General features: G+C 69.6%; 38 protein-coding genes and 1 pseudogene (1 of these 39 cut by a window edge). 23 read left to right on the top strand and 16 right to left on the bottom strand.

Annotated features, from left to right (window positions below):
• Window positions 1–53, top strand: the 3' portion of a protein-coding gene (locus NQO67_RS29490; RefSeq protein WP_255953345.1) for a DUF1152 domain-containing protein. 1,048 nt of this gene lie to the left of the window's left edge; 53 of the gene's 1,101 nt are visible here — the last part of the coding sequence; its start codon lies beyond the left edge, outside the window; the stop codon is at window positions 51–53.
• Window positions 54–415: 362 nt separating this feature from the next.
• Here the strand turns inward: NQO67_RS29490 and NQO67_RS29495 are convergent, their stop codons facing one another.
• The 5 genes from NQO67_RS29495 to NQO67_RS29515 form a co-directional block, all read right to left on the bottom strand.
• Window positions 416–2,098, bottom strand: coding sequence for an AIPR family protein (locus NQO67_RS29495; protein ID WP_255953346.1), 1,683 nt, complete (start codon window positions 2,096–2,098; stop codon window positions 416–418).
• A 418-nt stretch (window positions 2,099–2,516) separates the two neighbouring features.
• Window positions 2,517–2,645 carry a hypothetical protein gene (locus tag NQO67_RS29500; protein WP_255953347.1) on the bottom strand — a complete coding sequence of 43 codons (129 nt, stop codon included), beginning with the start codon at window positions 2,643–2,645 and terminating at the stop codon, window positions 2,517–2,519.
• A gap of 101 nt (window positions 2,646–2,746) precedes the next feature.
• Window positions 2,747–3,007 carry a hypothetical protein gene (locus NQO67_RS29505; protein ID WP_255953348.1) on the bottom strand — a complete coding sequence of 87 codons (261 nt, stop codon included), beginning with the start codon at window positions 3,005–3,007 and terminating at the stop codon, window positions 2,747–2,749.
• Window positions 3,008–3,490: 483 nt separating this feature from the next.
• Window positions 3,491–3,853, bottom strand: a complete 363-nt coding sequence (locus tag NQO67_RS29510) for a hypothetical protein (protein ID WP_255953349.1) — start codon at window positions 3,851–3,853, stop codon at window positions 3,491–3,493.
• Between the two features lie 101 nt (window positions 3,854–3,954).
• Window positions 3,955–4,530: a hypothetical protein gene (locus NQO67_RS29515; RefSeq protein WP_255953350.1), complete on the bottom strand. Its 576-nt coding sequence runs from the start codon at window positions 4,528–4,530 to the stop codon at window positions 3,955–3,957.
• 438 nt (window positions 4,531–4,968) lie between these two features.
• On the opposite strand from NQO67_RS29515, the gene NQO67_RS29520 reads away from it, so the two are divergent.
• Complete coding sequence (locus NQO67_RS29520) at window positions 4,969–5,433, top strand: GIY-YIG nuclease family protein (protein ID WP_255953351.1); 465 nt, start codon at window positions 4,969–4,971, stop codon at window positions 5,431–5,433.
• A gap of 554 nt (window positions 5,434–5,987) precedes the next feature.
• Here NQO67_RS29520 and NQO67_RS29525 read toward each other — a convergent pair.
• Entirely contained in the window at window positions 5,988–7,166 is a 1,179-nt protein-coding gene (locus NQO67_RS29525) for a Cmx/CmrA family chloramphenicol efflux MFS transporter (protein WP_255953352.1), read from the bottom strand.
• A gap of 861 nt (window positions 7,167–8,027) precedes the next feature.
• On the opposite strand from NQO67_RS29525, the gene NQO67_RS29530 reads away from it, so the two are divergent.
• Entirely contained in the window at window positions 8,028–8,657 is a 630-nt protein-coding gene (locus NQO67_RS29530; protein WP_255953353.1) for a hypothetical protein, read from the top strand.
• A 58-nt stretch (window positions 8,658–8,715) separates the two neighbouring features.
• On the opposite strand, the gene NQO67_RS29535 is transcribed toward NQO67_RS29530, so the two are convergent.
• Window positions 8,716–9,888 carry an MFS transporter gene (locus tag NQO67_RS29535; protein WP_255953355.1) on the bottom strand — a complete coding sequence of 391 codons (1,173 nt, stop codon included), beginning with the start codon at window positions 9,886–9,888 and terminating at the stop codon, window positions 8,716–8,718.
• 383 nt (window positions 9,889–10,271) lie between these two features.
• Between NQO67_RS29535 and NQO67_RS29540 the strand changes: the two genes are divergently transcribed.
• A complete protein-coding gene (locus NQO67_RS29540; RefSeq protein WP_255953356.1) occupies window positions 10,272–10,820 on the top strand; it encodes a CGNR zinc finger domain-containing protein in 549 nt (182 codons plus the stop codon).
• 137 nt (window positions 10,821–10,957) lie between these two features.
• Here NQO67_RS29540 and pdxR read toward each other — a convergent pair whose 3' ends face one another.
• Window positions 10,958–12,658, bottom strand: coding sequence for a MocR-like pyridoxine biosynthesis transcription factor PdxR (gene pdxR, locus NQO67_RS29545; RefSeq protein ID WP_255953357.1), 1,701 nt, complete (start codon window positions 12,656–12,658; stop codon window positions 10,958–10,960).
• 46 nt (window positions 12,659–12,704) lie between these two features.
• Between pdxR and NQO67_RS29550 the strand changes: the two are divergent.
• From NQO67_RS29550 to NQO67_RS29560, 3 genes and pseudogenes are all read left to right on the top strand, one after another.
• Window positions 12,705–13,646: pseudogene (locus NQO67_RS29550) on the top strand (aldo/keto reductase).
• Window positions 13,647–14,434: 788 nt separating this feature from the next.
• On the top strand, window positions 14,435–15,661 hold the full coding sequence (locus NQO67_RS29555) for a response regulator (RefSeq protein ID WP_255953358.1): 1,227 nt from the start codon (window positions 14,435–14,437) through the stop codon (window positions 15,659–15,661).
• Window positions 15,662–15,805: 144 nt separating this feature from the next.
• Window positions 15,806–16,351 carry a cupin domain-containing protein gene (locus NQO67_RS29560; RefSeq protein ID WP_255953359.1) on the top strand — a complete coding sequence of 182 codons (546 nt, stop codon included), beginning with the start codon at window positions 15,806–15,808 and terminating at the stop codon, window positions 16,349–16,351.
• A 71-nt stretch (window positions 16,352–16,422) separates the two neighbouring features.
• Here NQO67_RS29560 and NQO67_RS29565 read toward each other — a convergent pair whose 3' ends face one another.
• The 3 genes from NQO67_RS29565 to NQO67_RS29575 are packed head-to-tail and all read right to left on the bottom strand — an operon-like array spanning window position 16,423 to window position 18,492.
• Complete coding sequence (locus NQO67_RS29565) at window positions 16,423–17,274, bottom strand: class II aldolase/adducin family protein (protein ID WP_255953360.1); 852 nt, start codon at window positions 17,272–17,274, stop codon at window positions 16,423–16,425.
• Between the two features lie 36 nt (window positions 17,275–17,310).
• Entirely contained in the window at window positions 17,311–17,475 is a 165-nt protein-coding gene (locus NQO67_RS29570) for a hypothetical protein (protein WP_255953361.1), read from the bottom strand.
• A 45-nt stretch (window positions 17,476–17,520) separates the two neighbouring features.
• Complete coding sequence (locus NQO67_RS29575; RefSeq protein ID WP_255953362.1) at window positions 17,521–18,492, bottom strand: NAD(P)H-dependent flavin oxidoreductase; 972 nt, start codon at window positions 18,490–18,492, stop codon at window positions 17,521–17,523.
• Window positions 18,493–18,868: 376 nt separating this feature from the next.
• Between NQO67_RS29575 and NQO67_RS29580 the strand changes: the two genes are divergently transcribed.
• The 8 genes from NQO67_RS29580 to NQO67_RS29615 all read left to right on the top strand — a co-directional run bounded on the left by NQO67_RS29580 (window position 18,869) and on the right by NQO67_RS29615 (window position 25,316).
• Complete coding sequence (locus NQO67_RS29580; RefSeq protein WP_255953363.1) at window positions 18,869–19,945, top strand: hypothetical protein; 1,077 nt, start codon at window positions 18,869–18,871, stop codon at window positions 19,943–19,945.
• Window positions 19,942–20,220, top strand: coding sequence for a CopG family transcriptional regulator (locus NQO67_RS29585; RefSeq protein ID WP_255953397.1), 279 nt, complete (start codon window positions 19,942–19,944; stop codon window positions 20,218–20,220). The genes NQO67_RS29580 and NQO67_RS29585 overlap by 4 nt, the downstream gene beginning before the upstream one ends.
• Window positions 20,217–20,648 carry a hypothetical protein gene (locus NQO67_RS29590; protein ID WP_255953364.1) on the top strand — a complete coding sequence of 144 codons (432 nt, stop codon included), beginning with the start codon at window positions 20,217–20,219 and terminating at the stop codon, window positions 20,646–20,648. The genes NQO67_RS29585 and NQO67_RS29590 overlap by 4 nt, the downstream gene beginning before the upstream one ends.
• 143 nt (window positions 20,649–20,791) lie before the next feature.
• Complete coding sequence (locus tag NQO67_RS29595; RefSeq protein ID WP_255953365.1) at window positions 20,792–21,430, top strand: dihydrofolate reductase family protein; 639 nt, start codon at window positions 20,792–20,794, stop codon at window positions 21,428–21,430.
• A gap of 395 nt (window positions 21,431–21,825) precedes the next feature.
• Window positions 21,826–22,578 (top strand): LamB/YcsF family protein, encoded by a 753-nt coding sequence (locus NQO67_RS29600; protein ID WP_255953398.1) that lies wholly within the window; start codon window positions 21,826–21,828, stop codon window positions 22,576–22,578.
• Window positions 22,575–23,282 carry a 5-oxoprolinase subunit PxpB gene (gene pxpB, locus NQO67_RS29605; protein ID WP_255953366.1) on the top strand — a complete coding sequence of 236 codons (708 nt, stop codon included), beginning with the start codon at window positions 22,575–22,577 and terminating at the stop codon, window positions 23,280–23,282. The genes NQO67_RS29600 and pxpB overlap by 4 nt, the downstream gene beginning before the upstream one ends.
• Window positions 23,279–24,289 carry a 5-oxoprolinase subunit C family protein gene (locus tag NQO67_RS29610; RefSeq protein WP_255953367.1) on the top strand — a complete coding sequence of 337 codons (1,011 nt, stop codon included), beginning with the start codon at window positions 23,279–23,281 and terminating at the stop codon, window positions 24,287–24,289. Before pxpB ends, NQO67_RS29610 begins: the two co-directional genes overlap by 4 nt.
• A gap of 7 nt (window positions 24,290–24,296) precedes the next feature.
• On the top strand, window positions 24,297–25,316 hold the full coding sequence (locus tag NQO67_RS29615; protein ID WP_255953368.1) for a ketopantoate reductase family protein: 1,020 nt from the start codon (window positions 24,297–24,299) through the stop codon (window positions 25,314–25,316).
• Between the two features lie 8 nt (window positions 25,317–25,324).
• Here NQO67_RS29615 and NQO67_RS29620 read toward each other — a convergent pair whose 3' ends face one another.
• Window positions 25,325–27,169, bottom strand: a complete 1,845-nt coding sequence (locus tag NQO67_RS29620) for a SpoIIE family protein phosphatase (RefSeq protein ID WP_374119189.1) — start codon at window positions 27,167–27,169, stop codon at window positions 25,325–25,327.
• A 236-nt stretch (window positions 27,170–27,405) separates the two neighbouring features.
• Here NQO67_RS29620 and NQO67_RS29625 point away from each other — a divergent pair, with 236 nt between their 5' ends.
• Complete coding sequence (locus NQO67_RS29625) at window positions 27,406–32,076, top strand: HAMP domain-containing protein (RefSeq protein WP_255953369.1); 4,671 nt, start codon at window positions 27,406–27,408, stop codon at window positions 32,074–32,076.
• On the top strand, window positions 32,073–32,750 hold the full coding sequence (locus NQO67_RS29630; protein ID WP_255953370.1) for a response regulator: 678 nt from the start codon (window positions 32,073–32,075) through the stop codon (window positions 32,748–32,750). Before NQO67_RS29625 ends, NQO67_RS29630 begins: the two co-directional genes overlap by 4 nt.
• Before the next feature lie 36 nt (window positions 32,751–32,786).
• On the opposite strand, the gene NQO67_RS29635 is transcribed toward NQO67_RS29630, so the two are convergent.
• Window positions 32,787–33,509: a polysaccharide lyase family 7 protein gene (locus NQO67_RS29635; protein ID WP_255953400.1), complete on the bottom strand. Its 723-nt coding sequence runs from the start codon at window positions 33,507–33,509 to the stop codon at window positions 32,787–32,789.
• Between the two features lie 284 nt (window positions 33,510–33,793).
• Between NQO67_RS29635 and NQO67_RS29640 the strand changes: the two genes are divergently transcribed.
• From NQO67_RS29640 to NQO67_RS29660, 5 genes are all read left to right on the top strand, one after another.
• On the top strand, window positions 33,794–34,285 hold the full coding sequence (locus NQO67_RS29640; RefSeq protein ID WP_255953371.1) for a DUF5990 family protein: 492 nt from the start codon (window positions 33,794–33,796) through the stop codon (window positions 34,283–34,285).
• A gap of 659 nt (window positions 34,286–34,944) precedes the next feature.
• Entirely contained in the window at window positions 34,945–35,865 is a 921-nt protein-coding gene (locus NQO67_RS29645; RefSeq protein WP_255953372.1) for an NADP-dependent oxidoreductase, read from the top strand.
• Window positions 35,866–36,160: 295 nt separating this feature from the next.
• On the top strand, window positions 36,161–37,102 hold the full coding sequence (locus NQO67_RS29650; protein WP_255953373.1) for a glycoside hydrolase family 16 protein: 942 nt from the start codon (window positions 36,161–36,163) through the stop codon (window positions 37,100–37,102).
• Between the two features lie 232 nt (window positions 37,103–37,334).
• The gene (locus tag NQO67_RS29655) at window positions 37,335–37,592 is read left to right on the top strand and encodes an NfeD C-terminal domain-containing protein (protein WP_255953374.1); all 258 of its coding nucleotides are present in this window, start codon (window positions 37,335–37,337) and stop codon (window positions 37,590–37,592) included.
• 10 nt (window positions 37,593–37,602) lie between these two features.
• On the top strand, window positions 37,603–38,775 hold the full coding sequence (locus NQO67_RS29660) for a flotillin family protein (RefSeq protein WP_255953375.1): 1,173 nt from the start codon (window positions 37,603–37,605) through the stop codon (window positions 38,773–38,775).
• 125 nt (window positions 38,776–38,900) lie between these two features.
• Here the strand turns inward: NQO67_RS29660 and NQO67_RS29665 are convergent, their stop codons facing one another.
• The 3 genes from NQO67_RS29665 to NQO67_RS29680 form a co-directional block, all read right to left on the bottom strand.
• The gene (locus NQO67_RS29665; RefSeq protein WP_255953376.1) at window positions 38,901–39,554 is read right to left on the bottom strand and encodes a COG4315 family predicted lipoprotein; all 654 of its coding nucleotides are present in this window, start codon (window positions 39,552–39,554) and stop codon (window positions 38,901–38,903) included.
• A gap of 497 nt (window positions 39,555–40,051) precedes the next feature.
• Entirely contained in the window at window positions 40,052–40,267 is a 216-nt protein-coding gene (locus tag NQO67_RS29675) for a hypothetical protein (protein ID WP_255953379.1), read from the bottom strand.
• Window positions 40,268–40,445: 178 nt separating this feature from the next.
• Entirely contained in the window at window positions 40,446–42,104 is a 1,659-nt protein-coding gene (locus NQO67_RS29680; protein ID WP_255953380.1) for an MDR family MFS transporter, read from the bottom strand.
• Window positions 42,105–42,248: 144 nt separating this feature from the next.
• Between NQO67_RS29680 and NQO67_RS29685 the strand changes: the two genes are divergently transcribed.
• A complete protein-coding gene (locus NQO67_RS29685; RefSeq protein WP_255953381.1) occupies window positions 42,249–42,845 on the top strand; it encodes a TetR/AcrR family transcriptional regulator in 597 nt (198 codons plus the stop codon).
• The last annotated feature ends 195 nt before the right edge of the window (window positions 42,846–43,040 follow it).

The raw sequence follows: 43,040 nt of genomic DNA on the forward strand, positions 1-43,040 counted from the left end.
GGCGGCCGAAGCAGTACGTGGCGCCGCTATGGCGCATCTCAGCCATCGACTGAGTTACAACCTTCTCTACGACTTCAAGGCGGCTCGCTCCGCTCACCGCGCGCGGCCCGGCCCCCGGCCGGGCCTGCGCTCCTGTCTCCGCCCCGCTCCAGCCCGGCCGGCGTCCGTGCCGCGCTCCACAGCGATCAGTCGCCTGATGTCAGAGAAGGGGTACGTCGTGGCTGGGGCGGTCGGCTCCGCGGCTTTACGGAGCCACTTTGGCGCGAGCCTCGCAGATCATGGCCCCAACGTCGTGCTTTACCGGGCAGGTCAACAGACCGCCCGACGCGCCGCAAGCTTACGGGGCCATGATCACTCGCGCCAAAGCAGCGCCACCCCAAAGCCGCTGCGCCGACCTCGTCATGTCGCTTTAATGCTATTTGAGCAGCTCAGAAAGGTACTGCTCAGTGAAATCCCGTGTACGCCCAAAGTCGCGGTTGATCTCTTGGCCGCCAGCAAGTTTGACTAGGGCGTCGACACAAGTGTGGACGGCTTCGAGATAGCGGTCGTCGTCCCACAAAAAAACATTGAAAGGCTTGCAGTCCTTCTCCGCCTTCTTGCCGACACTTTCCACTTTTTCCGGAGTGCTCGACTTAGAATAAATCGTTCGAACCCCGGCCAGAAGGTGGTATCGGGCCGGCTTTAGCTCTCGCGCAATTGCTCCACTCCTGAAGAAATGGTCAAGCTTGCAGAAAGCGTAGGCGGCGGAATAATAATATGCCTCATTGTGCGCATCGGAGAATACGTCGTTGCCCACACGGTTGCGAAGGTCCCCATAGTAACGGGCGGCCGTGTGTGGAATCCTCAGGTAGAGCGAAGCGAAAGCTTGCATCAGGTTACGGAGGGAGATAACCCGCCATGTACCGCGGACTTGAGGCGAACCCGACCACTGCAGCGAACGCCGCTCATAGTAGATGCGCTTACCGGACTCTGCTTCAAACGAGTTGAAATAGGCTTCGATCCTCTTCTGCAGATCCGAGAGGGCGAAAAGGTTCTCCTTGGTTACCTGACCTTGCTTATTAGTAGCCTTCGTGATGCTCTTAGCCACCTCGTCATCCAAAGTGACGATCAAGCGAAAGGGGACGTACACACCGTCCAGGTTTTCTCGCTCAGAGTGAAGGATGTGACTAGTTTGGCACCCATTCACAACTTGGAAGTCCACAAGGGTCATGCGATTACCCGTGGGCTTCAGGTCGTGCGCAACTACCGTGACCCCATTATTTAGGACGCAGAACCGACTACGGTCACCAGAGGCCAACGTCTGCCTGATATCCGCATTGACGTCGGTCTCGCCTAGAAAGTCGCGAACGTTGTCAAAGAAGAGAGTCTTACGGATCTCCCCTTCGTCATCAGTTACTAGTTTGATGAATTCGCTGCCAGGAAGCACCCCAAGATACGCTTCACGCACCCCTTCTACCTCAGGAAGCGTGGTTCGATTCTCGAACGTAACTGTCACCTCAAGAGCAGAATCAATAGCACGCCAGTTCCTTTGAACCTCGCTTGCCCCCCACACGTGAAAATCGACGCGCGAGAACAAGTTTGACCCAAATAGCCGCTTTCGGGTGTCCTCCATCTTTTTCACGATGGGGCCACGGTTGTTCCACGATCCAAGGGTTACATAGTAGAGGCGACATACAGGGTTCTCGCGAAATCGACTTGATTCCTCAAAGACCCTATGGAGCATCTGCTGCTGATCCTCCAGGTTGGGATGGGGAGGCTCATCTTCCGTAAGCAGAGTAATTGACGCATCCGAGAAGATGCTCAAATCGCCCAAGTCGAAATTCGCCGACGTTTTCACCTGCGTTAGTGTGATCGAGACTTCAATCGTCCCGCCGCCCGAAAGTGCGTCTTCCAGTTCTGTCATTTCGGACACGAGTTCGTTATTAACGGAGAGCGCAAACCCGTCGATTCCGAGCGTGCCATCGTCACCGCAGGAAAAATCTTCGACGCTGAACTGTTGGTCGTGGTGGCGAGAGAGGACGATGAAGTTAACGAAGCGCTCGAAGGCGACATACTCCTTCAGATGCCCAACTCCTGCGTCCTTGGCCCAACTCTCCATCAACCCACGAGTAACCCTGTCCACTGCCCCTCCGCGTCACTCCACTCGGCCCCCGCCGAGTCTGGCGATGAATATCTACCGTACTCAGGTTCCTGCACGTCCGTGTCCGCAAGCGAAGTCTTCGGGCCTGAGGCACCAGTCCGGGGCGGAGATGTGTGCCAGATCCGTGCCAGATCAGGCGGGGCCTCACGGGGAACACCGGGGAATCATGCGGCTGATCGCGAGATACTGAGACCGCTCCGCCGCTGGTCAGCCGAGCAACTGCCGACAGAAGACCAGAGCTTCCCAAGCTGATGTGGCTCGGTGCCGCCCTTGATCAGTGGGCGCTGATCGGCTTGACCCATGGCTGTGGCCCCCAGCGAGTACGACAAGGCAATGCCGATCGTGATAGCCCACTTCGCGAAGATCGAGCGGGCGGTCAGCCGGGCCCGCGCCACACACGGGAGGGCAGCTGTTCGCAACGGTCCATCAGGCCCTCGCCGAAGCACTGCAGGACGAGGGCGCCCATGGCGTCGTGCGCCAGGTCGTCGAGGAGTTGGCGCTCCAAATCTCTGGGACAGTTACCGCGCCACGCATGAGAGGCGTCCCAAACCAAGGCGCAGCCCCTGCCCAAGTTGCTTCGGGACGAGAAGGACGTGGGTTCGCGTATCAGCGTAGAGGCTTCCTGCGCAACTTGGGGAGGGGCTTGGCGGGACCGAACTGCCAGTCGAGAGGGCTGCCAGGATTCTTTTCGATCTTCAGCATGACCGACTGGGAAGCGGAGAACTTGAGGACGAGTCCAGCGCGGAACCTTCCATCTGCTTGCCTGTCCCAGACAAGATTAGTGTTTGTCTTGGCCCACACCGCTGCGTCCACGAACCGTGAGAGCAAGGGCGGTAGCTCGGCGTCCTTCTTCCTGCCCTCGTCCATCAATTCTTCCCCTATGCTCGGCACCTTGGCGATCTCAACGTCCGTACGTCTCTCGGTCCCCAGCTCACGCTTCCTAGTCTCGGCCGCGCTCGCACTCTAGGACACGAAGGACCGGAGCCGCTGACGATTCGGGCAGTTCCGCTCCACCGTGGACTTGTTCACGTTGCCGATGAGTTGGTTGCCCTCCTGGTCAGCGAGCGGGAGCCTGATAGCGAGCCTCGCTGGGCCGTGACGACGAACAGCCTGATCGTGGTGTGTTCGTCGACCCACAGCCCCGCCGTATTCCCCTCGTCCTCGGTATCACACCAGGCCAAGCCTGGTCTCTCGCGGCCTTAGCCGACGTGGTTGACATCCCCGGCTGACATCAACGACGGCATACGTGTGTACCCCGAGACGGCCACTTGTGGTCGTCCCGTCCTGGCTGTGCCACGGGTTTACTGGCCGCTGATCGCACTCCCAAAAGCGGGGTGTCGAGTGCCGTCGTCATTCCTCGCGGTGCTGAGCGAACACCTGCTGCTGCTCGTCCCGCCAACTCCAGTTGGCTGGCCTGGAGAAGGGCAAGCTTCGGGCAAGGCCGGAGAACTGGTCAGATGGCTCCCGGCTGGCCTTATTCACCACGATCGCCGAGAGCATCGGTGCTCGTCCGGCTTCGTTGTGGTGAAGACAGACATCCTTGAGTAGATAAGTCATTACCCCGCGGTGCGGCGGGATGGAGTCGAAGCCCTGTGCCGCCAACTCGGTGCTCAGTTCCCCATACGTGATGGTCTTGCCCTGCCTGGCGCGCTCCTGCAGGATCTCCACGGCCGCTTCGACTGCTGCCGGGTATTCTGGGTCCTGGATCCTCATCGCCGCTCCCCCTTATCGCGTAGACACCGTCCAGCCTGTGCCTCGTACCAGCTGAACACCAGTACGATAATGCTATAGATGGTACAGCGGCGAAAATCCGCTTAGGCATTTCTCCACGCATCGAGGAATCGCTTGCGATCTTCTTCTGTTTCCTGCAGTCGTCGGTTAGCAAGCAGGACATGCCAGGCAGTGGTCTCGGCGTCACGTAGCCACAGCTTTCCGAGGTATCGGCCGCCCGCTGCGAACGTGTTACGCTCCAGCGCTCCGCCGATCACTTCTGCTACTGCATCCCGCTGCTGGCCATCGAGCTCTTCTAGGAAGGCAAGCACGCGACCGGCAATGCCTGCTTCGTTCCCGTTAATCAGGTAGTCGAAGAATGGGCCACCCGCATTGGCCGGATCAATATTCAGCGAGGCGTCACCTCCCGTATTACCCAGAGAATTCCAAAAATCATGCCCTTCTGGAGTTCCTGGCAGAGGGAGCGCGGCAAAAAGATCGACCAGATGACCGTTGGCCGCTTGGTTGTACGAGACGTCGCAGGCTGCCGCAGCGGCGATGTTCGCAACCTGCTCGGTGTTCAGCCCTCCGTCCTCTGGCCAGTCCAATGGAGTGTTGAACCGCTGGGTGACGTGCTGGGTCAGTTCATCATCGTTGTCTAGATGTCGCTGGACGATCACAAGTTCCCCCAGTTCAGCGCCGGACGGTGCACAAGCCAGCTGCTCCGTCTGCCAGTGTGCCCAACTACGCGGCGATTCGCTTGAATTTCTGGAGAACGTCCGGAAACAGCCGGTAGCCTCTTCGGGACGACGAAGTCGTGTCAGAACCGTGGCAGATCTTGCAGGGGAGACGCGGGGAGCGGCGAGACCAAGCCACTGGCTGGTAAGTGTCATGGTCGCTGCGTCACAGATCAGTCAAATCCCCCATGGACAATCCAAGATTCCCAAGCTGACGGCTCATGGGAGCCCAGCCATGTATGCCCGAACCCGCACTGCCCCGATAGCCTGCCGTCGTAATCCTTCGCACTTGGAGGCTTCATGACAGCAGCCGCTCTCGTCAGTCCCGATCGGCTGTGGTCCGCGACAGAGGCCTTGGCACGTCCCAGTCCCGTTCCAGCGGTGGCCGGCGTCTACGGGTGGCACTTCGAGCAGGCACCTCACTCGGACCTGGCTGCCGGGCATCTGCTCTACGTCGGCATAGCTCCGCGCTATATGGCGAACCGGACCAGCACGCAGAACCTGAGGAAGCGTGTGCGGTACCACTACCGGGGCAACGCGGCCGGCTCGACCCTGCGGCTCACGCTCGGCTGCCTGCTCGGGCTCGAACTGCGCCGTGTGGGCAGCGGCAAGCGCATGACCTTCGGCAAAACAGGCGAAGCCGCCCTCAGCCAGTGGATGGCAGAAAACGCACGAGTGTGCTGGATCGAGCATGGCGAGCCCTGGGTCCTGGAGTCAGAGCTCATCTCTCAACTCGATCTGCCGCTGAACCTTGACCAGAACCGCCACAACGCGTTCCACAGCCGCCTCAAGAGCCTGCGGGCCGAAGCTCGCCAGCGGGCCCGAGAGTTGCCCATCAGCGCGTAGGCCGAGGGACCGCCCCACAGGGCGATCGGACTACACGGATGCCGCTCCCCCACCCGGCCCGGCTCGAACGGGCTGGTCCCCTCCACAATGGGCCGGCGCCTGGGGGAAGCAGCCGCCGACCGACGCGGGCCGCGTCAACCATAGGCGCAATGGCAGGTTGTCCGTGAGCGCTGGAGAGCTGCGGTACAGCAGCGAAGTACAGCAACCTCTGCAACCGCAGACAACGGCCAGTGTCCCTCGATGGCCGACTGACCAGCGCGCCGGACCTCAATGACCACTCAGCCGAGAGTTCGGGACGAAGAGGTCGTGGGTTCAAATCCCGCCACCCCGACAGCTGAAGATGTAGGTCAGGTCAGGCCCGGTTTCCAGGGATTGGAAACCGGGCCTGCTGTGTTGACCGGATGTTCTGGGGAGTGGATCATGGAATCCACTCCCCAGACCGCTCCTCAGACCGCTCCTCGCCTCTCGTAGCGGTCGAGGCTTCGTGCCGGGTGTGACGTGGGACTAGCGACGACTTCGGTGTCCCTCGGTGGTCTAGGGGGCGTTCGGATGTGTCACTGGGGCGCCTCGGTGTTCTGGCCGGCGGTGATCACGGTGCGGTGAGGGAACGCGATGAGCAGTGCGGCCGCGACCAGGAGGCCGCTTGCCCACAGGGGTCCGAGGTCGCCGACCGAGGTGTTGAGCGTGGCCGCGGCGACGAGTGGGCCGACGGCGGCGCCGGCGTTGAGTGCGGCGGTCGCGTAGGAGCCGGCCATGGTGGGGGCTGCTGCCGCCTCGTAGAGCACCCGCGTGATGAGCGTGCTGCCCAGAGCGAACGACAGGGCCCCTTGCACGAATACCAGGGCAAGCAGAGCAACCGGCTGGTAGGCCATCACGGCCAGGGCCAGCCAGCCGGTGAGTAGCAGCGGACCGCCGACTGCGAGGACCAGGCCGGGGCGCTGGTCGGACAGCCGGCCGGCGACGGTGACGCCGATCAAGGAACCGGCGCCGAAGAGCACCAGAACCACGGAGATCCACAGTTCGCCCAGCCCGGCGGTGTCGGTTATGACGGGGGCGAGGAAGGTGAAGCTTGCGAAGGTCGCCGCGTTCACCAGTGCTCCGAGCAGCATGGCCAGGAGCAGTCGCGGGGTCCTGAGCTGCGCGAGCTCCGCTCGTAGGCTCGGCGAGTCGCTCTCGTCCGTCTTCGTCCTACCCGCCGGGATTCCGGTGAGGATGCCGATCGCCGCGGGCAGGCAGAGGGTGGCGACTGCCCAGAACGTGGCCCGCCAGCCGAGGAGCGTGCCGAGTACTGCACCCCCGGGGACCCCGACGATCGTGGCCACCGTGGTGCCTGACAGCAGCACGGCCAGCGCCTGTCCCTTCTTGTCGGGCAGGACCAGCGCGACGGCGGTCGTCAGAGCTACGGCGAGGAATCCGGCGTTCGCGAGCGCCGCGACCACCCGCGTCGCGAACAGGATCGGGAAGCTTGAAGTGGCAGCGCCCACGGTGTGCGCTGTCAGGAACACCAGGACGAACCCAAGCAGGCTCGAACGTCCAGGCCGGTTACGGGCGAGTACTGCCATGAGCGGGGCACCGACGATCATGCCGATCGCGAAGGCCGATGTGAGGGTGCCGGTCGTCCCGACGGTGACGTCGAGGTCTGCGGCGATGTCCGGCAAGAGGCCGGCGAGCATGAACTCCGAGGTACCCATGGCGAAGACCGCCATGGCAAGCAGATACAGCGGGAGAGGCATCGAGTGGCTCCGGGGTGAGGAGAAGCACGAGAAGGTCATCTCGTCACCGCGGCCAACCCCTGGGGCACACTCGTCCGACCGCGCCACGCGTCGCGACGGCGGGGCTACGAGCTCAGTGGTTCAGGGGGCTGACGGCGTGACCGAAAGCCCCCGCCCTGTCCGACTCAGGACTCGACATGGCCCGCACGCTACCCGAAATCGTCGCGGAGCTTGTCGGTCCTCGGAACCGAGCCGCTCGCTCGGCGGACGTGTAGCGGTCACTCGGCGGACTTGTCCGGTATCTCAGCGTTGGCCATGAGGATGGGTAGGGGTCACGAACCGCCCCGGCGATGCCAGGTGGGTCGTCTGCGGTCGCGCGCCAGCCCGGCACAGGTCAGAGGCCCTCGCTTGATCGCGAATGGGCCTCTGAGTGTCCCTGAACTTCAATAGATACCTGAGTAGATACCTGAGTAGGCGACTAGCAACGTGACGCGACTACGCCGTTACGCAAAGCGGTGACACAAGCCGTGACACAAGCCGTGACATAAAACAGTCCCCGGAGTCCTCACCGTTGCCGTCTACCTCAGTCGTCGCTGAAGCTACGGTAGCGAGGGGCTTCGGGGGCCTGGCCAGACCCTGCGAGGATCTCTTGCCAATGGACGTCTCCACTGGCGGTGCGATTCTCCGGTTTTCTGGTCTAATGTCCAGTATGCACGCAATATGGCTCATGTCAAGAGGTGCGGGGAGGTGCGGGGAGTCCGTTTGCCATGGAGGGGTTTCCGGACGGCTACGGAGTGTAGCGATGTGCGCAACGGCGCCGTCCTCCGACCCCGGGCATCCGGGCCGCCCGCGCGCCCCTTCACCAACGCCTAGCGCCCTGTCATGAACGCAACGGCTGTCACCATCGCCCTGGCCTTCGTCAGCTATCTCGCGACCTACTTCAACAGCGTGCGGCTGTCGCAGCGGCAGGAACGGCTGTCGCGGGTGAACCGTCAGCTCAGCGACTTCTATGGGCCCCTTTTCGCGCTCGTGGAAGCCAACACCCGTATTTTCGACACGTTTATGGAGCGCACCGCGACGCGCCCTGATGGGCGATCTCCCTTTGCTGCCGGTGGAGAGCAGCCGACGAATGCAGAGCTGGCGGAGTGGCGGCTGTGGCTGAGTACGGTGTTCCTGCCGAATATCAGAGCCATGCGCGACATCGTCGTCACCAAGGCGGATCTCCTTGCCGAGTCGCAGGTACCGCAGGTCCTGCTTGAATTGAGTGCACACGTTTCGGGGTACGAAATCGCGGAGGCGAAGTGGGAGCGCGGGGACTACGCGCCGCAGCACCACCTCTCGGGTGTGCCCTACCCCAGCGAGGGGCTTGCGCGGTACGCGCGGCAGTCGTTCATCCGGCTCAAGCAGGAGCAAGGTCGGCTCTTGGGCCGCCGCGGGCGCCGTGTCGCCCAGCCCGTGGACGACGCTGCCGGTTCGGTCCGTTGGCGTCGCGTCGGGCCGCAGGCCGAGTGAAGGCGGCGTGCGCTGGGCGGTCGGCCCACCCCCGGTGACGGTGCCCACCGTCATGTAGTCAGTCACCGAGCCGGATCGGCATTACCGTGCGCAGGAACGGCACCAGCGTTGCCGCCGTGGCCACCGTGAAGACGGCGAACGCCGCCCGCAGGCCGGCCAGTTCGCCGATCAGGCCCATCAGTGCGGCGCCGATCGGCATCGCTCCCCAGCTGAACAGGCGGGACGCGGCGCTGAACCGGCCGAGCATCTCGTCCGGCACCAGACGCTGGCTGAGGGTGCGGGAGTTCACCGTCCACAGCGTGCCGCCCATTCCGCCGAGGAACGCGCCCGCCGCCACCGCCCATGTCTGCGCGGTCAGTGCCGGCAGCGCGACCATCGCCGCGGTGCCCAGCAGATCGGCGAACATCGCCCAGCCGATGCCGAGCAGCCGGTTTACGGTGGTCACGGTGAGGGCCCCGACGAGCCCTCCGACGCCGAGTGCGCTGAGCACCAGGCCGTACTCCCCGGCGCCAAGGCCCATCTCCGTCTTCGCGTACAGCGGGATCAGGGCGAGCCAGCCGCCCCAGACGCCGCAGAGCACGGTCAGGATCAGCGCGAGCGTGCGTAGCAGGTGGTGCTGCCACAGGTAGCGGACGCCCTCTGCGATCCGGGCGTTGACGGAGGCGGGAGCGGCGGCGCCGTGGTCGGCGCGGAAGCGTCCGGAGAGCAGCAGCAGGGTGAGGGCCGCCACGGCGTACGCGGCCCAGGTCGCCCCGAGTGCCAGGCCCGTACCGGCGGCCATCAGCAGGCCGCCGACGAACGGACCGGCGAACTCCTGGCACACCGTCTCGGCACCGGAGACCCAGGCGTTGGCCCGATCCCGCGCCGCGGGTGGGACGGCGGCCGGGACGATGGCGGAGCCGGCCGTTCCGGCGATCACGTCGGCCACGCCGAGGACCGCGCCGGCGGCGAACACCGGGAGCAGGGAGAGGCTGCCGGTGACGGCGGTGGTCGTGAGCCAGCCCATCGCGGCAAGCCGCATGGCGTTCGCGGCCCAGAGCAGGTGGCGCCGGTCGAGGCGGTCGACCAGGACGCCCACATGCAGGGCGATCAACAACCAGGGGGCGGTGAGGGTCAGCGAGACGGCCGTGACCTGTGCGGGGGAACTGCTGAGTTGGGCGGCGAGCAGCGGCAGGGCCATCTTCAGCACGCCGTCGGCAAGGTTGGTGGCGGCGGTGAAACCCACCAGCACGACGGTGTTGCTCCGCCCCGGCCTGGTCGGTGGGTGGTCTGGCCTGTTCGGTGGGTGGTCTGGCCTGGTCGGTGGGTGGCCTCGCCTCGTCGGCTGGCGGCCCGGCCTCGTCGGTGGGCGGTCTGGCCTCGTCGGTGGGCGGTCTGGTCGGGTCTCCTGTCGCTGTGCGGGCTCTGCTGTCGTCATCTTTATCCCCATCCCCATCCCTGGCCCCGTCCCCGTCCCTGTCTTCATCCCCGTCCCCGTTCATCTAACCGCCTATCCATTTTGGCGGTGAGGTGAGCGTGGCACGGTGACCTGCCTCGCCGCAACCGGCAAAGCAGATAGCCGGTAGAGTGTGGAAGTGGCCCCCTGAGATGGGCGACGGATCGGAGGTGGGGCGGATGCTCGAACAGCCTGCCGCGGCGGCACTGGTGGAGGCGTTCGCCAACACGGTCGACGTCGAGGAGGACAGCGACGAGATCGCCACCCCGAAGGGGCTCGCCGTCTGGCTGCACGACCGCGGACTGCGACCGGCCCGAAACGCGGTGCCGACCGCCGCCCATGCCGCCTATCTGGTCCTGCGCGCAGGTATCCGCGAGCAGCTCGGGGCGCATGTCGGCGACACCCCCGACGAGGGTCTGGTGGCGGCCGCGGACAAGGTGCTGGCCGAGCATCCCGTCCTGGTCACCGCCGACGGGACGCTGGTCACGGCACCCGGCCTGCCGGCCGAGCGGGAGCCGCTGGTGCGCCTCGCCATCGCCTGGAGCGAGCTGACGACGACCGGCGACGCGGTGCGGCTCAAGCGGTGCGCGGAGCACACCTGCGGATGGGTGTTCTGGGACGTGTCGAAGAACCGCAGCCGCCGCTGGTGCTCGATGAAGGTGTGCGGCAACCGCAACAAGTCCCGTGCGTACGCGGCCCGTACCCGTACGCGGACCTCGGCTGGGTAGACCACCCGCGCCTCACCGCACCGTCACTGCCGCTACCGTCACTGCTGCTCCCGTCGCTGCTGCTCCCGCGCCCGCCCGCTGCCACCGCCCCTGCGTCTGCGTCTGCGTCTGCGTCTGCGTCTGCGTCTGCCGGAGGATCAGGCCGAGGGAGCGCTCGGGGCCCGCGCCGGCCGGCGCAGCGTTGCGGCGAGGAGCGTGACGGCCGGGGGGATCTCGGTGTCGGTGATGTTGCCGTATCCGAGGACGAGCGCGCGCTGCGTCGAGGGGTTCGTTCGGTAGTCGTCGAGGTCTGCCAGGCGCAGGCCGGCGGCGGCCGCGGCCCGGACCGCGCCGTGGGTGTCGGTGCCGTCGGGGAGGTGGAGCAGGATGTGCAGCCCCGCGGCGGTGCCGGCTATCCGGCCCTGCGGCACTTGGCTGCCGAGCGTCCGGATCAGCAGGTCGCGGCGGGTGCGGAAGCGGCGCCGTGCCGCGCGCAGGTGGGCGTCGTACCAGCCGCGGTCGATGAAGGTGGCGAGCGCGAGCTGGTCCAGTACCGGTGGCGCGGTGGCGACGGGGTTCGCCGCCCGGAGCGCCCGGGTCATCGTGCCGGGCGCGACCAGCCAGCCCAGCCCGAGGGCCGGTGACAGCGTCTTGCTGACCGAGCCGAGGAGGTAGACCCGCCCGGGATCCATGCCCTGCATGACGGCGACGGGGTGGTGGTCGTAGCGGAACTCGGCGTCGTAGTCGTCCTCGATGACGAAGCCGTCCACCTCGCGGGCCCAGCGCACCAGGTGTGCCCGGCGGGCCGGGGAGAGCATCGTTCCGGTCGGGAACTGATGGGCTGCACCGACGACGACGGCCCGGGCCGTCGTGCGCGCGAGGTCGTCGACGCGGAGGCCGTCCTGGTCGACGGGCACGGCGTGCACCCGAAGGCCGGCGGTCAGGGCGGCGTCCCGCAACCGTCCCCAACCCGGGTGTTCCACGGCCAGGTCGACGATTCCCTCGGCGCGTAGCGCTCGGCAGGTGCGTACCAGAGCGTCGGTGACGCCCGCGCACACGGACACCGACTCGGGGTGCGCGTCCGCACCGCGCGAGCGCCTCAGGTACTGCGCCACGGTGGTGCGCAGTACCGGATGCCCGGCCGGGTCGGGCAGGCCGAGGTCATAGTGGACGGCCGAGCCGGCGACCGCGCGCACCGCGTCCGCCCAGCGGCGCCGCGGGAATGCCCGCAGGTCGGGCAGGCCCGGCGCCAGGTCGTACCGGATCGGGGGGTGCGCCGGCGCACGTCTGGCGCGAGGCTGCGGTGGCGTTCCGTCCGGCGACCATGCGACGCGGGTGGCCGAACCCGCCCGGGCAGAGAGGTAGCCCTCCGCGATGAGCTGCCCGTACGCCTCCGTCACGACCCACCGTGAGCAGCCGAGCTGTTCGGCGAGCGCCCGGCTCGGTGGCACGGCGTCGCCCTCCGCCAGCCGGCCCTCCCGGATGGCGGCGCGCAACGCGTGGGCCAGGCGATCATGCAGACGGCGCCGGCCACCCGCCGGAGGGCCGATGTCCAGCAACGTCGCCCAGGCGTGACTGGTTGCCGCCCGCGCGGTCTCCGGGGTCTCCGGGGTCTCCGTCGCCTCCGTCGCCTCCGTCGCCTCCGTTGCCTCCGTTGCCTCCGTTGCCTCCGAGGATTCCGTCGCCTCCAGCGTCCCTTGGGTCTCCACCGCCTCCGAGGGCTCCGCGGTCTTCGTCGCCTCCGCGGTCTCCGCCGGCTCCGGGGTCCTCGGGGTCTCCGAGGTCCCCGGGTTCTCCCGGGTCTCCCGGGTCTCCCGGGTCTCCACACTGGCGCGGGAATTGGTCTGGGAAAACGGCACAAGATTGGAGCGTAACGCCGATCCGAATCCGCCTACCGTGCTGGGCATGATGGAGAACCTTGCACTGGGTGCCATGCTCTTCGGCACGGTCGTGGACGAGCGCCGATCGTTCGGGATCCTGGACCATTTCGTGGACGCCGGAGGCGTCTGGATCGACACCGCGAACTGTTACGCCTTCTGGGCGGACCCGAGCGGCTTCGGCGGGCAGAGCGAGACGGTGTTGGGGCGCTGGCTGGCCGGCCGTCCGGGAGTCCGTGACCGCGTCAAGATCAGCACCAAGGTGGGCTGCGAGCCGACCGAGGCCGGGCGGTTCCCGGAGACGGCCGAGGGACTGTCGGCCGGGGCCGTCAAGAGCGGAATCGAAGGCAGTCTCCGCCGGCTCGGCACCGACCACCTCGAGCTGTACTGGGCCCACAAGCCCGACCCCCTCACTCCGCTGGAAGAGACGGTGGCCGCGTTCGACGCGCTGGTGTCCGCGGGTTCGGTCGGTCGCCTCGGCTGCTCCAACTACCCCGTCTGGCAGGTCGAGCGGGCACGGCAGATCGCGCGGTCCTTGGGTGGCGCGGGGTTCACCGCGGTGCAGCAGCACCACACGTACCTGCAACCGCGTCCCGCGACCCAGCCGTCCGTGGTGCACCGGTTCGGTGCGGTCACCGACGAGGTGCTCCACTACCTGGAGCACCATCCGGACATGGCGCTGTGAGCGTACTCGCCGCTCCTGACCGGTCGCTACACCCGCGCGGACAAGCCGCTGCCGGCGGAGTACGACCATCCCGGCACCGCCCGCCGCCTCGCTGCGCTCGACGAGGTGGCCGACGAGACCGGCACGAACCGGAACCGAGTGGTGCTGGCATGGCTGACCGGGGGAAAACCGGCCGCCATCCCGATCGTCGGCGTCAGTTCGGTCGAGCAGCTGGACGAGGCGATCGCGGGCGTGGCCCTGGAACTGACCGCCGGGCAGCGGGAACGACTGGATGCCGCGATGTGAGCCGAGGAGGCTGACCCAGGACGCCGACACCGCTTCCGCAGTGTCCACAGTGCTCCGAGGGCATCCGAGGGCGACAGCGCTCCGAGGGCGATAGCGCTCCGAGGGCGATAGCGCTCCGAGGGCAACAGTGCGCTGAGGGCGATGCGGAACTGCGCGGGCGTTGGCGCAACACCTGTCTACGGCACGCCCCTGACCTGCATATACGCGGCGTTGCGAGGTTCCGGGTGCGATGGCAACGGTCACTGGACGTTGCCGCTTTTCGAAATGCCCGGTGCAACGGGGCCACCTGACGTCATTGTGTGGCCCACCGCAAGGCGGGCCCATCGGGGGCGCGCCGTGCCGGTCAGTCGGTCAGCCGGTCAGCCCCTTGGCCGGTTGGCCGGTCGGCCGTTGGCCGGTTGGCCGGTCGGCCGTTGGCCGGTTGGCCGGATCAGGAAGGACAGGTGTGATGGATCGTTCGCTCGTGTCGGTCAGGGCGGCTCTGGTGCTGTTACTCGGAGCCCTGGCCGGTGTGGGGGCCGGCTTGTTGTCGGTGCAGGCGGCCGGTGGCGGGATGGCGAGTGGGGTGCTCTGCGGACTCGCTGCTGCGGGCGGGGCGGTGCCGGTGTTCAACCAGCTGATAGCCCCGGATCCCACCGACAACGGACCAGTCACCGCCAACGGACCGGACGGGCCCACAGGGCGAACGGCCGGACGAGCGACAGGACAGACCGCACGACGGACGACAGGGCGAGCGACAGGGCGAGCGACAGGACAGACGGCAGGGCGGACGAACGGCGGGGGTACCCGTGGGTGAGTTGCGCCCCCTCGCCGATGACCTGGCACCGGAGTCCCGGGCGCTGGCCATGGCGCTGCGCGAGCTGTTCGAGGCGCTGGAGATCTCGGTACGCCGCTACGCGGCCAGGCGCATACGGGACGCCGGGACCTTCTCCCGCTATCTCGGCGGCACCCGCGTCCCCCCGTGGGAAGTGATCACGGACCTGTTCACCGACGTCGCCGAGCACCGTGGCTTGGCCGCCACCCCCGAGGCCATCGAGCTGGTACGCCGTCTGCACCTGGCGGCGGTCCGCACCAGTTCCTCGCCTCGTCACGCGGTCGAGGTGCTCGAGCAGCAGCTCGCCGAGGCCGATCGTGTCTCGCGCCGTTCCACCGCACGCGGTGACGCCCTGGGTGATGCGCTCCTGGACCGCAAGCACCGCATTGCCGACCTGGAAGTGCGCCTGAACCAGCTGGAAGCCGAATGGAGCGCGGAGCGGCAACGAGCCGAACGGCTGGCCGCAGCCAACCCCGACGTCTCCGAACTGCTCCACGAACGCGATCAGCTCCAGGACGAGGTCACCCGGCTCTCCACCCAACTGCACGAAGCGCAGCGGCAGCGGGACGAGGCCGAACAGCGCTGCGCCTTGCTGGAGCGCCAACTTGAGGCGGTGGAAGAGGTAAAGCAGGTGAGCCCGGTGAACCCGGTGAACCCGGTGAACCGGATGAACCGGATGAACCCGGTGTCCCGGGTGAGTCAGGGGAGCCCGGCGGAAGGAGCGGAAGATGTCGAAGGAGTGGTACAGGTTGAGCAGGTAGCCCCGGCTGGCGTGGCGCGGTCGTTCCCGCCGGCCATGCCCAAGGTCCTCATCGTGGACGACCAGCCTGACAACCTGCTGGCCATGACCGCCGTCCTTGCCACCCTCGACCAGGAGCTGGTCGCGGTCTCCTCGGGGCGTGACGCCCTCAAGGCGCTCCTCGACCACGACGACTTCGCCGTGATCATCATGGACGTGCAAATGCCCGACATGGACGGTTACGAGACCGCGGCGCACATCAAACGACGTCCTCGCACCCACGACGTCCCCATCATCTTCCTCACCGCGATGGGCACGGATCCCGAACACTCCGCCCGGGGTTACGCCGCCGGCGCGGTCGACTACATCGGCAAACCGTTCGACCCCTGGGTCCTGCGCGCCAAAGTCGCCGTCTTCACCGGCATCTACCTCGAACAACGCCGGCTCGCCGGAGAGCAATGACGGACGAACCCCATTCAGGAAGCCGCCCACTCCTCAGGATCCGCCCCTCCCCAGGATCCGTTCCTCCCCAGGAGCCGTCCTCCATGAGGAGCCCTCCTCCCGGCAGGACCGTCACCGTCACCCCGTCATCAGGAGCCGTGCACCATGAGCCACTTCACGTTCCCCACCGGCCCGCAGGACCGCCCGCAGGACCCCCCGCAGAACCACCGGCAGGACCGCCCGCAGGACCGCCAGTACGTCCTGGGCCAGGAGCTACGCGTCAGCATTCTCACGTCCGGGGAGGAGACCGACGGGCGGCACGATCTCACCGACTCCGTGATGCCCGCGGGGTCGGCGACCCCTCTGCACCTGCACACGCGGTACGAGGAGCGCCTGTGGGTGGTCTCGGGCTCGTTGACCGTGTGGGCCGGTCCGGACACCGTGACCCTGCGCTCCGGTGACTTCTTCACGGTCCCCCTGCACGTACCGCACGCGATCAAGTCCGGGCCCGAGGGCGCCCGTGCGCTCAACATCTCCTCGCCCGCCGGGTTCGCCGAGCTGATAGCCCGGGCCGGGACGCCCCTCCACCTGGCCACACCCGAGACGGAACTCGACGGGGAGTTGTTCATGGCGGTGACCGCTGAACTCGGCGACGTCGTACTCGGGCCGCCCGGCACCACCCCCGCCGACCTCGAGGAAATCGGCGAGTAACGACAAGCAAGCAAGCGTAACGACAGGTAGCAGGTAGCAGGTAGCAGGTAGCAACCAAACGTGATCAGCGCTCAGTCGAGCACGTCAGGCTCCTGCTCCATGACCAGGTCGGCGAGGAGGGTGAAGTTGTGCCGCGCCATGTTCGCGTTGCCGAACTGGCGGTGGGCCAGGGTGGCTTCCTCGTCGGGCATGAGGCGTGGGCTGCCGGCGGCGTCGGCTAGTAGCTGCATCTGGCAGGCGCGGTCCATGGCGATGAACCACCAGACGGCCTCCTCGATGGAGCGGCCGACGGTGAGCAGGCCGTGGTGGCGCAGGATGGCCGCACGCTTCTCGCCGAGCTTCCTCGCGATGGCCTCGCCCTCCGACCGTTCCAGGACCAGCCCTTTGTACTCGTCGAAGAGGACATGGTCGCCGTAGAAGGCGCAGCTCTCCTGGATGATCGGGTCGAGCAGCTTGTCCAGGGTGGCGAAGGCCCGGCCGTGGATGGTGTGCGCGTGAGCGACGGCCGCGACGTCCGGGCGGGCGTGGTGCACCGAGGAGTGGATCCAGAAGGCCGCCTTGTTGGTACGGCGTTCCCCCTCCACGACCTTGCCCGTCTCGTCGATGAGGAGGAGGTCGCTCACCTTGATGCGGGAGAAGTGGACGGCGTACGGATTGACCCAGAAGCGCTGCGGGAACTCCGGATCGCGGGCGGTGACGTGGCCCGCGATGCCCTCGTCGAAGCCGTACCGCGCGAAGATCCGGAAGGCGATGGCCAGTTGACGCTTGCGGTGCGCACGCTCGGCCTCGATGGACTCCCGCGCTTCCGGGAGGTCGGGGAGGTCCAGCAACTCGGGTTCGTCGGTACTGGTGACAGCCGTGGCACTGACGGCGGCGGTGACAGTGACGGTGGTGCCGTGCTGCTGATCCTGCTGGACGGTCATGGTGGGTCGCCTTCCGTGGGGCGCGGGTTCCGGCAGTCAGTCCGCCGAGCCGGCCCACGACCGGGCGGGCCGGCCCACGACCGGGCCTTCGTCGGGGCCGGATTCGAGTTGCCGGCCGGGGCGCATGAGCCCGAGCCAGCGCCGGGCGACGTCCGGCGGTAGATGGCTTCCGGCCACGCGGCGGAGTTCATCGAGCGTCAAGAGCGGTCACGCTGCGATCGTGCCTTGGACGTGGTTACGGTCTTTCTAACCCTTTCCCGCTCGGGTCACTCGGGTCAAGGCGTCCTCAGCCTGCGCGGCCAGGGCGGTGACGAGGTCCGCGGCGGGTGGCAGGTCGGTGATGAGGTCGACGGCCTCGCCGGCCCACACCGGCAGGGGCGGCACCTCGCCCCGTGCCACGTCGTCCTGGTAGTCCCGCTGGGCCTGCCGATCAGCGGCGAGTTCCGCCTCCCGTCCCCGCCATCGATCGAGGTAGCGATGCCCCAGGGTCCGGGCGGTGTACCGGGAGGGCCAGCTGGCCCCTCGGGCGATGTCCAGGACGCGGTTGCGCTCGGTGTCCTGCCCGCGTCCCTCGACGATCGCGGTGGTGATCGACGGGTCGACCAGCGCTTCGGCGGTGGCCTGAAAGCGCGTTCCGATGAGCGCTCCCTCCGCTCCCAGGGCCAGGGCGGCCGCCAGCCCGCGGCCGTCGGCGATCCCACCTGCCGCCAGTACCGGGGTCGGTGCCGCCAGGTCGACCACCGCCGGCACGAACGGCAGGGTCGAGCGTCCGTGCCGGGCCCCGTGCCCACCGCTCTCCGTGCCCTGCGCCACGATGACGTCCGCGCCCAGGTCCACCGCCTGCCTTGCTTCCGTCATGTCGGTGACCTGGAGGATCAGTGTCGCGCCTGCCCGGCGGATGCGTTCGGTGAACGGGCTCGGGTCCCCGAAGGACAGCAGCACCGCCCTGGGTTGGCACTCCAGGGCACGCTCGACGGCAGCGACGTCGATCGCCCAGGTCCACAGGCCGATCCCCCATGGCCTGTCGGTGCCCTGCCTGACCACGGGCACCTCGCGGGCCAGCCACTCCGGGTCCCCCTTCGTGGCGCCGAGCAACCCGAGTCCGCCGCCCTGCGAGACGGCCGCCGCCAGCGCGCCCCCGGCGGACCCGCCCATGGGCGCCAGTGCGACGGGATGCCGCACACCGAACAACTTCGTGAAAGCCGTCGACAACGTCATGACCGACATCATCGCCGTCATCGGGACCCAGGAACACGGCCCCCGCCGCGCCGGTGCCGCCGGCACCTTGTCCGCGAGGGTCCGGTGGGCCACGGGGCTCCTTAAAGAACCGGAGTAAAGAACTACCCGCCCACCCACCCACCGTGCGCCTGACGTGTGCCTGACGTGCACTTCACCCGTACGAGTGACCAGTTTGCAACGGAACGTCACGGATGATTACGTTCACCGCGACAACCGCAGACAAATGCGGCCCCCGGCCGGGACTGGCATCCCGAACGAGGGCCTCACCGATCAGGAGACGAACCTCCTGATCGGCCCCACCAATCAGGAGACAAACCTCCTGATCGGCCCCACCAATCAGGAGACAAACCTCCCGATGGCTGACCCGCAGTCTAACGCGCGCCCGCGCACCACCGCTGGAGCTCCGACCTCCGGCGTGATCCACGTACGCACCCGACTCACCGCCGACTTCACCGTCCTCGCCAACGCCCTGGCGCAGCGCCGCGGCAGCGCGGTCACGGTCGGCGTCGCCGCGTACATCCTCTCCCTGCCGGACGGCTCTCCCGTGAGCATCGCCGCGCTCTGCGCGCACTTCACCGAGGGCGAGATCCTGATATCGCGAGCGCTCAGGGAGCTGGAACGGGCCGGCTTCCTGGAGCGCCGCCGCGAGCGGACGTCCACCGGGCGAATCCGGACCCGAACATATTTCTACGACGTACCGAACGCGCCGGACGCGCCGGACGCGCCGAACACGCCAGACGTGCCGGACGTGCCGGACGTGCCGGACGCACCGGACGGCGAGTCGGACGGGCCTCCGGAGCCGCCGGAACCGCCGGAACCTCCGGAACCGCCGAGGCCCCGACGCCGGCCCGGTGACCACCACGCCGAGCCGGCCAGGCTCCCCACCGCGAACTCCGCTTCCGCCTCCGCCGCTTCCCCCACGTCCGCCGCCTCCGCCACTTTCCCCCCTTCCGCATCCTGCGCCGTCGCCTCCGCCGCAACGGTCGCGCCGGAAGCGGCCCATGCACCGCAAGCGACCGACGCGCCGGAGATGGCCGACACGCCGGACGCGGCCGACGCCGATCCCCCAGCAGTCGCCATCCTCACCTCCTTACATCACGTCGATCCGCGTCTGGTCCTGTCGGGACGGGAGGCCACACGGCTTGCCCCCTCCGTCAGCCAGTGGCTCGCGGCAGGCGTGTCGCCGGCACAGATCACCGAACAGCTCACCACCGGACTTCCGGACCGCCTCCTGGCGCGCCCGGCAGGCATCCTCGGCTTCCGACTCAGGGACGTTCCCCTGGCCGCGCCGCGCCCCGTTGCGCAGCCCAAGCACAGACAGACCGTCCTCCCCCTCCACACCTGCGACGGATGCGATCGGGCGTTCCGCGCCGCGGCGCCCGGACGGTGCCGCGACTGCCGGGACAGGGAACACGTGCGTCAGGCCTGCTGAAACACCGGCCACGGGCGGTAGGCCTCGGCCACCCTTCCAGGCTGGACGAGATCCGTCCGGAGACGACCGAACGGGGCCTTTCCGCTTACGTCACGGAGGCGCTGCGTCTCAAGCGGGACCGGGACCGGCTCCTGGAGCTGGTCGGCTGGCTGGAGGACGAACACGGGCCGGTCACCGAGGACGAGCACGCCACCGCGCTGAAGGAGCTGGCGGAGCTCGATGCCGAGCACGCGCGACGGCGCGCGGAGAGCGGCAGCATCGGGACGGCTGCGTGAAGAAGCAGAGTGATGCTCCGGACGCTCCGGGGTCCCCGCTCCCGGTCTACGTCCTCGACTGCGAGGCCCTGTCGCTCGCGGTGCGTGGCGATCGGATGACGATCGCCAGGCTCGGTCTGGCGGCCCAGGGGAAGGCCGACGTGATCACGTCCCCGATGACGCTCGTCGAGGCGTACGACGGGCGGACCACCGAGCAGCGCTGGGACTGGATCCTCTCCCGCATGAGCGTTGCCGACGTCGGAAAGGACGAGGCCCGGCAGGCTCGCCGGCTCCTGGCCGAAGCCGGGTTGCGCGGTCACAAATACGCGATCGGCGCCGTGCTCGCCGTGATCGCACGCCGGCAGAAGGGCAACGTCACCGTGTTCACCTCGGACGTCGACGACCTGGAGCGGCTGGTCCCCCAGCGGATCGCCGTCAGGAAGGTGTGAGGGCGCACGTCGCTGCGTGATCGGGGGCAGACCGTCCGATGCCCACGGCTACGACCGAGGCCACGACCGATGAGTTCCTCCCGCTCCCCGGGTCTGACACACACAGCGGTCGTCGACCGACCACCCCGGACCCGGAGGACATCATGCGGAAGATCGTCGCCAGTCTGTTCATCGCGCTGGACGGTGTCGTGGAGGCGCCCGACCAGTGGCACTTCCCCTACTTCAACGACGAGATGGGCGCCGCCGTCAACGCGGCACTCGGGTCGGCGGACACCCTGCTCTTCGGGCGGAAGACGTACGACAGCTTCGCGGGGGCCTGGCCGGAGCGGGAGGCGGCGGGGGGTGAGGACGCCGGGTTCGCCAAGGTGCTGGGGGACGCCCGCAAGATCGTGGTGTCGCGGCAGAAGCTCGAGTTCGGCTGGCGGAACTCGGAGCAGCTCCAGGGTGATCTCGTGGCGACCGTCACCAGCCTGAAGGAGACGGCGGGCGGGACCATCGGCCTCAGCGGCTCGGTATCCGTCGTCCGGCAGTTGCTGGCCGCCGGGCTGCTGGACGAGCTGCATCTGCTGGTCCACCCGATCGCCGTGCGCAAGGGGATGCGCCTGTTCGACGAAAGCGACGGTGGAGACGGCGGCGAGAGCGCGATTCCGCTTCGCTTGATCTCGTCCGAGGCGTTCACGACCGGCGTGTTGAACCTGGTCTACGGCCCGGCCGAAGCGCCCGGCAGTGCCGGCTACGACGAGGCCAAGGGGCATCTGCCGCGGTCCGGAGAGGGAGAGTAGGCCTGGCGCCGACCCGGGCCCCGACCTGGCACTGACCCGGCCCTGGCCTGCCCTGGCCTGGCGCCCACCTGGGCCCTGTCGGACCGGGGCCCGCCCATCCGACGGCGACCTTGTGGGATTGTTGAACGATCCTCTACGTTGAAGTCTGCCGTCACGATGTCGGCGGCGCCGGGTGGGCGATGCATGCCGCACCCGGAGTCGACGCGTCGGAGGGACCGGAAGCGGACATGGCCGTAACAGACCAGGCGGCGCAGGAGGCGCACGAGGCCCAGAAGGCGTACGAGGCGACGGAAACGGCGACGCCCGCGGTGCCGGGCCAGGCGGGCGAGAGCACGATCGAGAGCACGGCCCAGCCCGCGGTCGAGCGGGCGACGCGCCCGGCGGGCGGCGGGACCGTGCTCGACCTCAACGCCGATCTGGGCGAAGGGTTCGGGCGGTGGGAGCTCACCGATGACGAGGCGATGCTGTCCGTGGTGACCAGCGCCAACGTGGCCTGCGGTTTCCACGCGGGGGATCCGAGCATCATGCGCCGGGTCTGCGACCTCGCGGCCCGGCGCGGCGTGCGGATCGGGGCGCAGGTGTCCTACCGGGACCTCGCCGGGTTCGGGCGGCGCGCCATGGACGTGCCCGCGGACGAGCTCGCCGACGAGATCGCCTACCAGATCGGTGCGCTCGACGTCTTCGCCCGTGCCGCCGGCGCCACGGTGGCCTACGTGAAGCCGCACGGTGCGCTGTACAACCGGGTGGTGTCCGACGAGCAGCAGGCCGCCGCCGTGGTGGCGGGCGTCCGGCTGGCGGGCGCCGGGCTCCCCGTGCTCGGCCTGCCCGGCTCGGCCCTGTTGCGGGAGGCCGGGCGGGTCGGGCTCGGCGTGGTGCCGGAGGCGTTCGCCGACCGTTCCTACACGGCGGCCGGGACCCTGGTGCCACGCGGCACGCCGGGCGCGGTGCTCACCGATCCCGACCAGGTCGCCACGCGCGCGGTCGCGTTCGCGTGCGAGGGGCGCACCACCGCGCTGGACGGCAGCGCGGTGTCCGTACGGGCGCGTTCGCTGTGCCTGCACGGCGACACCCCGGGCGCCGTCGAGCTGGCCAAGCGGGTGCGGGCGGCCCTGGAAGGTGCCGGCGTCCATGTGGCGGCGTTCGTATGAGACAGCTGCCGGTCGGCGATGACGCGCTGCTCGTCGAGCTCGACTCACCCGAGGACGCCCAGGCGTGGCATGCCGAGATCCTGCGCCGCCGTGCCGCGGGTGCGGGAGCGGTGTCGTCGGTGCGCGAGATCGTGCCCGGGGACCGGACGGTTCTGCTGTACGGGGTGCGCGACGTGGCGGCGGTCGGTGCCGAGTTGAGCCGGTGGTCTCCGCCGCCGCCCGTGTCCGACCGTGGCCCCCTGCTGGAGGTTCCGGTCCGCTACGACGGTCCCGACCTGCGGGACGTCGCGCGGCTGTGGGGGGTGAGCGAGGACGAGGCCGTGCGGGTGCACAGCGGGGTCGAGCACCGCGTCGCGTTCTGCGGGTTCGCTCCCGGGTTCGGCTACCTGACCGGGCTCGACGAGCGGCACCACGTGCCGCGCCGGGCCGCACCGCGCACCTCGGTGCCGGCCGGGTCGGTGGCGGTCGCCGGGCCCTACACCGGTGTCTATCCGCGGGCCTCACCCGGCGGCTGGCAGCTGATCGGCACCACCGACGTGTGCTTGTGGGATCTGGAACGGGAGCCTGCCGCGCTGCTGACGCCCGGCACACGGGTGCGTTTCGTCCCGATCGTTCCGCCTCCGGGCGTCCCATCCGTCCCCGTCCTCCCGCGGGAGCGCACCGCCGAGCAGCCTCCCGCACCCGTCCGCCAGGGCACCTCATGACCGGCGGCACCGTCCCGGCACCTGGCAGGATCGCCGAGCCGGCGCCGACGCCGGCACCCCACGCCCCCGACGCATCCGCCAACGCCCTCGAAGTCGTGCGGGCCGGCGCCCTGACCACCGTCCAGGACCTCGGGCGTGCCGGGTACGCGAGCCTGGGCGTACCGCGTTCCGGGGCGCTCGACCTGCCGGCCCACCGGCTGGCGAACCGGTTGGTGGGCAACCCCGCCGGTGCGGCGACGTTGGAGACCACCCTGACCGGGGTGGCGCTGCGCGTGCGGCGCGCCACGACCGTGGCCGTCACCGGCGCACCGGCGGCGGTCCGGGTGGACGGCCGGCCGGCGGCGTGGGCGGGCGCGGTGCGGGTGCCGGCCGGTGCGCTGCTCGATGTCGGTCGCGCCGCCGGTGGCCTGCGGAGTTACATCGCCGTACGGGGAGGCATCGCGGTCGCCCCGGTGCTCGGCAGCCGCTCCACGGACGTGCTGTCCGGGCTGGGGCCCGCTCCGCTCCGAGACGGCGACGTGCTGCCGCTGGGTGCGCCGGCGGGCCGGCCGCGCCACGCCGACACGGTGTACTGGCCGGGGCCGCCGGATGAGCTGGTGCTGCCCGTGCTGCTCGGGCCGCGTGACGACTGGTTCACCGCGGCCGCGTTGCGCACCCTGTCCGCTGCCGCGTTCTCCGTCTCGCCGAACAGCAACCGTATCGGGCTGCGCACCGACGGGCCGGTGCTGGAGCGCGCCGTGCACGGGGAACTGCCCAGCGAGGGAATGGTGGTGGGGGCGGTCCAGGTGCCGCCGGACGGCAGACCCCTGGTCTTCCTCGCCGACGGCCCGACCACCGGCGGCTATCCGGTGATCGGCGTGGTGCCCGAACGCGCACTGGCCGCCGCCGCCCAGGCGGCCCCCGGCCTACCGGTCCGCTTCGTGCCCGTCGACCGCCGGGGTGACCACCGGGAACGCGGACCGAGCCACCGAGGGCGGATTATGGGTGTACCGGGCAATCAACGATGATGAGGGCATGACGCGATACGTGTTCGTGGGGGCAGGAGCGGTCGGCAGCGGGCTTGGGGGGCTGCTGGCGCGGCAGGGGACCGACGTGCTGCTGGCGGCGCGTGGGGAGCATGCGCGGGCGATGGCCCACGACGGGCTGCGGGTGCGATGCCCCGACACCGCTTTCACGTTGGACGTGCCGATCGTGACCGCCCCGGAGCAGGTCCGGTTGACCGTCGACGACGTGCTCGTGCTCACGACCAAGACGCAGCAGGCAGAGGCCGCGGTCGAGCAGTGGGCGGATCTGCCGGTGTACGACGGTGCCGGTGCGGTCGCCGGGCGTGCCGGCGAGCTGTTGCCGATCTGCACCGCGCTGAACGGGGTGACCGGTGAGGAGATCGCGCTGCGGTACTTCGACCGGGTCTTCGCCGTGTGCGTGTGGTTCCCGGCGGTGCTGATCGAGCCCGGGGAGGTGATCGTCCGCTGTGCCCCGCTGCGGGGCATCTTCCACGTCGGGCGCTACGGCGTCTCGCCCGCCCCGGACGACGACGCCGACCTGCTGGGCGGGGTCCGCCGGCAGTGGGACAAGGCCGGCTGCCGGGTGGTGCCCGCCGATGACGTGATGCGGTGGAAGTACCGCAAACTGCTGACCAATCTCGGCAACGTCCTCCAGGCTCTGCTCGGGGACACCTCCGGCGCCGACGACCTGCTCCACGCGGCGGAGGCCGAGGCACGCGGGATTCTCGCGGCGGCCGGTATCCCGTTCACCGACGACGGGGAAGAGGAGGAGGCCCGGCGGGGTTTCTCCCCCACGCCGGTCCCCGGGGAACCGGACCGCCTCGGCGGCTCCACCTGGCAGTCGCTGGTCCGCGGCACCGGCACGATCGAGACCAGTTATCTGAACGGTGAGATCGCCCTGATCGCCCGCCGGATCGGGCGCTCCGCACCGGTCAACGCACGGCTCGCCGCCCTCGCACGCCGTGCCGCGCGGGAGAAGCTCAAGCCGGGGTCCGTCAGCCTCCGGGAACTCAGGGACCAGTTGGGTTGACGGGTCCTTCACGCGTCGATCTGCGCCGCGTGCAGCACCACCACCGCCAGGTCGTCCTCGACCGGCTCGGGGCTGAAGTCGTGCGTGGCCTGGCGGACGCGTTCCGCCACGGCCATGGCTCCCATTCCGGCGCAGTCCGCGAGGATGTGGGCGAGCCCGTCGTGGTCGTCGAGGAGGTGCCGGCCGTGGCGCCGTTCGGTCACCCCGTCGGTCACGCACAGCAGCGTCTCGCCGGGTGCCAGGTGGAAGGAGTCGGCGAAGAAGTCGGTGTCCTCGTCGATGCCGAGCAGCAGCTGCGGGCGGGACACGGAAGTGACGTCGCCCGCTGCGGACATCTGGAGCGGCAGCGGATGGCCGGCGCTGGCGAGGGTGCACTGGGCGCCGCCGACCTGCGGGTCGGGCACCAGCTCCCCGTAGACCATGCTCAAGAACCGTGGCCGGGCGGCCTCGCCCGCGGTGCTGACCGCCTCGGCGGCGTCCTCCGCCATGACCGCGTTCAGCCAGCCGAGCACCGACTCGACGCCGTGCCCCTGGCGGGCCAGCAGCCGCACCAGGTGCCGGGTCAGACCGGTCACGGACATCGCCTCGACGTCCTTGCCCTGGACGTCGCCCAGCAGGAAGCACCAGCGGCCGTCGCCGGTGGGGAAGAGATCGTAGAAGTCGCCGCCGACGGTCTGGCCGCTGGCGTGCGGCTCGTAGACGATCGCCGACTCCACGCCGGGCAGGGAGCCGAGGGACGAGGGCAGCTGGCGGCGTTGCAGGGCCCGGCTGATGCTGGTCTGGCGGGTGTACTGGCGCGCCGTGACCAGCGCCTGCGCCACCCGGCGTGAGACGTCCTCCACCGTGCGGGCCACCGTGTCGGTGATCTCCGGTGGGCCGGCCCGGCCGATCAGCAGCGTGCCGTGGCAGACGCCGCCCGACATCAGGGAGAACGCCAGCGCGGAGCCGCCGCCCTCGGCGTCGGCGCCTTCCGGCCAGGGCCAGGGCATGCCCGCGCTCCACGGCTCGACGGGCGGCGGTTCGGGCTCCAGGTCGCGGCGGAGCGCGGCGATGAGCTGCTCGTCGGCGTGCCAGACGCTGGCGAGCCGCCGGTCACCGGTCTCGCTCAGGAGCCACACGGCGCACCAGTCGGCGAGCCGGGGCACCATGAGCTGGCTGGCCAGGGCGGCGACCATGCGTTCGTCGAGCTGTCCGGAGAGGAGCTCGCTGGCCTCGGCGAGGAAGGTGCCGCCGCCGTGGTCGGCGCGCGCCGCGGAGCCGTGGTACTCGACGCGCGCCTGCGGCTGTGCCACCTCGGTGGCTTCCAGTTGCCGGTACAGGGCGGCGTTGAGGCGGCCGGCGGGTGCCGGTGCCGTGTCGGAGGCGGAGACCGGCACCCGGCACCAGACCGCCTTCTCGCCGCGCCGGTAGGTCACGCCCCATGCGTCGGCCACCGAGGTGACGATCTGGAGTCCGAGGCCGCGCCCGCGGCCGGGGCCGTCAGAGCCGCCGGGCACCATGGCCGCCGGCTGCCGGTCCACCACCTCGATCCGTGCGCCCGTCGGGATGCCGTCGGGACCGGGCGCGTGCTCCACCTCGCAGATCACGACCATCGGCGTGCCGGCGTGGATGAGGGCGTTCGTCGTCAGCTCGCCCACGAGCAGGGCGGCGTCGTCGGCCAGGCGCTCGGTCGGGGTGCGGGTCCTGGCGACGGTCCGGCTGCCGGTCCTGAGCCCGGCCTCGGTCCCCGCCCTGAAGCCGGTGCGGGTGCCGGTGCCGGTGCCGGGCGGGCCACCGGTCAGGGTGCCGGGCAGCGCGCCGGACCCGGCGTCGGGCGGCGTGCCGCCGGCCGGCAGGTACTGCTCCGTGATCACGGCGTGTACGAAGGAACGGGCCCGGGAGGGCGCGAGCTGATTCGCTCGCAGCGCCAGGCGCGAGCCGGATCCTCCCTGGTCAGAGGGGACGGCCTGCACAACACCCTCCTCGTTCGGACACCTGGTTCGCACTCCCGGTTCGAACGAACTACGTAAACATCACTATAGTGGGCAAAAGCACGCGTAATGCACCTGTAGCAGGGCCACGATCATGGAATTCGCAGGGATTGGTCGTTATGCAGGACCAGGACACGCAGTCCGTGCGCACGGCCGACTTGCGGCCGCTTCTCGGAGCTCTCCAGTCGTTGTGTGACGGGGATTTCTCCGTGCGGGTGGCCGAGGACGGTGACGGTGTGCTGGGGCAGATGGCCGGGTCGATCAACCGCGTCGCCGCCCGCAACGCGCACCTGGCATCGGAGATGCGGCGGGTGCGCGACACCGTGAACAGGACGGGTTCGCTCGACGAGCGGATTACGGCCAGCCCCGGTCAGGGCGCCTGGGCGGAGACCGTCAAAGAAGCGAACGAGCTGGCCGAGGCGCTCGCCCTGCCGATGACGAACGCCACGCGGGTGCTGGAGGCGGTGGCCGAGGGCGATCTCAGCCAGCACATGGAGCTACGCGTCGGCACCCGGCAGCTCCACGGCGACCTGCGCAGTCTGGCCCTGGCGCTGAACGGCGTGGTCAACCGCCTCTCCTCGTTCACCGGCGAGGTGATGCGGGTCGCGCACGAGGTCGGCACCGAGGGACGGCTGGGCGGTCGGGCCAGCGTGCAGGGCCTGTCCGGGTCGTGGCGCGGCGTGACCGAGGCCGTCAACACCATGGCCTTCCGGCTCACCCAGCAGGTCCGCGACATCGCGGCGGTGACCACGGCGGTGGCGAGCGGCGACCTGACCCGCAAGGTCACCGTGGAGACCGCCGGTGAGCTGCTGGAGCTGAAGCTCACGGTGAACACGATGGTGGACCAGCTGTCGGCGTTCGCGGACGAGGTCACCCGCGTCGCACGCGAGGTCGGCACCGAGGGCATCCTCGGCGGTCAGGCGCAGGTACGCGACGTCTCCGGCGTCTGGAAAGACCTGACCAACAACGTCAACTTCATGGCGTCCAACCTGACCACCCAGGTCCGCAACATCGCCCAGGTGACCACCGCCGTCGGCCGCGGGGACTTCAGCCAGAAGGTCACGGTGGAGGCCAAGGGCGAGATCCGGCAGCTGATGAGCACCGTGAACACCATGGTGGACCAGCTGTCGGCGTTCGCGGACGAGGTCACCCGCGTGGCACGCGAGGTCGGCACCGACGGCATCCTCGGCGGTCAGGCGCAGGTACGCGACGTCTCCGGCGTCTGGAAAGACCTCACCGACAACGTCAACTTCATGGCGTCCAACCTCACCTCCCAGGTCCGCAACATCGCCCAGGTCGCCACGGCCGTCGCCAACGGCGACCTCTCCAAGAAGATCGACGTCGACGCACGCGGCGAGATCCTCGAACTCAAGACCACCCTCAACACGATGGTGGACCAGCTGTCGGCGTTCGCCGACGAGGTCACCCGCGTGGCACGCGAGGTCGGCACCGACGGGAACCTCGGCGGCCAGGCGCAGGTACGCGACGTCTCCGGCGTCTGGAAGGACCTCACCGACAACGTCAACTTCATGGCGTCCAACCTCACCTCCCAGGTCCGCAACATCGCCCAGGTGACCACCGCCGTCGCCAACGGCGACCTCTCCAAGAAGATCGACGTCGACGCACGCGGCGAGATCCTCGAACTCAAGACCACCGTCAACAGCATGGTCCAGCAGCTGCGCGACTTCGCCGACGAGGTCACCCGCGTGGCACGCGAGGTCGGCACCGAGGGCATCCTCGGCGGCCGGGCCCAGGTGCACGGCGTCTACGGCGTGTGGAAGGACCTCACCGACAACGTCAACTTCATGGCGTCCAACCTCACCTCCCAAGTCCGCAACATCGCCCAGGTGACCACCGCCGTCGCCAACGGCGACCTCTCCAAGCGGATCGACGTCGACGCACGCGGCGAGATCCTGGAGCTCAAGACCACCGTCAACAGCATGGTCCAGCAGCTGCGCGACTTCGCCGACGAGGTCACCCGCGTGGCACGCGAGGTCGGCAGCGAGGGCATCCTCGGTGGCCAGGCACGGGTCGAGGGCGTGTCCGGCAACTGGAAGCGGCTGACCACCGGCGTCAACGAACTGGCCCTGAACCTGACGACCCAGGTCCGCGCCATCGGCGAGGTCGCCAGCGCGGTGGCCAAGGGCGACATGTCCCGCTCCATCACGGTGGAGGCCCAGGGCGAGGTGGCCGACCTGAAGGACAACGTCAACCGCATGGTGTCCAACCTGCGGGAGACCACCCGCACCAAGGACTGGCTGGAGTCCAACCTGACCCGTATCGCGGGCCTGATGCAGGGGCACCGGGACCTGGTGGAGGTCGCCGACCTGATCCTGCGCGAACTGGCCCCGCTGGTGAACGCGCACTCCGAGGTGTTCTTCCTGGTCGACTACACGGCGGAGCCGGGCGAGGGCCTGGAACTGCTCGCGGACTACGGGATCGGCGGGCGCGGCCGTGAGGACCTCCAGTCGGAGTCCCCGCTGCGCGGGCTGATCGCGCAGGCCGTCCGGCAGAAGGAGCGCATCCTCATCGAGGACGCCCCACCTGACTACGTCACCGTCGAGTCCGGTCTGGGCTCGTCGCCGGCGTCCAGCATCCTCATCCTGCCGATCCTCTTCGAGGACCGCCTGCTGGGCGTCATCGAACTGGCCTCGTTCCGCAAGTTCAACGAGATCCAGCTCACCTTCGTCGACCAGTTCGCGCACACCATCGGCGTCTCGTTCAACACCATCCTCGCCAACGCCCGCACCGAGGCGCTGCTGTCCGAGTCCCAGCGGCTCACCTCGGAGCTGCGCAAGCGCTCCGACGAGCTCCAGCGCTCCAACGCCGAACTGGAGGAGAAGGCCGCCCTGCTGGCCACCTCGTCGCAGTACAAGTCGGAGTTCCTGGCCAACATGTCGCACGAGCTGCGCACCCCGCTGAACTCGCTGCTGATCCTCGCCCGGCTGCTGGCCGACAACCCCGACGGGCGGCTCTCCGACCAGGAGGTCGACTTCGCCAGCACCATCTACAGCTCCGGCTCGGACCTGCTGCAACTGATCAACGACATCCTGGACCTGTCGAAGGTCGAGGCGGGCCGGATGGACGTCCACCCCACGAAGGTGCCGCTGACCAAGCTGCTCGACTACGTGCACGCCACCTTCCGGCCGCTGACCATCGACCGCGGTCTGGGCTTCGACATCGCGGTCGGCGAGAACGTGCCGCGCGAGCTGTACTCCGACGAGCAACGCATCCAGCAGGTACTGCGCAACCTGCTGTCCAACGCCGTGAAGTTCACCAACACCGGCGGCGTCGAACTGCGTGTCGAACGGGTGCCGGCGGAAGCGCAGGAGGACTTCGAGGAGATGACGCTGCGCGAGGCGGATACGGTCGTCGCGTTCGCCGTGAAGGACACCGGCATCGGCATCCCCGCCGAGAAGCTGTCCGTGGTGTTCGAGGCGTTCCAGCAGTCCGAGGGCACCACCAACCGCAAGTACGGCGGCACCGGCCTGGGCCTGTCCATCAGCCGTGAGATAGCCGGCCTGCTCGGTGGCCGGATCGACGCCGAGAGCGAGGTGGGCACCGGCTCCCGCTTCACCCTCTACGTGCCGGCGCAGCTGCCCAGCGTCGCACTGGCGGCCGCATCGGGCAGCGCGACACCGCAGCTCAGCGATGTCGACATCGACCGTCTTGTGGAGCAGGGCGCGGGTGCGCGCACCGACGGGAACCGCGCGGTGGCCGGCGCACCGTCCAGCCACCGGGAGCCGGAAGCGGCCCCCCGTGACGGCGCCCCCGACGACCATGTGCTCGCGTCCGCCGGCACCCCGCCCGTACTGCCGGAAGGCGGCACGCGCGCGGACCGCGCCGCTGCGGACACCGAGCCGGAGAGTGCGGAGGCCACCCCGCCGGAGAGCGCGGCGCCCGAGACATCCGGGACACCCGGCACTCCGGCCACGCCGGAAGCGACGGCACCCGCGCCCGGGAAGGTGGAGCCCCGGCCCCGGCCGGACACGGCGGCGGGCCCCCCGGCCACGGCGGCGGCCGGGCCGGAGGCCCCCGCCACCCGACCCGAGCCCGCCGAGTGGCCGATGCCGCAGTTGCACGGCGACCGGGACCGGGAGGACATCTGGCCCGAGACGACCCGGCTGAAGCAGTGGCTCAGCGGACCCGCCGGCCGCGTGCTGACCGGGCGGCACATCCTCATCGTCGACGACGACATACGCACCGTCTTCGCCCTCACCCACATGCTGGGCCGCGTCGGCATCAGCGTGAAGTACGCCGAGAACGGCCGGGAGGGCTTCCAGGTGCTGGACCGCTCGCCGGAGATCTCGCTGGTGCTGATGGACATCATGATGCCGGAGGTCGACGGCTACGAGGCGATCCGCACCATACGGGGCACCCCGCGGCTGGCCGGCCTGCCGATCATCGCGCTCACGGCCAAGGCCATGCCCGGCGACCGGGAGAAGGCGATCGAGGCCGGCGCGAACGGCTACGTGCCGAAACCGGTGAACGTCGACGAGTTGCTGGCGGCCATCTACGACGAGCTCGAAGCACGCGACGACGGGCAGATCGCCGCCGCCGGCCAGCAGACCCCCGACGTCGAGCCGGCCACCACGGAACCCGCCTCCGCCGGCCAACAGCCCAGCGGCCGCTCCTCCCCCGGCGAAGACTCACCCGGTTGGCAGACCACCCGGCCCAGGGAGGAGGCCCTCACCAGGGAGCAGCTCCGCGAGGCGACCCGACGCGAGCAGGAGCAGCAGCACCCGCCACCCGACGATGGCGGGCCCGCACCACGAGGACGTTCCGCATGACCACACCACCCCCCGCATCCCCTCCGATCCCGGATCGGTCGAGCATCCTCATCGTCGACGACATGGAGGAGAACCTGGTCGCGCTGGCGGCGGTGCTCGGGCCACTCGGCCAGCGCGTGGTGTTCGCCCACTCCGGCGAGGAAGCGCTGAAGGCGATGCTGCGCCAGGAGTTCGCCGTCGTCCTGCTGGACATCCTGATGCCGGGCATGGACGGCTTCGAGACCGCGAGCAACATCAAGCGCCTCGACCAGACCAAGGACGTCCCGATCATCCTGCTGACCGGCCGCGACGTCGACCCCGACTACGCCTACCGGGGATACGCCGTGGGCGCCGCGGACTTCCTTGCCAAGCCCATCGACCCATGGGTGCTGCGCACCAAGGTCAACGTCTTCCTGGAGCTGCACCGCAAGAACCGCCAGCTCGCCGTGCAGGCCGAGCAACTGCGCCGGCTGCTCCTCACCGACCAGGGCGAGGGCGCGGGTCTCACGGAACGGCTCACCGAGATCACCTGGCGGCTCATGCAGCTTGAGGCCCTCCTCAGGGACAACGACGCCACCACGCCGGCGCTGGCCGACCGCATCGCCGACCTGGAGAGGGTCATCCACGGCCTGGAGAGCGCCCCCGTCGCAGAGGTGACGCAGGGCGCCGACGCCAAGGAGGACGCGGCCGGCTGACGCCCGACGCCGCGCCCTCACCGGGCGGACGGCGCGTCAGCCGCTGTGCGAGACGGTCAGCCCGTAGAACCCGACCCGCGCGCCGTTCGTCGTGCTGTCCGACGACGACTGGTTGTACGACCCGGCCTTGAAGTACTGCTTGTACGGGTCGAAGGACGACGGGATCGAGTAGTGCGTGGTGCTGCCGTTGACGGTCAGGTCGATGGTGTGGCCGCCGGAGACCGCGATCGTGTAGGTCCACGTCTTGCCGATCGACACGTTGCCCACGGTGTGCGTGGTCTGGCCGCCGTCGGGCGAGTTCTCCGTACCGGCGACGATGTCACCGTTGGAGTGGTAGTACAGCTCGATCAGCGGCTTGGTGGACGAGCCACCGGAACCGAGGTGGATCTGCCCGACACAGACGTTCTTCGTCACGGAGATCACCCGCAGCGTGGCGCTGAGCTTGTGGTTCCCGCTGAGCGACCAGTTCGCCGCGCTGCCGTCGCGGTTCATCTCCCGCAGCTCGGAGCGCGCGTAGTTGGAGTTCGGCGTGGTGACGCCCTTCTCCGGCGCCCAGAAGACCATCGCGCCGTCCCGGTCGTCGGTGTAGAAGTACGAGTCCTCGAACCCGCCCTCCAACCGGGACGACGAAATGGTGGTCGGCGACCCCGGCGACCCGACCGGCTCCTGGAGCTGCCAGATCCCCAGGTCGAAGTTGCCGCCCGGCGGCTTCGTCGGGTCGGCGGCGTCGGCGCTGGTACTGCTCAGGAGAGCGAACATGGCAGCGAGTCCGGCACCGGCGGCAACGGTCAGAACTTTCGAGCGGAACGGCATGGTGGGGGTCCTTTGGCGCTCGTGGTCGAGGGGAGCTAGGTCTAGTCCAATCCCTGCATCCAAGTGAGTAACACGGGCCCGGGGGACCGTCAATGGGACGAAGGCGCGCGGCTGTACGGCTTCGCCGCACGCACACCATCAGCCACCCACGGACCGACCGACGATCCGGACACCGCAGAACGCACCCCGAACGACCGGCACCGCCCCCACCCAGGCGCATGATGACCCTCATGCGCATCCGCATCGACGCCACCGACCTCCCCGGCCGCACCTGCGGCGCCGGTCCCGCCACGGACTTCGGCACCCAGGGCTACGCCAACATCCACGTCGCCGTGCAGCGCCGCAACCGCCCGGCCGAGTTGCTCGATCCGCAGCCCGGCGACGCCGCAACCGCCACCTGGACCCTGGAGTGCACCACCACCGCCGGCGCGGCGGATCCGGCGGGCGCGACACCCGTCGACGTCAGGGGCCCGTACGTGCAGGGACGCCCAGGCGGCCGTTTCGTCTACCTGTCGTGGGGCACGGTCGACGGACCGGGCGACTTCACGATGTTCCGACGCGCCAAGCTGATGCTGGACGCCGTCCCGGCCGAGGTACTCACCACCGCCGCACGCCAGGGCCTCCTGGTAGGCCGCCTGGGCCTGACCGACGGCCGCGGCAACCCCCTGTGCGCCCGAGTCGTACCCCCGCGCATCACCTGGACTTCGGAACCGTCCCCCTGACCCGCGCGGCGCTCGCCGGCGAGTGAGGTGCCGCCGCAGGGCCGCCGCAGGGCCGCCGCAGGGCCGCCTTTGCTGGGGTGGGTGGGTCGGTGTCGCGGGGGTATGTACGTGCTCGGCCGGCGCGATTGCCCTGGACCGTCAGTTCACGGCACCCAGCGGCGGTCCTGCGCGCGCACATACCCCCACGACACCTCCCGTCTCACTCGCGGCTCTCCCCCGGTGGTTCGTTATTCCTTCCTCCACCCCTTTCGGGGTGTCGCCCCCCACGGGCATGGAACAAGCCCCACCGGCGGGGCAGGCGCGTACGAAACGGGAGGGGGTGTGGGGGATGTGCGCGCGCAGGACCGCCGCCGAGTGCCGGTGAACTAACGGTCCACGATCATCGCGCCGGCCGAGCACGTACATCCCCCACGCCCCCGACCCGCAACGAAACAGAAGGCGACCCCAGCCACAGACGGACCCGCACTCGGCAACGCGCACCGGCACACGCCGCGCAATAACAAGCCCGTCCGGCGATTGAGGACGAGGCCGTCAAGGCCGACAAAGGGGGCCTGGGGGCAAAGCCCCCAGAGGGGGCGCCCACGGGGCGCCGCCCCCCATGACGCCCCGGATCCGGGGAACCCGCCGACCGAACCCACGACAGAAAGCAGGACCACCTCATGCGAGCCGTCACCTACGACTCCTTCGCCACCGACAACTCCCGTCTGACGATCGGCGAGGTCCCCGACCCCAAGGTGGGCCCCGGGCAGGTGCTCATCGAGGTGCGGGCGGCCGGGGTCAACCCGGTGGACTGGAAGATCATGACCGGCGGTCTCGACCCGATGATCGACACGGTCTTCCCGGTGATCCCGGGCTGGGACGTCGCCGGGGTGGTGACGTCCCTCGGCCCGGACGTACCGGAGTTCGCGATCGGCGACGAGGTCATGGCCTACGCCCGCAAGGACGTGGTGCAGGCCGGCAGCTACGCGCAGTACATCGCCGTCGCCGCCCCCGCCGTCGCACGCAAGCCCGCCGCCCTGGACTGGCCACAGGCCGGCGGCCTGCCGCTGGCGGGCCTGACCGCACGGCGCACCCTGGACCGGCTGGAGATCGGTCCCGGCGACGTGCTGCTGGTGCACGGCGCCTCCGGCGGAGTGGGCAGCCTCGGCGTGCAGATCGCCGTGGACCGCGGCGCCCGGGTCCTGGGCACCGCGTCGCCGGGCAACCACGACTTCCTGCGCGGCCTCGGCGCCGAGCCCATCGCCTACGGGGACGGGCTGGCCGACCGGGTGCGGGAGCTGGCGCCGGACGGGGTGCAGGCGGTCGCGGACTTCGCGGGCGGCCAGCTGGAGACGACCCTGGCCGTGCTCGCCCCGAAGGGCCGGCACGCCTCCATCCTCGATCCGGCGGTCCTCGAGCACGGCGGCCATCTGATCTGGGTGCGACCGGACGGCGCCGGGCTCGCAGAGTTGGCCGCCCTCGTCGAACGGGGCGCCCTCACCGTCGAAGTCGCCGCCACCCACCCGCTGGACGAGGTCGGTGCCGCCCTGGACGCCAGCCGCACCGGCCACACCCGAGGAAAGATCGTGCTGGTGCCCTGAGCACCCTCTCACCTGGCAACCGGCCGGTTTCCGTACCGCGTCGACCGCGGGCGGCAGCCGGCCGGTGCCGCATGCCCGTCAGGACCGGTGTCGTCACGGCCCCTTGACGCCACCCCGAAACGTGCCCGACAGTCATGGGCAACCATTTGAGAGCGCTCTCAAGAACGGTACGAAAACCCCCACTCGAAACCCCCACTCCTCCAACCGAAAGCAGCCCCCCATGTACAGGACCCCGCACCGGATCATGTACCGAACTGCTTCCTCAGATCGGCCGCGACGGCGACTGGTAGCCGTCGTGACCGCGCTGGCGCTGCCGCTGATCGGACTGCTCGGGCTCAGCGCGTCCTCCGGCGCCGGCAGCGCGGCGGCCGAAACCCCCCACACCAGCACCGCGGCCCACGCCGCCGCACCCGCCTCCGCAGACACCATGAGCACCGTCTTCCGTGACGACTTCAACGGCGCCGCCGGCTCCCGGCTGAACGGCTCCGACTGGCTCTACGACATCGGCACCAGCTACAACGGCGGCGCCGCCAACTGGGGCACCGGCGAGATCGAGTCGTCGACCGACTCGACCGACAACGTCTACCAGGACGGCGCCGGCCACATGGTGATCAAGCCGCTCCGTGACGGTTCGGGGCACTGGACGTCCGGCCGCGTGGAGACCCAGCGCACCGACTTCGGCGCTCCCGCCGGCGGCCAGATGGAGATGAGCGCGTCCCTCAAGCAGCCCGCTCCGTCCAGCGGTCTCGGCTACTGGCCCGCGTTCTGGGCGATGGGTGCCGACGCCCGCCCGGTCGGGGCCACCAACTGGCCCAGCATCGGCGAACTCGACATCATGGAGGACGTCAACGCGCTCAGCCAGCACTCGACCACCTTCCACTGCGGCCAGTGGGCGGGCGAGTGCCATGACCCGGACGGCATCAGCAGCGGGTTGCAGGCCTGTTCCGGCTGCCAGAGCGACTACCACACGTACTCCGTGATCGTGGACCGCACCAACGCCTCAGCCGAGCAGCTGCGCTTCTACCTCGACGGCACCCAGACCTTCGCGGTCAACCAGAACGAGGTGTCGGCCGGCACCTGGGCCGCCGCCGTCGACCACGGCTTCTTCGCCATCTTCGACGTGGCGATCGGCGGCTCGTACCCGAACAAGGTGTGCGGGTGCACCTCACCGTCGGCGGACATCACCCCCGGCGCGGGCATGAGCGTGGACTGGTTCCAGGTCGCCGTGAGCCAGTGAACGCCCCCTGACCCCACCGGCCCGGCCGGCAGGGTCGGGCCGACGCGTCACACCCATCGGGTCGGCGGTCCCGCAGCGGGGACCGCCGGCCCGATCGCGTGCCGGGATCCGGTCAGCCGGTGTCAGCCGTAACGGAACCCATACACGCCCGCGTCCGCATGGGAATGGGCCGCGGGCAACCCTGGGACTATCGTCAAGACATCAATGGCCAGAGCGACAAGGGGGATGGCCGGTGATGGCGGACGAGGCCGTGATCGGCTGTACCGGGGTACTGACCATCGGCACGCGCGGAGTCGCCGGTCCCGGTGAGGTCCTGGTGCGGGTACGCGGTGGTTCGGAGACCTTCCTCGCCTGGTCGGCCGAACCCCTACCACAGGGCTCGACCGTGCTCGTCATCGAATCCCGTGGCAGCCGCCAGGTCGATGTCATCGAGTGGACCGATCCATTGGACGCGCCGTTCGCCTCGGGTGGCGTCGGCAGCGTCGGCTGAGGAGTGAGAGATGTTCGGTTACCGTGTGCCCGCCCCTGACCAGGCGATGCTCATCTCGGGCGGCAGGCGTGGGCTCAAAGGCGCACCGTTCCGGGTGGTGACCGGCCACGGCAAGTTCGTTCTTCCCGTCTTCCGCAAGACCCGCTTCCTGACCCTCGCGATGCGCGAGGCCGAGGTCGAGGAGAAGTGCGTGACCCGGCAGGGCATCACCCTGACCGTACGCGCCGTCATCGCCTTCAAGGTCGGCAACGACGTCGAGAGCATCGTCAACGCCGGGCAGCGCTTCCTCTCCGACCAGGACCAGATGGCGATCCTCACCGGCCGCATCTTCGCCGGTCACCTGCGGTCCATCATCGGTTCGATGACGGTCGAGGAGATCGTGACCGAGCGCCAGAAGCTGGCCACCGAGGTGCTGGAGACCTCCAAGGCCGAAATGGCGAAGATCGGGCTGATCGTCGACTCGCTCCAGATCCAGTCCATCGACGACGGCAAGACCGGCTACATCGAGGCGATGTCGGCGCCGCACAAGGCCGCCATCCAGCGCCAGGCCCAGATCGCGCAGGCGCAGGCCTCGCAGGCGTCCGCCGAAGCGCAGCAGGAGGCGACCCGTAAGCAGGCCGAATACGCCCGTCAGACCTCCATCGTCCAGGCGCAGTACAGCGCCGAGGTGGACCGCGCCCAGGCGGAGGCCTCCCAGGCCGGACCGCTGGCCCAGGCGCACGCCCAGCGCGAGGTGCTCACCGCACAGACCGAGCTGGCCGAACGCAAGGCGGAGCTGCGTCAGAAGGAACTGATCGCCGAGGTCGTCAAGCCCGCGGAGGCGGAGGCGGAGCGGATCCGGCTGCTGGCGATGGCCGAGGCCGAGCGGATGAAGATCCAGGCGGAGGCCGCCGCCTCGTACGACCGCGTCGCCCTCGACCAGAAGCTGATCGAGCAGCTGCCCCAGATCGTCAAGGAGGCCTCCGCCGGTCTCGCCAACGCCAACGTCAACGTGCTCAACGGCACGGACGGCCTGGGCCAGCTCGCGGCCGGCCTGGTCGGGCAGGGCCTGACGATCCTGGACTCGGTCAAGCAGAACCTCGGCACGAGCACCGACTCGGTCCAGAGCCAGAACGGCGACGTGCGGCGCACCTCCGACTCCGGCGCCCGGAGCGGAAACAGTCGCGCGATCGGTATCGAGTGACCGTGTGACCGTGTGACCGAGGAACGGAACCGAAACCGATGTCGTGATCGGTTTCGGTTCCGTTGTCGTGATCGGCTCTGGTCTCGGTGCCGGTGCCGTGTCAAGTGTCGGTACCGGATGCAGGATCAGTAGCCGCCCCCGCTGGAACCGGTTTTGGTACCGGTCGGGCTGGGGCTGCCGGTCGGGCTGGGGCTCCCGCTCGCGCTCTTCGTGATCGCCTTGCCCGAGGGGTCCATGACCCACCACACGCCGCCGAACTGGTTGAGCAGCTGCCCCATGATGTCGCCCTTCTTCTTGTCGAGGGCGTAGTAGTAGACGGGTCGTCCGTTGACCGTGACCTGCGTCGAGCCGTCGGTCCGGTGCGTCGTGCCGAGCTTCAGCCCGCTGGTGCCCGTGCCGGCCTTGGGCGTGCCCTGGGTGGTCATGGGCGGCCAGGCCGCCGCACAGGCGCCGGTGCACGTCGACTTCGAGGACTTGTCGGCTTGGAAGCGGTACAGCGAACGGCCGTTCTCGCCGACCAGGACCTTGCCGACCTTGCTGGAGGCCACCGACACCATGGCGGGCCCGGTCGGCGAGGCGGTGACCGGATCGGCCGAGCCGGTCTGTGCGTTCCTGTCGGGGGTCTCGGCGACCTCCGCCGAGCCAGGAGCCTGGGAGACGGTCGCGGACGACTTCTCATGGCCGCTGGAGCATCCGGTCACGAGGGCGGTGGCAAGGCTGACGGCGGCGAGCAGTGCGGCACCGGCCGCCCAGTCGGCCACCAGGGCGGGGCGTTTCATACGAGCCTCTCGTAGGTTGGTGCGGCGCCGTCGGGTGGGGCGCCCGTCCACTCCCCTCCCACTACGGGGCAGTACCCACGGCCCGGCAACCCGGGTGATCCGTTGGAGGGCCGGACGGGGGCCGATCGGGTCGCCGCGGTGGACACGTCCGCCCGTCCCCCGCGGGCTCGCCCGCCCGTTCCCGCGCGGGGGACCGCGGGGACGGCCGCTCCCGCCGTCCCCCGCCCGGTGCCTCACCCTGCCCGGTGCCTCACCCCGCCCGGCTCACCTGAGTCTTCTGCGCCGGTTGACCTCCCGTACCCGCGCGCGCAGCAGCTCGGCCGGCCCGGGGAGGCCTAACTCTCCGGCCGGACAGTGCCATTCCGGCCCGCCACCGGGTGGCCGCAGACGCACCAGCCCGTGCTCGACCCCGATCACCTGCCCCACCCGTCCGTCCCTGCCGTCCAGCGCATAGGACCCGACCCTGGGCGGCCGCTCGCCGCTCCGCCGGACCCCCATCACCGCCGCACCTCGTCCAACACGGCGATCAGCCGCGCGGCCGTGTCCAGGTTGCAGCGCCCCAGTTCCACCAGCGGATACGGTTCGTCGTTCGCCGCGCTCAGGGGATCGACGCGCAGCGACGGCAGTACCACTCCGAGGGCGCCGAGAGCCCCACGTAGCCGCGTCACCACGTCCTCCGCAGCCTGGGTCCCTTCCACCGACTTGGCCACCATCTTCTGCAACCTCCACGCTGAGTTCGTCCTGCCACACACAGAGTGGCGGATAAACCGGCCCCGTGACCACTGTCGGTGATCAACAGCACACTCTGTGGCACAATGCAGGGAGGTGGGCGTCCCCTTCCTCGTCCACCCGGCGGCCGGGCCGGTTCCTCGCCCGCCCGGCGCGCCCAGCTCAGCTCAGCCCCGCCGCGACACCACCGGGCGGCACATCCCTCCGGGCGTCCGACTCTCCAGCGTCCGGCTCCTCGACATCCGAGCCGTCGTCGTCCGAACCGCCGCCGCCCTGACGCCCGGTCAGGGCGGGCAGCAGCAGCGCCGGGAGTACGGAGAGGGCCGCGAAGGCCACGGCCCAGGTGAAGGTGTGACCGTAGGCGGTGGCCCTGCCGGCCGGCCCGGGGTGGGCGGCGAACTGCCCTTGCAGCACCACGGCGAGCACGGCCGCGCCGAACGAGCCGCCGATCTGCTGCATGATCCGGGTGGTGCTGCTGGCGTCCGGGATCTGCGCGGGGGCGAGATCGTGGTAGGCGCCGACCATGACGGCGAGGTTGACCGCGCTCAGCCCGGCCCCGCGCACCACCAGCGCCACTCCCAGGAGCAGTCCACTGACGTGCGCACCGCCCAGGGCGAACGGCAGTGTGCCCAACGTCACCAGAACGGCGCCCACAAGGACGACCGGACGCGGCCCGACGCCGTCGATCAGCCCCCCGAACCGACGAGCGAGCAGGCTCCCCAGGCCCTGGAGTCCCAGCAGCAGACCGGTGACCTGGGCGCCGTGGCCGCGCTGCTGCTGGTAGTAGAGCGGCAGCAGCAGCATGGCGCCGAACATCGACAGCCCGGACAGGAACAGCAGGGCGCTGGACGCGCTGAAGGAGCGGGCGCGGAACAGGTCCAGATTGATCAACGGAGCGTCCACGCGCAGCGCCCGGACGACGAACCCGACCAACAGCAGCACCCCGCCGGCCAACGGGACCAGCGCCGCCGGACGGCCGATACGACCGTCGCCGCCCACCTGGGTCAGCCCGTAGACGAGCCCGGCGAGCGCCGGCGAGATCAGCAGCAGGCCCGGCAGGTCCAGGCGCCGGCCGTACAGGGGAACGTCGCCGGGCAGCACGCGCCAGGCCAGGACCAGGGCGACGACGCAGAGCGGCACGTTGACGTAGAAGATCCACCGCCAGCTGAGGTGATCCACGATCAGGCCGCCGATCATCGGGCCGAAGATCGGGCCCACCAGCGCGGGCAGCGTGACGAGGGCCAGCAGCCGACCGATGGTGCCGACCCCGGCGGCCCGCATCAGCAGGGTCTGCATGATCGGCATCAGCAGCCCGCCGCCGATGCCCTGGAGCACCCGGAAGGCGATCAGCGCGCCCATGTTCCAGGCCAGGCCGCAGCAGACCGACCCGGCCAGGAACAGCAGCAGCGCCGCGAGCCACATCCGCTTGGCGCCGAACCGGTCGACCGCCCAGCCGGTGAGCGGGATCGACATGGCCAGGGCCAGCAGATAGCCGGTGCTCACCCACTGCACGGTGGCGACGGGGGCGTCCAGGTCGTTGCTCAGGGTGCGCAGCGCGACGTTCACGATCGTGCTGTCCAGCAGCGGCGCCAGCACCCCGATGACGAGGACCCCAGCCAGCCGCAGCAACGCCGGGTCCAACCGCCCCGCCTTCTTCTTCGCGCCCTTCCCCGCGCCCTTCTTCGGACTGCCCTTAGGACTGCCTTTAGGGCTGCCCTTCGCGCTCGCCTTGGTGGTCGCCTTCGCGCTCGCGCCCTTGCCCACTCCGTCCGCCCCCTGGTCACGCTGCCGTTCCCTGCCGTCCCGGCGGCGATGCGGCACGCGGCCGTCGTACGGGCGGACGCAGGGCCGGCGATCATCGCCATAAGAGACGTATCGTCTCCAGTCCCGGTGCCACGGTAGCCTAGCCGCGGTGAACAAGAGACGCCAAGTCTCTTGGAGGTGCTCATGGGCCGGAGGGCGGAAGTGGCGGCACGGACCGGCGATCAGCCAGGGGTGCAGCGGCGCCGCGGCGCCGCGTTGGAGGCCACGATCCTGGACGCGGTCTGGGACGAGCTGGCCGAGGTGGGGTACGCCCGGCTCACCATGGAGGGCGTGGCCGCCCGCGCCCACACCGGCAAGCAGGTGCTGTACCGGCGCTGGGCCAACCGTGCCGAGCTGGTCATCGCCGCCCTGCGCCGCCGGAACGGCTCCATCGTCGACCAGGTGCCGGACACCGGCGAGCTCCGTCGTGATGTGCTCACCGTGCTGCGCTGGATGGTGAAGCGGAGCAGCACCATCGGCTCGGATGTCGTGCACGGCCTGATGGCGGAGGTGCCGGACCTGGACCCGCAGCCGTTCTCGATGATGAGCGGGGTGATGACGACCCTCCTGGAGCGGGCCGCCGCGCGCGGCGAGATCCCGACCGCAGCCCTGCCCCCGCGCGTCGTCACGCTGCCGCCCAACCTGGTCCGCCACGAGATGCTGCTCACCCGCCGCCGGCCGATCGAGGACGAGGCCCTCGTCGAGATCGTCGACGAGGTCTTCCTGCCGCTGGTCCACGCCTCGGCGGGCCGGTCCTGACCGGCCCGCGGCGGCCAGGGCCTCGCACACGGCTGGGCAAACGCCGAAGGCGGCACCCCCCGGAAGGGGTGCCGCCTCCACACGTACTACGGCGGTACGGAGATCCGTACGAACCGCTGGACTTTTCGGTCCGCTGACGGCGGATCAGAAGTCCATGTCACCGCCCGGCATGCCACCCGGCGCGGCGCCGGCGGC

Source organism: Streptomyces odontomachi (assembly GCF_024435355.1).
Lineage (GTDB): Bacteria > Actinomycetota > Actinomycetes > Streptomycetales > Streptomycetaceae > Streptomyces > Streptomyces odontomachi.

Bases quoted from the DNA above. Each gene is read 5' to 3' on its own strand.
- NQO67_RS29495 (WP_255953346.1), bottom strand. From the start codon at position 2,098: ATGGAGAGTTGGGCCAAGGACGCAGGAGTTGGGCATCTGAAGGAGTAT.
- NQO67_RS29505 (WP_255953348.1), bottom strand. From the start codon at position 3,007: ATGGACGAGGGCAGGAAGAAGGACGCCGAGCTACCGCCCTTGCTCTCA.
- NQO67_RS29510 (WP_255953349.1), bottom strand. From the start codon at position 3,853: ATGAGGATCCAGGACCCAGAATACCCGGCAGCAGTCGAAGCGGCCGTG.
- NQO67_RS29525 (WP_255953352.1), bottom strand. From the start codon at position 7,166: ATGCCTCTCCCGCTGTATCTGCTTGCCATGGCGGTCTTCGCCATGGGT.
- NQO67_RS29530 (WP_255953353.1), top strand. From the start codon at position 8,028: ATGAACGCAACGGCTGTCACCATCGCCCTGGCCTTCGTCAGCTATCTC.
- NQO67_RS29540 (WP_255953356.1), top strand. From the start codon at position 10,272: ATGCTCGAACAGCCTGCCGCGGCGGCACTGGTGGAGGCGTTCGCCAAC.
- NQO67_RS29560 (WP_255953359.1), top strand. From the start codon at position 15,806: ATGAGCCACTTCACGTTCCCCACCGGCCCGCAGGACCGCCCGCAGGAC.
- NQO67_RS29565 (WP_255953360.1), bottom strand. From the start codon at position 17,274: ATGACCGTCCAGCAGGATCAGCAGCACGGCACCACCGTCACTGTCACC.
- NQO67_RS29575 (WP_255953362.1), bottom strand. From the start codon at position 18,492: ATGACGTTGTCGACGGCTTTCACGAAGTTGTTCGGTGTGCGGCATCCC.
- NQO67_RS29580 (WP_255953363.1), top strand. From the start codon at position 18,869: ATGGCTGACCCGCAGTCTAACGCGCGCCCGCGCACCACCGCTGGAGCT.
- NQO67_RS29595 (WP_255953365.1), top strand. From the start codon at position 20,792: ATGCGGAAGATCGTCGCCAGTCTGTTCATCGCGCTGGACGGTGTCGTG.
- pxpB (WP_255953366.1), top strand. From the start codon at position 22,575: ATGAGACAGCTGCCGGTCGGCGATGACGCGCTGCTCGTCGAGCTCGAC.
- NQO67_RS29610 (WP_255953367.1), top strand. From the start codon at position 23,279: ATGACCGGCGGCACCGTCCCGGCACCTGGCAGGATCGCCGAGCCGGCG.
- NQO67_RS29615 (WP_255953368.1), top strand. From the start codon at position 24,297: ATGACGCGATACGTGTTCGTGGGGGCAGGAGCGGTCGGCAGCGGGCTT.
- NQO67_RS29625 (WP_255953369.1), top strand. From the start codon at position 27,406: ATGCAGGACCAGGACACGCAGTCCGTGCGCACGGCCGACTTGCGGCCG.
- NQO67_RS29630 (WP_255953370.1), top strand. From the start codon at position 32,073: ATGACCACACCACCCCCCGCATCCCCTCCGATCCCGGATCGGTCGAGC.
- NQO67_RS29635 (WP_255953400.1), bottom strand. From the start codon at position 33,509: ATGTTCGCTCTCCTGAGCAGTACCAGCGCCGACGCCGCCGACCCGACG.
- NQO67_RS29640 (WP_255953371.1), top strand. From the start codon at position 33,794: ATGCGCATCCGCATCGACGCCACCGACCTCCCCGGCCGCACCTGCGGC.
- NQO67_RS29645 (WP_255953372.1), top strand. From the start codon at position 34,945: ATGCGAGCCGTCACCTACGACTCCTTCGCCACCGACAACTCCCGTCTG.
- NQO67_RS29660 (WP_255953375.1), top strand. From the start codon at position 37,603: ATGTTCGGTTACCGTGTGCCCGCCCCTGACCAGGCGATGCTCATCTCG.
- NQO67_RS29665 (WP_255953376.1), bottom strand. From the start codon at position 39,554: ATGAAACGCCCCGCCCTGGTGGCCGACTGGGCGGCCGGTGCCGCACTG.
- NQO67_RS29675 (WP_255953379.1), bottom strand. From the start codon at position 40,267: ATGGTGGCCAAGTCGGTGGAAGGGACCCAGGCTGCGGAGGACGTGGTG.